Source organism: Streptomyces sp. 3-6, from assembly GCF_056323165.1.
This window is the reverse complement of sequence record NZ_JBWHZP010000022.1, coordinates 1-56,516: the sequence shown is the minus strand read 5'-3', so window position 1 is coordinate 56,516 and position 56,516 is coordinate 1. Positions and strand designations below refer to the sequence as shown.

Genomic DNA, 56,516 nt, shown 5'->3' with positions numbered 1-56,516 from the left:
CGGCCTGCACGTGTCCTCCAAGGGCACTCATGTCGCTCACGAGCCCACCACGCCCAAGGCGCCCATGACCACGATAAGGAGCGTCAGGGAACCGGCGAAGGTCAATGCTGCGGTCTTGAAGGCCGCCGTGGGGCGCCCTCCCTCGACGACGGTCACGACGCTGCCGGCCAGAGCGGCGACAAGCGCCGTGAGGACCGCGATGATCACGTACATCAGCCTCAGTTGCACGTGGTTCCTTCCTGAGGTCGGGGGATCTCCCAGAGGACGAGTGAGCCGGTGATCCCTGGCTTCAGGAAGGACAGTAGAAGACGTAGGCCGCGCGCTGCTGGGTGCACGCCGTTTGGGATTTCTCTAGACGCACGCCCGGATTTCAAGCACTTTCGGCGAGTGCACGTCGTTTGGGATTCAAGACAGTGAGTCGACCAGAGGGGGTGTTCGGGCGTCCGCCTCCCGACCCAAATAGGTAGGCGAAAAATCCTTGACCCAGCCGACCTTCCAGCCGGTGAACGAGAACGTCTTGCCGGCGCTGGAGATGGTGACCGTGCGGTCCCGCATGCCGGGGAAGGTGGCGAGCGGGATGTGTTCGGCGTCGTCGAAGACCAGGTGCTCGTAGACCTCGTCGGTCACGACGAGGAGGTCCCGCTCGACGGCCAGGGCGGCGATCTGCGCCAGTTCCTCGCGGGTGAGGACCGTGCCGGTCGGGTTGTGCGGGGTGTTGATCAGCAGCAGCCGGGTGCGGTCGGTGACGGCGTCGCGCAGTTCGTCGAGGTCGAGCCGGAAGCGGCCGTCGCCGGGGCGGAGCGTGACGGGGACGCGACGTCCGCCCGCCATGGCGATGCAGGCCGCGTAGGAGTCGTAGTACGGCTCCAGGGCGATCACCTCGTCGCCGGGCTCCACCAGGGCGAGCAGGGCGGCGGCGATGGCCTCGGTGGCGCCGGCGGTGACCAGCACCTCGGTGTCGGGGTCGACGGACAGGCCGTAGCGGCGCTGCTGGTGGGCGGCGACGGCGGTGCGCAGTTCGGGGATGCCGGGGCCCGGCGGGTACTGGTTGCCGCGGCCGTCCCGCAGCGCGCGCACGGCGGCCTCCCGGACCTCCTCGGGGCCGTCGGTGTCGGGGAAGCCCTGGCCGAGGTTGATCGACCCGGTGCTCAGGGCCAGGGCGGACATCTCGGCGAAGACCGTCGTCCCGAACTCGGCGAGGCGGCGGTTGAGGAGGGGGCGCGCGCTGGAGGTCATGGGCCATCCTGCGCCGAAGCTCTGGCTTTGCTCAACTCTGCTTTGGGCCGTGCGGGCATCGGGCATCTCCCGCTCACACGCGTGAGCGGGGCGCCCACGGGGGGCTGCTTCGGCGGATCACGGGGGAACGGAAGGAGCGGACGTCATGGGGGACTTTCTGTACTGGTTCGTCGTCCTGGTCGTGTTCATCGGGGCCGTCGTGGTGATCGGCGTCAGGGCCGGCGGCAGGGGCGGGCGGGCGGTGTCGACGTCCGGGCGGCGCGCGCGACGGGAGAGCTGGTGGGCGTCCGGTGACAGCGGGAGCGGCTCCGCGGGCTTGTCCTGCGGCGGGTCGTCGTCGTGTGGCGGGTCGTCGTCGTGCGGGGGCGGCGGAGGGGGCGGTTGCGGCGGCGGAGGGAGCTGAGCCGCGGGCCGGAGGGGGCATCGCGGACCGGAGGCCCGAAGCGCGGAGGGCGGGGCCTGCGCCCTTCGGGGGTGGCAGCCGTCGGCTTCCGCTTTCCGGTGGGGGCCGCGGTCGCGGTGGGACCCGCACGGGGGGCGGGTCCCCCTGCTGCGGGGCGGGGCGGGATCGTCGGGGCTACCTGGGCCGCCCGGGCCCTGGCGTCCCTGTTCCCGTGGGAGTGGTGACCGGGTGGCGGTACCGGTCGATGCGGATGCGGCCCTTCGCGCGGATGCGGCCCTTCGCGTGGGGAGGGCCTTGGCGCGGGTGGGTGCCGGACGCGCGGGGTGCGCGGGGTGCGCGCGGTGATTGAACAGGTGAGCTGTGGGGCCCTCTAGGGGATGGAAACCGCCTGAACTTGGGTAAAAACGCTGTATCGGCGCCACGGTTCATGATTCCCTCTCAACCACCAACGCAGCCCTCGGACTTCCAGCGGAGCCCGTCCCGACCGGCCGACCGGGCTGACGGGCCGAACCCGGTGCGACCGGGGTGCGCCGGACTCCCCCCATCTTTTCCTCCTTGCGTGCTTGCGGAGCCGATCCATGCTCACGACCCTGAACACCGCCTACACCGACACGTGCGCGGCCGACCTCGCCTGGTCCCTTGGCCGCGAGCCGTTGCCCGCGCTGGCCACCCTCGACCTCGAACTGACCGGCGTGAAGCTGCAGATGCGTCTGCTCGGCGCCTCGCACCAGGTGCTCGTGGAGGAGGAGCGCGGCCTGTGCTCGGAGACCGTGGCGTGCCTTCCGGGCAGCAGCACGCCCCTTCCCCTGGGCGTCGCCAAGCGGGTGGGCGACTGGGAGTACGAGTTCGCCGCCCGGGTGGAAGTGCTCTCACCGGGCGCGTTCGCGGGCCGCGCCCAGGAGTTGCTGGCCCTGGTGGCCGATCACCCGCAGGGGCTGGCAGGGATCTTCCCCGGCAGCCCGCACGCGTTCACCGCCCTGCTGGCCCAGCGTCACGAGGACCAGGTGCGCTGGCGCACCTGGCACGCGTACCCGCAGGACGGGCAGCTGGTGACGACCCGCACCCGGGTGGGGACGCGGGTCCGGGTGGACGCCTGAGCCGGGGCACGGGTGCGGGTGGACGCCTGAGGTCGGGCACGGGTCCGGGTGGACGCCTGAGGTCGGGACGCGGGTCCGGGTGCCCTGAGGTCGGGACGGGGGTCCGGGTGGAGCCGGGGCCCGGTCCGGGCGGGCAGGTTCGGCGGGGACGGGCCGGCGTTCGCACCGGTGTCGGTCAGGAGTGAACGAGCACCACACGTGTGGGTGACGATCCGCACCGGAGGTGTGACGTAACGTCGCAGGGTGATCGAACCGCAGGCCCCCGCTCCGCCCCGTTCCACCGCACCAGGGGGCGGGCCGAACGGCTCCGGTGGCGGTCCGGGCGGCGGTCCGCCGCCGCTGCCGGTCCGGCAGGGCACCGGGCGGTTCCTGGTCCTGGCCGGCGTGTTCGTCTGTGCGGCCTGCGGGCTGGTGTACGAACTCGAACTCCTCGCCCTGGCCACGTACTTGATGGGCGACTCGGTCACCCACGCCTCGGTCGTGCTGTCCGTCATGGTGTTCGCGATGGGCATCGGCTCCCTGGCCGCCAAGCGGCTGCGGGGGCGGGCGGCGGCCGGTTTCGGGGCCGTCGAGGCGGCCCTCGCGCTCACCGGCGGGTGCAGCGCCATGGCCCTGTACGCGGTCTACGCCTTCACGGGCGCCTGGGGCGGCGTCTGGGAGAGCGGGCCGCGCTGGCTGCTGGTGGGGTTCTCCCTGGCCACCGGCCTGCTCATCGGCGCCGAGGTGCCGCTGCTGATGGAGCTGATCCAGCGGATCCGGCGGCAGGACGCGGGCGGCGCGGTGGCCGACCTGTTCGCCGCCGACTACGTCGGGGCCCTGGTCGGCGGGCTCGCCTTCCCGTTCCTCCTCCTGCCGTTCCTCGGGCAGTTGACCGGGGCGCTGATCACCGGCGCCGTCAACGCGGTGGTGGGCGCGGCGCTGGTGCTCGGGCTGTTCCGGCAGGACCTCAGCCGCCGTGACCGCCGCCTGCTGGTGGTGGCCAACGTGTGCGTGCTGGCCCTGCTCGCCTCGGCCGCCGTCCTGGTCGACGACTTCGAACGGGCCGCCCGGAAGGCGATGTACGGCAACGATGTCCGCGTCGCCCTGCACACCGGGGAGCAGGAGGTGGTGCTCACCGGCGGGCGGGACGGCCGTGCCGCCGACCTGTTCCTCGACGGGCGGCTGCGGGTCAGCGGACGGGACGCGCCCCGCCCCGCCGAGGCACTGGTGCACCCCGCGATGAACGGGCCGCGCGCCCGGGTGCTCGTCCTCGGCAGCGGGGACGGGCTGGCCCTCCGGGAGGTGCTGCGGTTCGAGGGGGTGCACCGGGTGGACGTCGTCACCCGCGACCCGGAGGTGGTGCGGCTGGCGCGCACCGACCCGGCGCTCACCGCGCTCAACGGGCGGGCGTTCGACGACCCCCGGGTGCGGGTCACGGCCGACGACCCGTTCACCTGGCTGCGCGGCGGACCCCGGGCCGCGTACGACGTCGTGGTGTCCGACCTTCCGCACCCCGCGATCACCGAGAGCACCAAGCTGTACTCGCTGGAGTTCTACGGGCTGGCCCGGCGGGTGCTGGCGCCCGGCGGGCGCCTGGTCGTGCACACCGGACCGGTCACCGGCCGCGCCCGGGTCCTGGGCACCGTGGAGGCGACCCTGCGCGCGGCCGGGCTGCGCACCGCCCCGTACCGCGTGCCCGGGCTGCGGTCCGCCGGCGCCGGACCCGACCGCACGCCCAGGAGCGGGGCGGCCGGACAGGACCGGGGGTTCGTCCTGGCCTCCCGCACCGCGCCCGAGGTCCGCCTCGACCCGTCCGGCCCGCGCCCGCACACCCTCACCGGCGCCCTGCTCGACGCCGCCGCGCGCCGCGCCGAGCACCACCGCCCGCCCGGCCTGCCGCCGTCCACCCTGGTCCACCCGCGCTACGCCCGCTGAGGCCGTGGGGCCCGGGCCGTGACGGGAGGCCGCGTCGTGCCCCCGGCCGGGCTCCGGCCCCGCGCCGACGCGCCGTGACTTCGCGCCGACGGGGGTACAGCCCGGTGTCGCCTGGGTAGGCTCGGCAGGCATGGAGCACGAGGTGTTCGTTCCGGTTCCGGTCGATCGGCTCAGAGCAGTGCTGGACGACCCCGCGCGGGTCGCCCGGGCGGTGCCCGGGCTCCAGCACGACGCCGGCGCGGAGCCGGTCGCCGGGCGGCTGAAGGTCCGCGTCGGCAGTCACTCCATCACCTACGGCGGCGCCGTGCGCGTCACCGGACAGGACGACGGCTCCTACGTCGTGGCGGGCGAGGCGGCGGAGACGCGTGGCACCGGCTCGGTGAAGCTGACCCTGCGGCTCGCCCTGCGGGAGGCGGAGGGCGGCACGACGCTCACCGCCGACGGGACGGCGCGCGCCGACGGCCGGATCACCGGCCTCGCGCCGGACGCGGTGGCCGCCGCGGTCACCCGGCTGCTGACCCGGTTCGCGGAGAACCTGGGGACGGCGGCCCGGCAGGACACCCCTGCGGAGGAACCCCCGGCCCCCGGGACGCCCACGGACACACCCTCGGACGACGCCTCCCCGTCCTCCGACGTTCCGCCGGAGACGGTCCAGGAGGCGGCGACCGAGGACTTCGAACCGGGGGCCACCGCCGACTTCGAGGCCACGCCCGACGCGGACGACGCCCCGCCCCCGGACCCCGCCCGCCGCGTCGGCGCCGACGACGCCTCCGCGTCCGCCCTCGACCCCGTGGCGGACGCCCGCGACGCGGTGCCCGGGAAGGCGGCAGCGGCCGGGGACGCGGGTGAGACTGCGGGTCCCGGGGAGGCGGGGGAGGACGGTGACGCCGTCGCGGAGGCCGCCCACGCACGGCGCACGATGATCGGCCGCAGCGCCGAGGAGGTGGACCACGCCCCGCCGCGCGGCCGGTACGCCCCGGTGCCCGCGCCCCAGACCGTCTCGACGCCGGCCCCGCTGCGCTGGGCCGCCCCGGCAGCGGCCCTCGCCGTGGCCTCCGCCGTCGTCGCCGTCCGGATCCTGCGCCGCCGCCGGTGATCCCCGGCCGCCGGTGGCGGTGCCCCCGTGGCCGCGGTGACCTGTGGCCGCGGTGACCCCGGCCGGTGGTGATCAAGCGCAGTAGGGTCGTCCCGTGACCAACGACGACATCACGCTGACCGCGGGCGACGCGGAGGTGACCGTGCGGCCGGGCAACGGCGGGCGGGTCGCAGGGCTGCGGATCGGCGGCACGGAGCTGCTGCGGCAGGGCGAGCGGTTCGGGTGCTTCCCGATGGTCCCCTGGTGCGGGCGGATCCGGGACGGCCGCTTCCGGGACGGCGCCACCGTCCACCAGATGCCGCTGAACGCGCCGCCCCACGCCATCCACGGCACCGCCCGGGACGCCGCCTGGCGCACCGCCCGCGTGGACGACGGCGCCGCCGTCCTCACCCACGACCTCGCCGAGCCGTGGCCCTACCCGGGGCGGGTGACCCAGCGGATCGAGCTCGTCGAGGGCTCCCTCACGCTGAGCATGGCGGTGGAGACCTACGAGTCGTCCTTCCCGGCGCAGATCGGCTGGCACCCCTGGTTCAACCGCACCCTCGACGGTGCGGAGGCCACCCTCGACTTCACGCCCGCCTGGCAGGAGGAGCGGGGCGAGGACCACCTGCCCACCGGCCGCCGCATCGATCCCCGGCCCGGCCCGTGGGACGACTGCTTCGGCATGCCCGACGGTGTCGACGTCACCGTGACCTGGCCCGGCCGGCTGAGCCTGCGGGTCACCAGCCGCGAGCAGTGGGTGGTGGTCTACGACGAGCAGCGCGAGGCGGTGTGCGTGGAGCCGCAGACCGGACCGCCCGACGGGCTGAACAGCGCCCCGCGCCTGGTCACCCCGCTGGAGCCGCTGGAGGCCTCGACGACCTGGACCTGGACCCGCCTCTAAGCTGGCTGCCATGACGGACACGCGCGGCGCGCTGCTGCAGCAGATCAAGGACAAGGCCGTGGTGCACGGCAAGGTGACGCTCTCCTCGGGGCTGGAGGCCGACTACTACGTCGACCTGCGCCGCGTCACCCTCGACGGCGAGGCCGCGCCGCTGGTCGGCCAGGTGCTGCTCGACCTGACCGGGGAGCTGGAGTTCGACGCGGTGGGCGGCCTGACCATGGGTGCCGACCCGGTGGCCGCCGCCATGCTGCACGCCGCCGCCGCGCGCGGCCGGAGGCTGGACGCGTTCGTCGTCCGCAAGGCCGCCAAGGCGCACGGTCTGCAGCGCCGGGTGGAGGGTCCGGACATCGCGGGCCGCCGTGTCCTGGTCGTCGAGGACACCTCCACCACCGGCGGCTCGCCGCTGACCGCGGTCGAGGCCGTGCGGGAGGCGGGTGCCGAGGTGGTGGCCGTCGCCACCATCGTGGACCGGGCGACCGGCGCCGCGGAGAAGATCCGGGAGGGCGCGGGCGTGCCGTACCTGTTCGCGTTCTCCAAGGACGAACTGGGGCTCGACTGACGGCCGGCCGTACCGGCTGACCGGCGGTCCGACGCGGCCGACGGCCCGGACCACCGGATGGCCCGAGCGCCGGCCGTACCGACCACCGGCCGTACCGGCTGTACCGCGCCGGGCGCCCCGGTGGTCCGGCGGCCCCGTCCGCCCGGCCGGTCTGGCTCCTCCGGCCGCCGGTCGTCCGCCAGGCGTCTGCCGCCCGCCGACACCGTCCGGCGGCCGTCGTCCGAAGGGCCCCGCCGGGACGTCCCGCGGCAGGCCCGCAGCAAGCCCGCAGGATCCCGCCACATCACGACTTGACCTGCGCCGTGGACCTGGCGGGCAAGTCTGGGAAGATGGGGCCGACAACGACGTCGCTTCCAAGGTTCCAGGTCAGGGCCGACAGTACGCAGTACGCCAACCCGCACAGCTAAGAGGAGCGGACAGATGCCCATCGCAACTCCCGAGGTCTACAACGAGATGCTGGACCGGGCGAAGGCAGGACAGTTCGCCTACCCGGCCATCAACGTCACCTCGTCCCAGACCCTGCACGCGGCACTGCGCGGCTTCGCCGAGTCGGAGAGCGACGGCATCGTCCAGATCTCCACCGGCGGCGCCGAGTTCCTGGGCGGCCAGCACAGCAAGGACATGGTGACCGGCGCGGTCGCCCTGGCCGAGTTCGCGCACATCGTGGCCGAGAAGTACGACGTCAACATCGCGCTGCACACCGACCACTGCCCGAAGGACAAGCTGGACAGTTACGTCCGTCCGCTGCTCGCCGTGTCCGAGGAGCGCGTCAAGGCCGGCCGCAACCCGCTGTTCCAGTCCCACATGTGGGACGGCTCCGCGGAGACGCTGTCGGACAACCTGAGCATCGCGCAGGAGCTGCTGGAGCGCGCCCGCGCCGCGAAGATCATCCTCGAGGTCGAGATCACCCCGACCGGTGGTGAGGAGGACGGCGTCTCGCACGAGATCAACGACTCCCTCTACACCACCGTCGACGACGCGATCCGCACCGCGGAGGCCCTGGGCCTCGGCGAGAAGGGCCGCTACCTGCTGGCCGCGTCCTTCGGCAACGTGCACGGCGTCTACAAGCCGGGCAACGTCCGCCTGCGCCCCGAGCTGCTGAAGGAGCTCAACGAGGGTGTCGCCGCCAAGTACGGCAAGCCGGCCTCCCCCGGCCCGTTCGACTTCGTCTTCCACGGCGGCTCCGGCTCCAGCGAGCAGGAGATCCTGACCGCCCTGGAGAACGGCGTGGTCAAGATGAACATCGACACCGACACCCAGTACGCCTTCACCCGGCCCGTCGCCGACCACATGTTCAAGAACTACGACGGCGTCCTGAAGATCGACGGCGAGGTCGGCTCCAAGAAGACCTACGACCCGCGCACCTGGGGCAAGGTCGCCGAGGCGTCGATGGCCGCCCGCGTCGTCGAGGCCTGCCGCCACCTGCGCTCGACCGGCACCCGCATCAAGTAACGGCCCGGCGGGACCCGTCCGCCGGACGGGCCCGCGCGCCGCACGCGACGGACCCGGCACCCTCCGCGGTGCCGGGTTCTTCCGTATGCTCCGAAGATGCCCGATGTCCGGCTGGCCTCCCCGCAGGGCAGGTGGATCCTGCTCACCACGGTGCTCGGTTCCGGCATGGCGATGCTGGACTCCACCGTCGTCAACGTCGCGCTGCCGCGCATCGGCCGGGACCTCGACGCCGACCTCGCCGTCCTGCAGTGGACGGTCAACGCGTACATGGTCACGCTGGCCGGGCTGATCCTGCTGGGCGGGGCGCTGGGGGACCGGTTCGGGCGGCGGCGGGTGTTCGTCGTCGGCGTGGTGTGGTTCGCGGCGGCCTCCCTGCTGTGCGGGCTGGCCCCCGGTCCCGGGACGCTGATCGCCGCCCGCGCGCTCCAGGGCGTCGGCGGCGCCCTGCTCACGCCGGGCTCGCTCGCCCTCATCCAGGCGTCGTTCCACCGGGACGACCGGGCCCGCGCGGTGGGCCTGTGGTCCGGCTTCGGGGGGATCGGCGCGGCAGTCGGCCCGTTCCTCGGCGGCTGGCTGGTCGACGGGCCCGGCTGGCGCTGGGTGTTCCTGATCAACGTGCCGGTCGCCCTGCTGTGCGTCCCGATCGCCGTGCGCCACGTGCCGGAGTCCTCCGGCGGCGGCACGCACGGCCGGTTCGACGTGCTGGGCGCCGGGCTCGGCGCGCTGGCGCTGGCGCTGGTGACGTATGCGCTGATCGGGGCCGAGGAGGCGTCCGGCGCGGTGGTCGTCGCGGGGGCCGCCGGACTGGCCGCCGCGGTGGCCTTCGTGTGGGTGGAGCGGCGGCACCCGGACCCGATGATGCCGCCGGACATCTTCGCCTCCCGCCAGTTCACCGCGGTCAACCTGCTCACCCTGTGCGTGTACGCGGCCTTCGGCGGCTTCTTCTTCCTGGCCGCGCTCCAGCTCCAGGTCGTCGTCGGCTACTCGGCGCTCGCCGCCGGCGCGGCTCTGCTGCCGACCACCGCGCTGATGCTGTTGCTCTCCGCCCGCTCCGGCGAGCTGGCCGACCGCATCGGACCCCGCCTCCCGCTCACCGTGGGCCCGCTGCTGGCGGCGGCGGGCATGGTGCTGATGCTGCGCGTCGGGCCGGGCGCCTCCTACCCGGCCGACGTGCTGCCCGCGCTGCTGGTCCTCGGTCTCGGCATGGTCGCCCTGGTGGCGCCGCTGACCGCGACCGTGCTCGCCTCGGTGGACGTCGGCCGGGCCGGGCTGGCCAGCGGCATCAACAACGCCGCCGCCCGTGCGGCCGGGCTGCTGGCCGTGGCGGCGCTGCCGCTGCTCGCCGGGATGGGCCCGGAGGCGTACCGGCGGCCGGACGCCTTCGACGACGCGTTCGGGCGGGCGATGCTCTGGTGCGCGGGCGTGCTGGTGGCCGGCGCGGTGCTCGCCTTCGCGACCGTGCGCCGCCCCGCCCCGGACTGCCGCCGCCCCGAGTGCCGCACCCACGGCAGCGTGGCCGTGCCGCCCCTGGAGCCCCGCACCTCCGTCGGGCGGCTGCGGGAGGAGGGCGGCGGCGGTGCGGCGCCGGGGTGAGGGGCGGTGGTGGGATGGGGTGCGGTGGCGGGTTGGGATGCGGTGGCGGGATGCGGTGCGGCGTGGCGGGATGGGGTCGGCGGCCGGCTGAGGCTGCGGCGGAGGGCCGGTTCGCGGCAGCGTGCTGAGAGGGGCACTGGACCGAGGCGCGGCAGCGTGCTGAGAGGGGCACCGGGCCGGGGCTCGGCGCCGGGCTGAGAAGGTGCCGCCTCCCGGCTCACCCGTGCGCGGTGACGCCGTGCCGTCTCCCGGGCCCGGCCACGCACCGTGACGCGGCCCGCGCCCGATGTACGAGACTGGAGGCATGTCGATTCACGAGAACCTCCTCGGGGGCCCGCCCCCCACGCACCTCCCCGACGACCCCGGGCCGCGTGAGCTGCTCGCGTCGGGCACCACCCCGACCGACGTCGCCGCCCAGTACCCCACCTCCTCGCTGGCCTGGGCCCGGCTGGCCGACGAGGCGTTCGAGCGGGGCAGCGTCGTCGAGTCGTACGCCTACGCCCGCACCGGCTACCACCGCGGGCTGGACGCCCTGCGCCGCAACGGCTGGAAGGGCCACGGACCGGTGCCGTGGGAGCACGAGCCGAACCGCGGCTTCCTGCGCGCCCTGCACGCCCTCGCCCGGGCCGCCCAGGCCATCGGCGAGAAGGAGGAGTACGAGCGCTGCTCGCAGTTCCTCAAGGACTCCTCCCCGACGGCGGCCGACGTCCTCGGCTGAGCCGTGACCGCGTCGAGGCCCGCCCGTGAGCGGGCGGGCCTTGCGGATCAGTGGGGGCCATGCGCAGGATGCGGTATGGGGACCGGGGCCCCCGTGCCGGTAACGGCAGGGGCGGACCGCTACCCGGAGCACATTTCAGGAGACAGCGATGTCCCACGAGGCTCACGAGCCCGAGACCCCGCATCTCGACTTCCAGGGCACGACGCCGTACGAGGACTACGTCAAGGCCGACGTCCTCACCCACCTCCAGCACACCCTCTCCGACGATCCCGGAGAGATGGTCTTCCTGGTCACCACCCAGGTGATGGAGCTGTGGTTCACCGTGATCGTCCACGAGTGGGAGACGGCCGCGAAGGCGCTGCGGCAGGACGACGTACCGACCGCGATCGACGCGCTCAAGCGGTCGGTGCGCGAGCTGGAGGCGCTGAACGCCTCCTGGAGGCCGTTGAGCGGGCTCACCCCGGCGCAGTTCAACTCCTACCGCGGCGCCCTCGGTGAGGGGTCCGGCTTCCAGTCGGCGATGTACCGGCGGATGGAGTTCCTGCTCGGCGACAAGTCCGCGTCCATGCTGGTCCCGCACCGGGGCGCGCCGCGGGTGTACGCGGAGCTGGAGAAGGCCCTGCACGAGCCCAGCCTGTACGACGAGGTGCTGCGGTTCCTCGCGCGGCGCGGCCACGACATCCCCGACGAGGTGCTCGGCCGGGACGTCTCGCAGCGCTACCAGCCGTCCCCGCGGGTGGAGGCCGTCTGGACGGCCGTGTACGCGGGTGACGAGCGGGACGAGGTGGCGCGCCTGGGCGAGGCGCTGACCGATGTCGCCGAACTGGTGTGGCGCTGGCGCAACGACCATCTCGTCGCCACCCGCCGGGCGATGGGCGCCAAGACCGGGACGGGCGGCTCCGCCGGGGTGGCCTGGCTGGAGAAGCGGGCGCAGAAGAGCGTGTTCCCCGAGCTGTGGACGGCGCGGTCCTATGTCTGAACTGCGGATACGGGCCAAGGAGCTGGACGGGGCCGACGAACTGGCCGCCAAACGCGCCGAGTTCGTGCTGGACTCCGCGTCCGACGGGGCGTCCGGCACCGCGGGCGTCTACCTGGACGGCAACTCGCTCGGCGCGCTGCCCGCCGCCGTGCCCGCCCGGGTGGCGGACGTGGTGGCCCGGCAGTGGGGCGAGCTGCGCATCCGGTCCTGGACGGAGGGCGGCTGGTGGACCGCGCCCGAGCGGATCGGCGACCGGATCGCCCCGCTGGTGGGTGCGGCGGCTGGGCAGATCGTCGTGGGCGACTCGACCAGCGTCAACGTGTTCAAGGCCGTCGTCGGCGCGGTGCGCCTGGCGCGGCTCGGCGACCCGGCCCGGGACGAGGTCCTGGTGGACGCGACCACCTTCCCCACGGACGGCTACATCGCCGCGTCGGCGGCCCGGATGACCGGCTGCACGCTGCGCCCGGTGGCCCCGGAGGACGTGCCGGGCGCGGTGGGGGAGCGGACGGCCGCCGTGCTGCTCAACCACATCGACTACCGCTCCGGCCGGCTGTACGACCTGCCCGGCCTCACGGCCGCCGTGCACGCGGCGGGCGCCCCGGTCGTGTGGGACCTGTGCCACAGCGCGGGCGCGCTGCCGGTGGGGCTGGACGAGCACGGCGTGGACCTCGCGGTCGGCTGCACCTACAAGTACCTGAACGGCGGCCCCGGTTCGCCCGCCTTCCTGTACGTCCGCGCGGACCTGCAGGACCGCTTCGACTCCCCGCTGCCCGGCTGGAACTCCCACGCGGAGCCCTTCGGGATGCGGCCGGAGTACGAGCCGGCGCCGGGCGCCCTGCGCGGGCGGGTCGGCACCCCCGACATCCTGTCGATGCTCGCCCTGGAGGCGGCACTGGAGGTCTGGGACGGGGTGTCCGTCGAGCAGGTGCGGACGAAGTCCCTCGCGCTGACGGACTTCTTCCTGGAGTGCGTCGCCGCGTACGTCCCGGACGGCAGGGTCGCGTGCCTGACCCCGCTCCCGCACGGGGAGCGGGGCAGTCAGATCGCCCTGAGCTGCCCGGACGCCGGTGACGTGATGCGGCGGCTGATCGAGCGCGGGGTGGTCGGCGACTTCCGCCACCCGGACGTGCTGCGCTTCGGCTTCACCCCGCTCTACCTCGGCTTCGCGGACGTGGAGCGGGCGGCGCGGGTGCTGGCGGAGGTGCTGGCCGAGGCGCCGGCGGGTGACGCGGGCTGACGCCTCGCCCGGCCCGCGGTGCGGGCTGATGCCTTGCCCGGCCGGTGGTGCGGGCTGATGCTTGCTCAGCGGGTGGTCCGGGCTGACGCCTCGCCCGGCGGGTGGTGCGGATCGACGCACCACCCGGCGGGTGGCGCCGGGTGACGCTTCGCTCGGCGGGTGGCAACGGGTCGACGCGTCACCGGCGGGCGGCGCGTACCGGCACTCGTGCCGTACCGGAGGACCGTCGCCCGGCCCGCCCCGCGCCCCCGGTGCGGAGTGGGCCGGGACGTGCGGACCCGCAGGGGTTCACCGTGCGTGATATCCCCATGTCCACGCGGGTCCTCGTCCTGATACCGTCCCGGCCAAACAGCCGGACCCCTTCGCCGGTCCGCCATCCACGTGTCACCGTGAGAGGTCGAGCATGACGGACGCCGCCGCAGCCGCCCGGGCCACCGCCGAGGAGGAGGCGGCCCTGTCCCACGCGCCCGTCGACCCGGACGCGAGCGCCGCCTACGGCGACGACCCCGACCAGGTGGTCGACTTCTACGCCCCCCGCGCGGCGGACGGCCCCGAAGGCCCCGTCCCGCTCGTCGCGGTCCTGCACGGCGGTGCCTGGCGGGACCCCTACGACCGGCGGCACGTCAGCCCGTTCGCCGCCTTCCTCGCCCGGCGCGGGTTCGCCGTGGCGAGCGTCGAGTACCGGCGTGGATCCGGCCGGGACGCGGACGGGCGGCCCCGTGCGGGCCGCTGGCCGGAGACGTTCGACGACGTGGCCGCCGCCCTGGACGCCCTGCCCGCGCTGGCCCGCCGGCACCTGCCGCGGGCCGACCCCCGCCGCACGGTCGTCACCGGTCACTCCGCGGGCGGTCACCTGGCCCTGTGGGCCGCCGCCCGGCACCTGCTGCCCGCCGACGCTCCGTGGCGCACCGACCGGCCGGCCCCGCTGCGCGGGGTGGTCGCCCTCGCCCCGGTCGCCGACTTCGAGGTCGCCGACAAGCTGGCCGTCTGCGACGGAGCCGTGCGTCAACTCCTCGGCGGCGACGAGCACTTCGCCGCACGCCGGCCGTACGCCGACCCCGCGGGGCTGCTGCCCACCGGGATCGCCACCACCATCGTCCAGGGCCGCACCGACCTGGACGTCCCGCAGGCGGTCGCCGAGGCGTACGCGGACGCCGCCGCCAAGGCCGGCGAGGTGGTCGGCCTGACCCTGCTGGAGGACGTCGGCCACTTCCCCCTGATCGACCCGACGGCGGACGCCTGCGCGGTGGTGGCGGAGGAGATCGCCCAACTGGCCTGGTGACGGCCAACTGGCTTGGCGACGGCGCCGGTTCGGGCCGGAGGCCGGGCGCGTCGGCGACGCGGGCCCGGTCCGGCCGGTGTGCGGGGGCGCGCGTTCGCGTCCGTCGGCGGCTCGTAGCGCGTCCGGCCCGTGCACGGCGGGGCTCGCGCGGCGCACCCGCGGCCGGGCGGCCCGTAGTACCCGTCATACCGGAGAGCCACCCCGCAGGTGAGTCCCGCGGCGGGACGCGGCCCGTCGGGTGGGCGATGGCCCGTGGGCCGTGAGCGGTGACCCGTGACCGGTGGGCGGTGAACAGTGACCCGTGACCGGTGGGCGGCGAACGGTGACCCGTGACCCGTGACCGGTCTGGGCGGTGACCGGGGGGCACGTCGCGCCGACCGCGTGCGGCGCCCGTGTAGTACCTGAGACGGACGTCCGGGAACCCCTCTTCACGGGGACGACCGCGGTCACCCGGTCGGCCTACCGTGTGAGCGTGACCGAGACGACCCACACGCAGCCCCCGGGCGGCCCGCGCCGTGCCGGGGACGGGGCGGAATCCCGCAGCCCGGAGTACCGGCTGGCCCAGAACGTCCTGCGGGGCCTGCGCCAGGACCTGTTCCACGACCCCTTCGCCTACCGTCCGCTGCCGCCCCGGCGCACCGACGGCCCGTTCGTCCGCCGGCTGCCCGGCCGGCTGCGGACATCCGCGCGGAACCTGCCGCACGCGGTGGTCGGCGGCATCGCGCTGTTCTCCCTGCTCGTCGGCGCGGTGTCGGGCAGCATGCCCGGCGGTGACGTCCCGGCGCTGCTGAGCGGCCTGCTGTGCGCGCTGCCGGTGCTCGCGACGCTCGTCCGGCCGGTCGGGGCGTTCTGGCTGTCGCTGGCGGTGACGCCGGTGGTGGCGATCCTCAACGGCGGCGGGGGCGACTGGCCGTGGCTGCCGGGCGCGTTCATCAGCCACCTGGCGGTGCTGGTGATCGTGGCGCTGCGGACCCGGCCGCGGACGGCCGCCTGGATGTGGGTGCTGACCGCCTGCTACGCGTTCCTGTCGGACGTGGTCCTCGGCGGCCCCTACTACTACACGAACAGCGGACCCATGATGGTGACCTCCGCGTTCGCCCTGCTCGTGGTGTCCCTGTGGCACGTCCGCCACACGGCCCAGCAGGAGGTGACCGCGCAGCAGACGGTCACCGCGCAGGAGCGGTCCCGGCGCACGCTGCTGGAGGAGCGCACCACCATCGCCCGCGAGCTGCACGACGTGGTCGCGCACCACATGTCGGTGGTCGCCATCCAGGCCGAGGCGGCGCCGTACCGGGTGGAGAACCCGCCGCCGGAGCTGGAGCGCGCCTTCGCCACCATCCGGGAGAACGCGGTGGCCGCCCTCACCGAGCTGCGGCGCGTCCTCGGGGTGGTGCGCGCCGAGGACTACGAGGCCCCGGACGCCCCGCAGCCCACGCTGGCGGACCTGGACGCCCTGCTCGCCAACGTCCGCGACGCCGGCCTGGACGTGGAGAAGGTGGTGACCGGCGCGGTGCGGGAGCTGCCGCAGGGCGTGGAGCTGTCGGCGTACCGGATCGTGCAGGAGGCGCTGAGCAACAGCCTGCGGCACGCGCCCGGGGCGAGCGCCCGGGTGGAGATCGGCTACGTGCTCGGCGGGCTCGGCGTCCGCGTGGTCAACGGCCCGGCGCCTGCCCCGAACCTGGTCAAGCCCTCACCCGGCGCCGGCCACGGCATCACCGGCATGCGGGAGCGGGTCTCCATGCTGAACGGCGAGATGACGGCCGGGCCGACCGAGGACGGTGGCTACGAGGTCGCGGTGTTCCTGCCGGTCACGGTGGCCCACGAGACGAGCGGGGAAACGGCATGACCATCCGCGTGCTGATCGCGGACGACCAGATGATGGTGCGCGAGGGCTTCTCGGTCCTGCTGAACGCGATGCCCGACATCGAGGTCGTCGGCGAGGCCGTCAACGGGCGGCAGGCGGTGGAACGGGTGCGGGAGCTGCGTCCCGACGTCGTGCTGATGGACATCCGCATGCCGGAGCTCAACGGCATCGAGGCGACCCGGGAGATCGTCGCCGCCGACGGCACCGCGAAGGTGCTGGTGCTCACCACCTTCGACCTCGACGAGTACGTGTACCAGGCCCTGCGGGCGGGCGCCTCGGGCTTCCTGCTCAAGGACGCCTCGGCCCGCCAACTGGCCGACGGGGTACGGGTCGTCGCGTCCGGGGAGGCCCTGCTCGCCCCGACGGTGACCCGGCGGCTGATCACCGAGTTCTCCAAGCTGTCCGAGGCCCCCCGCCTGATGCCGGCCGCGCACGCGGCGTACGGGGACCTCACCGAGCGGGAGACGGAGGTGCTGGTGCTGATCGCGCAGGGCCTGTCGAACGCGGAGATCGCCGGCCGGCTGGTGGTGGCCGAGTCGACGATCAAGACCCACGTCAGCCGCATCCTGGTGAAGCTGGGCCTGCGGGACCGCACCCAGGCGGCCGTCTTCGCCTACGAGGCCCGGCTGGTCACCCCGGGCTGACCGGACAGCTCGCACCAGACGTACTTGCCCCGGTTGCCGAACCGCGAGAGCGGATGCCAGCCCCACAGGTCGGAGCAGGCCCTGACCAGCGCGAGTCCCCGGCCGTCCTCGTCGGTCAGGCAGCCGTCCGGCGCGGCGGGCGGGAGCGGCGGTTCGGGGTCCGCGTCCCACGCGCCGATCCGCAGCACGCCGACCGCCCACCGCACCCGCAGCGCGGCGGGCCCTCCGGCGTGCCGCACCGCGTTGGTGACCAGTTCCGTCGCCAGCAGTTCGGCGACGTCGACCAGGCGGATCAGCCCGTGCATCGTGAGGATGAGCCGGAGGGTACGGCGGCTGACGGTGACGGCGCGCGGGTCGTGCGGGATGTACAGGGAGTACTCCCAGGGCTCGTCCTCGGGCATGCGGCCACTCCGTTCGGTGAGGTGATGGGCGGGACGGCGGACGGCGCGACCTCCGGACGGTGTCATTGCCGCAACCGTCATGACAGGACGAAGCGGTGCGCTTCCGGTGCCGGGCGGACCGGTGCCCAAGTTGGACACGGGACTCCTCGACTCACCCACCGGCACCCTGTTCATCGACGCGGCAGATCACTTGAATCGGCTTCGAACACTCTTCTGTACGGTGAAGAAGTCGGCGCTGGACCCCTCCGAGTCACGGGACTTCGTTCACCGCATGACGAAGGAGCTTTGATGAACTGGCGGAAGTCCACCTACTCCGGCGGCGGCGAAGGCAACACCTGCGTCGAGATCGCCGCCCTCACCACGCACATAGTCGTACGGGACTCCAAGGCTCCGGCCCGAGGCACCCTCTCCGTCCCCGCCCCTTCCTTCACGCGCTTCATCGAGTACCTGAAGCGTCACTCCTGACCGGGACCGGCGTGCCTGCTTCGCCGGCTCGGATGGTCTCCATCCGCGTGGAGTTCGAGAGGGGCCACGCCACGGTCCGGTCATCCCGCCTCGTTGCAGTACCTCGGAGCCCCGGTTCCCCGCCCGGACACCGGGCTGCGTGACTCGCCCACGGGTGTCGTCCTCTGCGATGCCCAAGCCCAACTCGCATGGCTCCGTACCCTGTTCGGGAAGGTCAGGAGCGCGGCACTGGATCCCGTGGCATCGCGGGACCTCATCCACCGGCTGGTGAAGGAGACGTGAGGCACACGATGGCCGAGGCCCTGAACTGGTGGAAGTCCACCTATTCGAGTGGCGGTGACGGCGACACCTGCGTCGAGATCGCGGAGGCGACCGCGCACCGTCGGATATGCGTACGCGACTTCAAGGCCCCCGCCCGGGGCGTGCTGTCCGTCCCCGTGTCCTCCTTCGCAGTGTTCATCGAGCACCTGAAGCATCACCCCTGACCGCGCACGACAGGTCCCGTCCGCGCACGGGAGCACATCGCCCTCCCCTGCCCGCACCCCCCTCATCCGAGCGCCCCCCTCACGCCGAGCCCTCCTCTGCTCACGACCGTCAGGCCGCTACCCGAACCCGCAGCGGCCGAGCACATCGGCGGACGGCCGCCCCCGGAGTGCGCAGCGGGCCGGGCACCGGAACACCGCGGCGACTGGAGTCCGTAGCGGGCGGGGCACCAGCGCACCGCGGCGACCGGAGTCCGTAAGGGCCGGGCACTGGCACACGGGAGGTGGGCGTTCTAAGGTCCCGGCATGATGGCTCAGCCCGACCTCGCGTTCGATCCGTGGGACCCGGCCTTCCTCGCCGACCCGTACCCCGCCTACGCCGAGCTGCGCGAACGGGGCCGGGTGCACTGGTTTGAGTCGACGAACCAGTGGCTCGTCCCGCACCACGCGGACGTGTCGGCGCTGCTGCGCGACCGCCGCCTGGGCCGGACCTACCTGCACCGCTTCACCCACGAGGAGTTCGGCCGGACCCCGCCCCCGCCCGAGCAGGAGCCGTTCCACACGCTCAACGACCACGGCATGCTCGACCTGGAGCCGCCGGACCACACCCGTATCCGGCGGCTGGTGTCGAAGGCGTTCACCCCGCGCACCGTGGAGCGGCTGAAGCCGTACGTGGAGGGTCTCGCGGCGGACCTGGTGACGGCGCTCGTCGACGCGGGCGGCGGCGACCTGCTGCGGGACGTGGCCGAGCCGCTGCCCGTCGCGGTGATCGCGGAGATGCTGGGCATCCCCGAGGCCGACCGGGCGCCGCTGCGTCCCTGGTCGGCGGACATCTGCGGGATGTACGAGCTGAACCCGTCCGGGGAGGCGGCCGAGAAGGCGGTGCGGGCGTCGGTGGAGTTCTCCGCCTACCTGCGGGATCTCATCGCCGAGCGCCGCAAGAACCCCGGTGAGGACCTGGTCTCGGGCCTGATCGCGGCCCACGACGAGGACGACCGCCTCACCGAGCAGGAGATGATCTCCACCTGCGTGCTGCTGCTGAACGCGGGCCACGAGGCCACCGTGAACTCCACGGTCAACGGCTGGTGGGCGCTGTTCCGCAACCCCGGCCAGCTCGCCGCCCTGCGCGCGGACCACTCCCTGGTCCCGCGGGCCGTCGAGGAGCTGATGCGCTACGACACCCCGCTCCAGCTGTTCGAGCGCTGGGTGCTGGACGAGATCGAGATCGACGGGCAGGTCATCCCCCGGGGAGCCGAGATCGCCATGCTGTTCGGCTCCGCCAACCATGACCCGGCCGTCTTCACCGACCCGGACCGCCTGGACCTCACCCGCGCCGACAACCCGCACATCTCCTTCAGCGCCGGCATCCACTACTGCATCGGTGCCCCGCTGGCCCGCATCGAGCTGGCCGCGTCGATGACGGCCCTGCTGGAGAAGGTCCCCGGTCTCCGCCTCGCGGCGGAACCGCAGCGCAAGCCGAACTTCGTGATCAGGGGGCTGGAGGGGCTGGTCGTGGAGGTGGGATAAAGGCCCGTCGGCACCGTCGGGCCCTCACGGCCACGCGCCGCCCCGCGCCCCGGTCACGGCGCCGCCGGCACCGTCAGCCCCCACGCCCCCTCCCGCACCTCCCACGTCCGGGTGCGGACCGGGCCCGAGACCACCGCGTCCGCGCGGTAGCGGAAGTGGGCGCCCGAGACGGTCACCGTGCGGCCCTCGGCGAGCAGCGGGGACGCCTCCGCGCCGACGGACAGCGGGTGCACCTCCACGCGGGCCCGGCCCGGGGCGGTGGGGGCGACCCACACGGCCTCCACCGGCTGGTGCAGGTCGACCAGGGTCACCCCGTCGACCTCCACCCGCAGCCGCGCGTGCCGCGCCTCGGGGACCGGCGCGGCGCGCGTCGGCAGGGCGGGGACCAGGGTCCGGACCAGGGAGTGGCAGGTCCGCAGCCAGGGATGACCGGTCTCGGCCGGGTGCCGCGCCGGCGCCCCGGCCGGCGGGATGCGCAGGCTGCCGAGGACCACGCCGTCGCTGTCGTCGACCAGCAGGTCCCGGCGCCGTTCGGCCCCCTCCAGGACGGCCCGCGCCGCGCCCACCGCGCCGGTCGGCACGCCCAGCGACCGGGCGAGGGACAGCGTGCCGCCCACCGGCACCAGGGACAGCACGCATCCGGCCAGTTCCCGGCGGCGGTGCAGCACGCTCACCGCCCGTATCAGGGCCCGGTCGTCACCGATCACCACCGGGCGCCGGGAGCCGCGCCGGGCCAGCGCCCGGGCGAACTCCTCCGGACCGTCCGGCAGGCACACCTTCGTGCTCACCGCACCGCCGCTGAGCACGTCTTTCGCGATCCGGACGGATTCGCCGTCCGTTCGCCGCGCGACCGGATCGATGACCACCAGGAGCTGATCGGACGTCGCGGAAGTCGCCACCTCGGCCATGCCTCGCTTCCTCGGGTAGCATCTTTGTGCAAGAGCCCCTTTGCGCTATTGCGCCAGGGGCTTCGTCTATTCCGGGGCACCCGGTCCGACGGTCGGCGGCCAACGATGGTCGCGGTGCACGTGGCGGAGAACCTCCGCGTACGCCCCTGACCCTGGACATGCCCCGCCCGGAAGGGGTGTACGCGCGTGCCCGCACTTGTGCTGCTCGGTGCTCAGTGGGGTGACGAGGGCAAGGGGAAGGCGACGGACCTGCTCGGTGGCTCCGTCGACTACGTGGTCCGCTATCAGGGCGGCAACAACGCCGGCCACACGGTGGTGGTGGGCGATCAGAAGTACGCCCTGCACCTCCTGCCGTCCGGAATCCTCTCCCCCGGCTGCACGCCGGTGATCGGCAACGGCGTCGTCGTCGACCCCTCGGTCCTGCTCTCCGAGCTGAGCGGGCTGAACGACCGCGGCGTCGACACCTCGAAGCTGCTGCTCAGCGGCAACGCCCACATCATCACGCCGTACAACGTGACGGTCGACAAGGTCACCGAGCGCTTCCTCGGCAAGCGCAAGATCGGGACCACCGGCCGCGGGATCGGCCCGACCTACGCCGACAAGATCAACCGGGTCGGCATCCGCGTCCAGGACCTGTACGACGAGTCGATCCTGACGCAGAAGGTCGAGGCGGCCCTCGACGTCAAGAACCAGATGCTCACCAAGCTCTACAACCGGCGCGCGATCGCCGTCGACCAGGTGGTCGGGGAGCTGCTGGGCTACGCGGACAAGCTGGCGCCGTACGTCGCCGACACCGTGCTGGTGCTGAACGAGGCGCTGGAGCAGGACAAGGTGGTCCTCTTCGAGGGCGGCCAGGGCACCCTGCTCGACATCGACCACGGCACGTACCCCTTCGTGACCTCCTCCAACCCGACCGCGGGCGGCGCCTGCACCGGCGCGGGCGTGGGGCCGACGAAGATCGGCCGGGTCATCGGCATCCTCAAGGCGTACACCACCCGGGTCGGCGCCGGACCGTTCCCGACGGAACTGTTCGACGAGGACGGCGAGGCGCTGCGCCGCATCGGCGGCGAGCGCGGTGTGACCACCGGCCGGGACCGCCGCTGCGGCTGGTTCGACGCAGTCATCGCCCGGTACGCCACCCGCGTCAACGGCCTCACCGACTTCTTCCTGACCAAGCTGGACGTCCTCACCGGCTGGGAGCAGATCCCGGTCTGCGTCGCCTACGAGATCGACGGCCGGCGCGTGGAGGAACTGCCGTACTCGCAGACCGACTTCCACCACGCGAAGCCCGTCTACGAGATGCTGCCGGGCTGGTCCGAGGACATCACCGGCGCGAAGTCCTTCTCCGACCTGCCGAAGAACGCGCAGGGCTACGTGAAGGCCCTGGAGGAGATGTCCGGCGCCCCGATCTCCGCGATCGGCGTGGGGCCGGGCCGCGACGAGACGATCCAGATCAACTCGTTCCTCTGAGTTCGTTCCTCTGGGTTCGTTCCTCTGAGTTCGTCTCTCTGAGTCCGCCCGCCCCGCGGGCCGGGGCACCCGACGGGACGGCCGGTGCGACCACCTCGCACCGGCCGTCCCGTCGTCCGTGGGGCGGGTGCCCCGGGGCGGAGGGCGTTTTATCGGGTGCACGGGAGACGGTTCGGTGTGATTACCTGCCCGGGTTCGGTGTTCGGCACCGAAGCGCCACGCGGGCGCCAGACGCCCGTCCGCGCTCCTCATTCCCGAGAAGAAAGAGCAGCCGTATGACGACGGCCCTCGTCCTGATGGATCTCCAAGTCGGCCTGCTGACCGGGGAGGGTGCGGTTCCCGAGGCGGATGCCCTGCTGGGACGGCTGCGCCCGCTCGCCGAGCGCGCACGGGCCCTCGGCATCCCGGTGATCCACGTGCAGGACGACGACCTCGGAGAGGTGGGCTCCGCGGAGTGGCTCATCGACCCCCGGCTCGGAGCGCGGGACGACGACCCGAGGGTGCGCAAGGCGGAGTGCGACGCCTTCCACGAGACCGAACTGGACGCACTGCTGCGCTCGCGCGGGGTGCGGCACCTGGTCGTCGCCGGCCTCACCACCGAACTGTGCGTCGACTCCACCTGCCGCAAGGCGGTGACGCTCGGCTACGACGTGACCCTGGTGTCCGACGGGCACTCGACGCCGTCCGACCACCTGCCGGTCGAGGCGATCATCGACCACCACCACCGCATCCTCGACGGCTACGGCGTCTACATCGACCGCCGCCCGTACGAGATCCGGCTCCAGCGGGCCGCCGAGGTCGACTTCGTCGCCCCCGAGGAGCCCGAGTTGGCTCCCGCCGACTCCGTCTGAGGGCCGGACGCCGGGGATGCCGACGGAGGCCCGCCCCCGCCGACTCCGCTTGAAGGCCGGACGTCGGCGACGCCGCCTGACGGCCGGCCCCCGCCTGCCGCGCCGACGTCGCGTGAGGGCCGCCCGCCGCCTGCCGCGCCGACGCCGTGTGAGGGCCGCCCGCCGCCTGCCGGGGCCGCCCCCGCGTCGTACCGGCCCGCAGCGGGCCGCCGGGCACGGCGAGGACCCCGCCCCTGAGGGCCCGCCCGCCCGGACCGGGCGCACCCGCGCCGCAGCGTCCCCTCATCGGGGACGGCGGAGGCCGGCCGGTGCCCGGCGGGCCGCGCCGTCGCGGGCGGCGTGGCGGACTCCCGCCGGCGTGCCTCAGCTGAAGACGATCATCGAGCCCTGCGCCAGGCTCCGGGTCGCCGCCGCGTGCAGGCCCAGCCAGACGTGGCGTTCGCGGGCGAAGGGGCTCGGGTCGTAGGGGGCGGGGACCGCCGGTTCCTCCAGCTCCGTCGGGCCGCGCGGGGGCTCGGGGGCCGCCGGGGGGTTGGCCGGATCGATGCCCAGCACGGGGGCCACGGACTCCAGTTCCCGCAGCAGGGCGTGCGAGGAGCCCAGCGGGCCGCCGCCCGCGAGGAGTTCGTCGCTGGAGAGCGGGTGCGGGAAGTCGACGGGGACGTAGGCGCCCGCGTGGTCGTAGTGCCAGACGAGGTGGGACTGCTGGGCCGTCGTCTCGAACATCTCCAGCAACTGCTCGTAGTCGCTGCCCAGTTCCCCCACCGGGGTGACGGGGAGACCGGACAGGTGGAGCAGGTGGGCGCGGCGCAGGAAGTGCAGCGCGTCGTAGTCGAAGCCCGCGACCGGGGCGACCTCGCCGGACAGCCCCGGCATGTACTGGTAGACCGGCACCGGTGGCAGCCCGCCGTCCGCGAGCACCCGGTTGTACTGCGCGAGTTCCTCGGCGAACGGATTGTCGGGCGTGTGGCACAGGACGTCGACGAGCGGTACCAGCCACAGATCACAGGCCAAAGAGGGCTCCTCGCGGATAGGACGACGGTCAGGGCTGTCGGGGCGGTCACAGCGGTCGCGCGGTCGCGGCGGTCACGGTGGCCGTGTTCGCGGCGGTCACCGCGAGCACCCGGTCCTCGAAGGGTAACGGCGCGGTGCGAGGAGAGGGTTTCCCCGTGCACCCCCTATACCCCGGCGTGCCCGGACGACGCGACCGGGGCCGCGGCAACCGCTCACCCGTCCGCCATGCGCTCGATCAGGGCGAGCGAATGGGCGTTGTAGGAGCCGATGATCGCGCGGGCCGTGTCGGTGTCGCGGTGCGACAGGGCGTCGACCAGTTCGGTGTGCCGGGCCCACAACTCGCCCCGCAGATCCGGCAGGCGCCGCAGGTGCTGGACCATGCCCACCCACGTCTGGACGCGCAGCCGGTGCAGGAAGTCGGTGAGGTACGGGTTGCCGAAGACCGCCGAGAGTTCGCGCCAGAACCGCAGGTCGTAGCCGATGAGGACGGTCAGGTCCCCGGCCAGGGCGGCCCGCCGGGCCTCCTCGCCGCGCCGCCGGACCGCGGCCAGCGCGGCGGACGTCCGGGGGTCGTCCGGCCGGTACCGGTCCGGGTGGTGGCGGACCAGGGCGTGGAACATGCCGTCGATGACCAGGCCGCGAGCCTCGATCATGCCGCGGAAGTCGGGGAGCGAGAACGCGTGCACGCGGAAACCCCGGTGGTGGTCGGCGTCGAGCAGACCCTGCGCGGACAGGTCGACCAGGGCCTCCCGCACGGGGGTCGCGGACACCCCGTACTGCTCGGCGATCTCCTTGACGGTGAACTCCCGTCCCGGCTGAAGCCGTCCGGCCAGCACCTCGTCCCGGAGCGCGTCGGCGATCTGCTGCCGCAGGGTGCTGCGGGTCACCGCGGCGTGGCCGCTGCTGCCGGGCATGGTCGGGGGCGCTCCCTCGTCGCGTTCGCGGGCCGTGCGGCCACCTGGGGTGCCCGCGGACACGGGGCGTCGTCGTGCGGACACCCGTGTGCCGTGCGGGCACGGTGCCGGACGGACACCTGTGTGCCGTGCGGGCACCTGTGTACTACGGGAGCGACACCTTACGCGTTCGGGCGGGGCATGCCTGTTCGAGAAAGCACATACGGGGCGGGAGAGGGGTGGGAGGGGCGGACGGGGAGGGGAGCGGACCCGACCGGGGTGGAGGAGAGACGCGGGAGGCGACCGGCCCCGCGGGCCCCGGCCTGCGCCGACCGCCCGCCGACGCGGCGCCCCGGGGCAGCCCGGCGGCCTGCGGTCCGTCTGCCCGAGGGCTACGGCCGCCTCCGGGGCGGACGGGAGGCTCCGGCCGCCTCCCGTCCGCCCCGGCGGGCCGGCTACGCCACGTACTCGTCCGCCACCGACAGCGCGGAGTCCAGCACCGCCAGGCCCTCCTTCAGCTCCGCCTCGGTGACGGTGCACGGCGGGACCACGTGGGTGCGGTTCATGTTCACGAAGGGCCACACCCCGCCCTCCTTCACCGCGGCGGCGAACGCGGCCATCGGGGCGTTCGCCTCACCGGCCGCGTTGTACGGGACCAGGGGCTCGCGGGTGTCCCGGTCGCGCACCAGCTCCAGGGCCCAGAACATGCCGGTGCCGCGCACGTCGCCCACGCTGGGGTGCCGTTCCGCCAGCTCCCGCAGGGCGGGTTCCAGGACGTCCGAGCCGAGGCGGGCCGCGTTCTCCACGACGCCCTCCTCCGCCATCACCCGGATCGTCGCGACGGCCGCCGCACAGGCCAGCGGGTGCCCGGAGTACGTCAGCCCGCCGGGGTAGGGCCGCTTGCCGAAGGTGTCGGCGATCGCCCCGGAGATGGCGACGCCGCCCAGCGGAACGTAACCGGAGTTCACGCCCTTGGCGAAGGTCAGCAGGTCGGGCACGACGTCGTACAGGTCGGCCGCGAACCACTCGCCGGTCCGGCCGAACCCGGCCATCACCTCGTCCAGCACGAAGACGATGCCGTACTTGTCGCACAGCTCCCGCACGCCCGCGAGGTAGCCGGCCGGCGGCATCATGATGCCCGCGGTGCCCGGGATCGTCTCCAGGATGATCGCGGCGATCGTCGACGGCCCCTCGAAGGCGATCGTCGTCTCCAGGTGCTCCAGCGCCCGCTCGCACTCCTGCTCCTCGGTCTCGGCGTAGAACCGGGAGCGGTAGAGGAAGGGCGCCCAGAAGTGCACGACACCGGCGGTCCCGTTGTCGGAGGCCCAGCGGCGCGGGTCACCGGTGAGGTTCACGGCCTGCTGGGTGCCGCCGTGGTAGGAGCGGTACGCGGACAGCACCTTGGGGCGGCCGGTGTGCAGCCGGGCCATGCGTATGGCGTGCTCGACGGCGTCGGCGCCGCCGTTGGTGAAGAAGATCTTGTCCAGGTCGCCGGGGGTCCGCTCGGCGATCAGCCGTGCCGCCTCCGAACGCGCCTCGACGGCGAAGGCGGGGGCGAACGTCGCCAGCCGCCCGGCCTGCTCCTGGATCGCCGCGACCACCTTGGGATGCTGGTAGCCGATGTTGGTGTAGACGAGCGCGCTGGCGAAGTCGAGATAGCGCCGGCCGTCGTAGTCCCAGAAGTACGACCCCTGCGCCCCGGCGACGGCGAGCGGGTCGATGAGCTCCTGCGCGGACCAGGAGTGGAACACATGGGCACGGTCGGCGGCCTTCACTGCGGCGCCGGCCTCGGGGTTCGGCTGAGCGGTCATGCCGCCGAGGGTAGGCGGCCCGCGGCCCGGGCGACATCGGCGGCCTGTCTGCGCTCGGAGGCTTTCCACGACAGGTTGTCGACTGCCCCCGGCCGGTACCGGCTGCTCCCTGCCCCTGGCTCCCTGCCCTCGCCTCCCGACTCCCGACGCCCGGCTCCCGGCTCCCTGCTCCCGCCTCCCGGCCGTCGAGCTCTGACTCCCGACTGCCGGCTCCCGGCCTCGCCGCCCCCGAAGCGGCGGGCCGCCGGGCCCGGGGCGCGGGCCGGCGGGGGAGGTGAGTGGGTCGGGCCGGCGGGCCCGGTGCACGGCCCGGCGGACACGGTTCCTGTTACGGAACCGTAGAGGTCGTCAGCCGGTCCTCATACGTCCCCCGGACTATCCTCATGATGTTGCTCACTGGGGGGAAGGCGGCGCGACGATGGAGAAGCTCGGTCCCGGGGACCCGCCGAGGATCGGCGCGTACCGGCTGCTCGCACGGCTCGGCGCGGGCGGCATGGGATTCGTCTACCTGGCCCGCTCCGACCGCGGGCGCACCGTCGCCGTGAAGCTGGTGCGCGAGGAACTGGCCCAGCAGGAGGAGTTCCGGGCGCGTTTCCGGCAGGAGGTGCAGGCGGCGCGGCAGGTCGGCGGGGCGTGGACCGCTCCGGTGCTGGACGCGGACACCGAGGCGCCGGTGCCCTGGGTCGCCACCGGGTACGTCGCCGGGCCCAGCCTCCAGCAGGTCGTCGGCCACCACCACGGGGCGCTGCCCGAGCGGTCGGTCCGCATCCTCGCCGCCGGTCTCGCCCACGCGCTGAAGGACATCCACGCCGCGGGCATCGTGCACCGCGACCTCAAGCCGTCCAACGTGCTCGTCACCATCGACGGGCCGCGGGTCATCGACTTCGGCATCGCGCGGGCCCTGGAGACGGTGACCGACGGCGGGCTCACCCGCACCGGCGCGCTGGTCGGATCGCCCGGCTTCATGGCGCCCGAGCAGGTGCGCGGCGACCGCATCACGCCCGCGTGCGACGTGTTCTGCCTCGGCTCGGTGCTCGCCTACGCGGCCACCGGCGAGCTGCCCTTCGGCACCGCCAACAGCGGGGTGCACGCCCTGATGTTCCGCATCGCGCAGGAGGAGCCGAACCTCGACGCCGTGCCCGAGGGCGTCGCCGACCTCGTCCGCGACTGCCTGAAGAAGGACCCCGCCGCGCGGCCCACGCTCGACGAGATCCTGCGGCGCACCGGAGCCGGGGACACCGTCACCGACGGCCGGTCCCGCGACCCCTGGCTGCCGGGCGCCCTGGTCGCCCAGCTCGGCCGCCACGCCGTCCAGCTCCTCGACACGGAGAACCCGGAGGGGCCCGACGGCCAGGACGGGCCGGGCGGGACCGGCGGACCGGGCGAGGCGCCCGGCCCGGGAGCACCGGCGGCACCGACAGCCCCGGAAGGCCCGGCCGCGACGCCCGCCGGGGCGCACGGGCCCGCGGCGCGTGCGCTGCCGGCGCCCGCCGCCACGCCCGAGCACGCCCCCGCCACCGACGACCCGGGCGGCCCCGTGGGCCCCGCGGCCGGCGGCGCCCCGCCCGCCCCCGGCCGGCCGGGCGACGGCGCTGCGCTGAACCACCTGCCCACCCTCGTCGCGGGACAGCAGGCCGCCCCACCCCCCGCACCGGGCACCCCGGCCCTCCCCGCCGGCCCGCAGAACCCGTCGGGGTACGGCCATCCCCAGCAGCACCCGGGCTACGGCTACCCCTACAACGGCTACGGCGGCGGAGCCACCCCGCCCTACGGGCCGCCCCCGTTCACCGGGACCCCGCCGTACGGCCCGCCCCAGGACCCGCGGCGCACCGCACGGTCCAACGCGCTGCTCGTGGTCATCGCCCTGGTCGTCGCGCTGGCCGCGGGCGGCACCGTGTACGCGCTGATGAGCAACGGCGGCGACAAGACCGCGGGCGGCGACTCCTCCGCCTCGCCGTCCGCGTCCGGCGAGGCCACCACCGAGGGCGACGGGGGGAACACCGGGACCCCGTCCGACGACAAGCGGCCCGGCACGGACGACCCGGAGACCACGTCCCCGCCCGACGGCACCGTCCCGGCCGAGTACCTGGGCAGCTGGTCCACGACCATCGACAACGCGAGCGGGGTGCACACCCGCCGGCTGACCCTCCAGCAGGGCGAGGTCGGCGAGACGGTCATGTCCCTCCTCGCCGAGGGCCCCACGGGCAACGGCACCTACCGCTGCGTGTTCGAGGCCCGGCTGTCCTCGGCGTCCGCTGCCGGCGGGCTGGAACTCGGCCCGTCGAGCGTCACCAGCGGCCGGCCGCGCAGCGCCTGCACCCCGGGCGCCGCGACCCAGGTCCGGCTGCTGCCCGGCGGGACCCTCCAGCGCGTGAACACCAGCAGCGGCGAACAGCTCACCTACACCCGGGACTGAGCCCCGGGCAGGCACGGGGGAGGGACGGAGCGGGGCCGGTCACCCGTTCCGGCGGCAGCCTTCCTTCCCCGTTCCGGCGACAGCCCGCGTCGCGTCACAGCCCGCGTCGCGGGCACGGCCGCCGTCCCCTCCGTGCCACGGCAGCCGCCCCGTCCCCGCCCCCCTCGCGTTCCCGAGCGCGGCCCGCGAACCTCCGCAGCGTGGCTGACGGGTCCCCTCTCCCCGCAGCGCGACCGACGACACCGCGTCCTCCCGCAGCCCGCCGCGCGCGACCCACTGCCCACGACGACGGACGCGCCCCACGCCCCACCACGCGCGACGCGCCCCCACGCGCGACGCGGCCCACGACCCACGACGCGGCCCGCCCCGCCGGACCCGTGACTCACCGCGGTTCGGGCGGGCGCTGCCTCGGCATGTTCGGGCGGGCGGAGCCGGGCGGGGCGGCGAACCGGCCGTGCGGGGGGACGACCGGGTCGGGACGGCTGCCGCCGGGCATGGCTCCCTGGAGGCCCAGCGGAGCACCCCCGGTGCGGAACTCCACCATCCAGTCCGCCGTCTCCACCCGCACCAGCTCCGCGACGTCCTCGGAGAACCGCCGCAGCACCGACAGGCACCGCTCCGCCGCCTCGCCGGCCGTGCCGTCCGCCGGACCCAGCACCTCGCGCACGCACTCCGACGCCCAGTCGAACTGGAGGGCCTGCAGGCGGCGCTGCACCGCCTGGGCCGTCGCCAGGTCCCGCATCCAGCCGGAGGTCACCCCGAAGTACCGGTCCCCGGCCACGCAGGCCACCGCCAGCAGCAGGGCCAGGTACCCCCAGGCGGCGACCCCGCCCAGCGCGCCCGCCAGGTCCAGCAGCGGCAGCGCCGCCCCGGTCACCGCGCCCACCGCGGCCCCGCCGCGCAGCGCCTGACCGCAGCGCCGCTTCCACACCCGGTCCGTGAGGTACCAGGCGGCCGTGTCGAGCGCCCCGCGCTCCACCCACCGGTACAACTCGTCCAGCCGGGCCGCCGGTTCGCCCCAGTCGCCGAGCGGGAACACCCGTCCGGTCAGATCATCCGGCCGCGGTGCGGCCCCCTCGCCGTGCCGGTCCTGAGGCCGTCCCTCGGGCTGCATCTCCGGCTGACCCACCCGGTACTCCCTACTGACCGTGACTGATCCGCGACCTGCCGGACCCTTCCTACCGCCCAATGGGTGGCCCGGTGGCGGGTTCGGCGCCTTTTCCGCCCGATGGAGGGCCGTGATCAGGTATAGGCGCTCCGCGGGACTCACTCGAAAGAGTGCTGGGGCGACGGCTGCCCCGACCACGTAGGCTCGTGCCGAACGGCAAGAACGCCCGGACGGCACGTCGAACCCGACGGCCCGACGCACCGATCAAGGAGCTGAATCGTGATCCCCGGTGGTGGCCAGCCCAACATGCAGCAGCTGCTGCAGCAGGCCCAGAAGATGCAGCAGGACCTGGCCAAGGCCCAGGAGGAACTGGCGCGCACGGAGGTCGAGGGCCAGGCGGGCGGCGGGCTGGTGCAGGCCACCGTCACCGGCTCCGGCGAACTGCGCGCCCTGCGGATCGACCCGAAGGCGGTGGACCCCGAGGACACCGAGACCCTGGCCGACCTGATCCTCGCGGCCGTCCAGGCGGCCAACGAGAACGCCCAGAACCTGCAGCAGCAGAAGCTGGGCCCGCTGGCCCAGGGACTGGGCGGCGGCGGCATCCCCGGACTGCCCTTCTAAGACAGCCCGCGGACCTCTACGGTACCTAGTGACGTGACCTCAGGAAGGACGGCAGTCCGTTGTACGAAGGCGTGGTTCAGGACCTCATCGACGAACTGGGCAGGCTGCCCGGCGTCGGTCCCAAGAGCGCCCAGCGGATCGCCTTCCACATCCTCCAGGCCGAGCCGACCGACGTCCGCCGTCTCGCCCACGCGCTGATGGAGGTCAAGGCGAAGGTCCGGTTCTGCGCCACCTGCGGCAACGTGGCGCAGGAGGAGCTCTGCGGCATCTGCCGCGACAGCCGCCGCGACCCCGCGGTGATCTGCGTGGTGGAGGAGCCCAAGGACGTCGTGGCCATCGAGCGCACCCGCGAGTTCCGGGGGCGCTACCACGTGCTGGGCGGCGCGATCAGCCCGATCGACGGGGTGGGTCCGGACGACCTGCGGATCAGGGAACTCCTGGCGCGGCTGGCCGACGGCACGGTCACCGAGCTGATCCTGGCCACGGACCCCAACCTGGAGGGCGAGGCCACGGCGACGTACCTCGCCCGGATGATCAAGCCCATGGGCCTGAAGGTCACCCGCCTGGCCAGCGGCCTCCCGGTGGGCGGAGACCTGGAATACGCGGACGAGGTCACCCTCGGCCGCGCCTTCGAGGGGAGACGACTCCTAGATGTCTGATGCCACGCTCCACGCCACCGACCAGGACCCCGACGACTTCGCGGTGCAGATCGCGGACCAGATCGAGAGCTTCCTGGTCGCCGTCACCGAGGTCGCGAAGGGCGACGAGCCGGACTCGGCGGTGCCCTTCCTGCTCCTGCAGGTCTCCCAGCTGATGCTGGCCGGCGGCCGGCTCGGCGCGCACGAGGACATCGTCCCCGACGAGCGCTACGAGCCGGACCCGGGTCCGGAGCCGGACGTGGACGACCTGCGCGAGAACCTCGCGCGGCTGCTGGAGCCCGTCGACGTCTACTCCGAGGTCTTCGACCCCTACGAACCCCGCACGGCGCCGGTGCCCGCCCGGATCTCCGACGATCTCACCGACGTCATCACCGACCTGCGCCACGGCATGGTCCACTACCGGGCCGGCCGCACCACCGAGGCCCTGTGGTGGTGGCAGTTCTCCTACTTCTCCAACTGGGGCTCCACGGCGTCCGCCACCCTGCGCGCCCTGCAGTCGGTGGTCGCCCACGTCCGCCTCAACCAGCCGCTCGCCGCGCTCGACGGCCTCGACACCGACCAGGGCCTGGGCGACGAGACCCTGGAGTTCGAGGCGGGCAAGGTGATGGCGGAGGAGATCGCCGCCCCCCTGGGCCTGCGCTCACCCGTCACCTAGACCGCACCCGGGCCCCGTCGTCAGCCGGGCACGGACCGGCCGGGCGCGCGGGCCGGACGCACGGGTCGTGCCGCGCGGGCCGACCACGCGAACCCGGGCCGGCGGGCCGTGCCATGCCGGACGAACGTTCCCGGGTGACCGTCCGGACGGTCACGCATCCGTTTCCGCGTGTGACGCGGATCGCTTTTCCGAGTGCCCGGCGCCGGGCTGGGCATGAGCCCCTGCGCAGGCGTCCCGGAGGTCTCACCATGCGATATCGCCGAGGGGATTTTCGGACGCTCGATAGAATGAGCCCGCCACGCATCACACACATGTGTGTACATCGTGGGACAACAACGGACTGAGCGAGGAGCGCACGTGGGCCTTGTCGTGCAGAAGTACGGAGGCTCCTCCGTAGCCGATGCCGAAGGCATCAAGCGCGTCGCCAAGAGGGTTGTGGAAGCCAAGCAGAACGGCCACCAGGTGGTCGTCGTGGTTTCCGCGATGGGCGACACGACGGACGAGTTGATCGATCTCGCCGAGCAGGTATCCCCCCTTCCTGCCGGGCGCGAGCTCGACATGCTGCTGACCGCCGGAGAGCGGATCTCCATGGCCCTGCTGGCCATGGCGATCAAGAACCTGGGCCACAACGCCCAGAGCTTCACCGGCAGCCAGGCGGGTGTCATCACCGACTCCGTCCACAACAAAGCCCGCATCATCGATGTCACGCCGGGCCGCATCCAGGCCTCGGTGGACGAGGGCAACATCGCCATCGTCGCCGGGTTCCAGGGCGTCAGCCAGCAGGGCAAGAACATCACCACGCTCGGCCGGGGCGGCTCCGACACCACCGCCGTCGCGCTGGCCGCGGCGCTCGACGCCGAGGTGTGCGAGATCTACACCGACGTGGACGGCGTGTTCACCGCCGACCCGCGCGTGGTGACCAAGGCCAAGAAGATCGACTGGATCTCGTTCGAGGACATGCTCGAACTGGCGGCCTCCGGTTCCAAGGTGCTGCTCCACCGTTGCGTGGAGTACGCCCGCCGGTACAACATCCCGATCCACGTCCGCTCGTCGTTCAGCGGACTGCAGGGCACGTGGGTCAGCAGCGAGCCGATCAAGCAAGGGGACAAGAAGGTGGAGCAGGCTCTCATCTCCGGTGTCGCGCACGACACCTCCGAGGCCAAGGTCACGGTCGTCGGTGTGCCGGACAAGCCGGGCGAGGCGGCCTCGATCTTCCGCACGATCGCCGACGCCGAGATCAATATCGACATGGTCGTGCAGAACGTGTCCGCCGCGTCCACCGGCCTGACGGACATCTCCTTCACGCTCCCCGAGAGCGAGGGCCACAAGGCCATCGAGGCCCTGGAGCGCAACAAGGGCGCCATCGGCTTCGAGTCCCTGCGCTACGACGACCAGATCGGCAAGATCTCCCTGGTCGGCGCGGGCATGAAGACCAACCCGGGCGTCACGGCCGACTTCTTCACCGCGCTCAGCGACGCCGGGGTGAACATCGAGCTGATCTCGACCTCCGAGATCCGCATCTCGGTCGTCACCCGCAAGGACGACGTGGACGAGGCCGTGCGCGCCGTGCACTCCGCCTTCGGACTGGACTCCGACAGCGACGAGGCCGTCGTCTACGGAGGCACCGGCCGCTGATGGCCGCCACCACAGGGTCCGGCCGCTCCGGGCGGCCGACACTGGCCGTCGTCGGAGCCACCGGCGCCGTCGGCACGGTCCTGCTCCAGATCCTGTCCCAACGGGCGGACATCTGGGGCGAGATCCGACTGATCGCCTCCCCGCGCTCGGCCGGCCGCAAGCTGGCCGTGCGCGGCGAGGAGGTCGAGGTGGTCGCGCTCACCGAGGAGGCCTTCGACGGCGTCGACATCGCCCTGTTCGACGTCCCCGACGAGGTGTCCGCACGGTGGGCGCCGCTCGCCGTCGCCCGGGGCGCGGTGGTGATCGACAACTCCGGCGCCTTCCGCATGGACGCGGAGGTGCCGCTGGTCGTGCCTGAGGTCAACCCGCACGCCGCCCGGATGCGGCCGCGCGGCATCATCGCCAACCCCAACTGCACCACCCTGTCGATGATCGTCGCGCTGGGCGCGCTGCACGCCGAGTTCGGGCTGCGCGAACTGGTCGCCTCCTCCTACCAGGCGGTCTCCGGCGCCGGGCACGCGGGCGTGCGGACGCTGCGCGAGCAACTGTCCCTGGTCGCCGGCACGGAGCTGGGCACCCACCCCGGCGACCTCCGCCGGGCCGTCGGCGACCACACCGGGCCGTTCCCGGAACCCGTCGCGCTGAACGTCGTGCCGTGGGCCGGCTCGCTGCGGGAGGACGGCTGGTCGTCGGAGGAGATGAAGGTCCGCGACGAGTCCCGCAAGATCCTCGGCCTGCCCCGGCTGCCGGTCGCCGTGACCTGCGTCCGGGTCCCCGTCGTCACCGCGCACTCCCTGACCGTGCACGCCCGCTTCGAGGACGAGGTCACCGTCGACCGGGCCCGCGAGATCCTCGCGACCGCCCCCGGTGTGGTGCTCTTCGACAACCCGGCCGCCGGCGAGTTCCCCACACCGGCGGACGTCGTCGGCACCGACCCGACGTGGGTCGGGCGGGTCCGCCGCGCCCTGGACGACCCCACCGCGCTCGAACTGTTCGTCTGCGGCGACAACCTGCGCAAGGGCGCCGCGCTCAACACCGCCCAGATCGCCGAACTGGTCGCGGCCGAGAGCTGACGGAACGGGCCCCCGGGGCCGGAAGGTGCCGTTTGCGGGATATGTCCCGGACGAGCGGCTCGGGTTGATGATCCGGAGCACTTGAACCGGCCGGTCCGGGAGCCGAGGATGGAACCCAGGATTCACCTCCCCGCCCGCCGCAACCGTGCGGCGGGCGGGGAGCGTCTTTGCGGTCACCCTTTCCGGTGCGTGGGGGCGGGGTCCTGCAGACGTGGGGACGTCTGGAACCGGGCGGGGGGAGGGGACGCCCGTTCATATGGCACACAGGGGAAGAGCGGGACGCATGAGGTCATGGAGCGCGTGGGTGGACGCGTGGGGTCGCGCCGGCAGAGCCGAGGCGGTGACGCCCGGGGCGGGATCCGCCGCGCGGGCCTGCCCACCGCCCACCGGACCACGTCCCGCCACGGCCGCCGACGCAAACGTGATGCCCGGCGCGTACAACCCTCCTGGGGGGAAGCGTGTCCAACTGGCGTGGCTGAGGTACTCGACTTCACAGCGGCGCGCGGTGCGGCGGCACTCCGTCCCCGTTCCCCCCGCCAGGCTCTCCGACCGCGCATGGCCGGTGTGCCCGGTGGCATGCCGGTGATCGCGCCGATGCCCGCAGCGCGGCCGGTCCGCATCCCCGATCAGCGCGACGGCACCGACGACGCCGTCGCGGCCGGTACCACCGTCGACCATCTCACCGAGACCTACCGCGCCCACTACCGTTCCCTGCTGGGCCTCGCCGCGCTCCTCCTCGACGACACCGCGTCCTGCGAGGACGTCGTCCAGGAGGCGTTCATCCGCGTCCACTCGGCCCGCAAACGGGTCCGCGACCCCGAGAAGACCCTGGCCTACCTGCGTCAGACCGTGGTCAACCTCTCCCGCTCGGCGCTGCGCCGCCGCATCCTCGGACTGAAGCTGCTGTCCAAGCCGATGCCCGACATGGCCAGCGCGGAGGAGGGCGCCTACGACCAGCTCGAACGCGACTCCCTCATCCAGGCGATGAAGGGGTTGCAGCGCCGCCAGCGCGAGGTGCTGGTGCTGCGCTACTTCGCCGACATGACGGAGGCCCAGGTCGCCGAATCGCTCGGCATATCGCTGGGTTCCGTGAAGGCGTACGGCTCGCGCGGCATCGCGGCACTGCGGGTGGCCATGGAGGCCCCGGTATGAGCAACGGTTCGGGGACGCACGACGAGCGCCCGAGCGGCGTCGACGGGGCGGCGCCGACGGAGGACGCCGCCCACGCGGAGCCGTGTGGCCGGACGGGGCGGTCCGCCCGTGCCGAGCGGTCCGCCGGGGAGGAGGCCGCGGACGTGACGGACGCCGGGCCTTCAGGGCCGTCCGAGTCCTCGCGGTCTGCCGAGCCCTCGCGGTTCTCCGAGTCCTCGCGGTCTGCCGAGCCCTCGCGGTTCTCCGGGTCCTCGGGGGCTGCCGAGCGCTGGGGGACCGCTGAGTCCTCGCGGTCTGCCGCGTCCTCGTCGGCTGCAGAGCCCTCGCGGGCTGTTGAGTCCGCACCGTCCGGTGCGCCCTTCGAGCCGGCGGCGGACCCCGCGGGCGACCCCGCGGCCGGCCTGCCGACCGACCCCGCCTCCGAACCCTCCGAACCCTCCGAAGCGGCGGGAACCACCACCGGGGCCACGGACCAGGCATCCGCGGGCGGGACCACGACGGGGGCCACGGACCCGGCACCTGCGGACCGCACGGACCCGGCCGATGCCACCGACCCGGCGGGCCCCACGGCGGGGGAGCCGTCGCCACCGGGCGACGCGGCCGTGCCGCTGCGGGCCCCGGCGGGGCCGGACGGTCAGGACCCGACGTCCCCGCACGCCAGGAACGGAACGGTGCAGCACGACCCCGCCGCCCCCGCGGACCGGGCCACCGAGGACCTGGACCCGGAGGAACGCGCCCTGCGCGCCCTGCTGCACCAGGCGGTGCGCGAGGTGCAACCGAGCGACGGCACGCTTGACCACCTCCGCCGGGCCGTTCCGGCCCGGCGGGCGCGCAAGCGTCAGGCACTGGTCGGGGTGGCCGCCGCCGCCCTGTTCGTCGGCACCGCCGTCCCCGCCGTCGTGCACGTCTCCGGCTCCTCGGGCTCCGGTGCCCACCCCTCCGCCGTCGGCCACGCCTCGCAGGCCCAGGGCGGCACCAGCCAGGGCAGGGGCCCGGACAGCGACGCGAGCACCGCGGGAGGCTCCGCCGACGAGGTCCGGGGAACCGGCGGGGGCGGCGTGCCGGGCGAGGACGAGGGCGCCGGCGACAGCACCGGCGCCGGTGCGGCGGAAGGGGCCGGACCCTCGTCCAGCGCCGACGCGGGCGCGCCCGCGTGCAGTGCCGACCAGCTCGGTCCGGCCGTGGCCAGCACCGCGGCACCCGACTCCTCGGGCGCCGTCTACGGCTCGTTCCGGGTCACCAACGTCTCGGGCGACACCTGCACGGTCGGCGCTCCCGGCACCATCGGCGTCACCACGAAGGGCGCGGCCGACCCGGCCAAGGTGAGCACGATGCGGCACGCGGCCGGAGACGCGGCGGCCGGCCTGCCCGACCCGTCGCTGGAGGCCGCCTCGGGGGTGGTGCTCAAGCCGGGCACGGCCTACGAGGTGAAGTTCGCCTGGGTGCCGAGCGAGACCTGTCCGACGACCGGCACAGGCACCGGCGGCGGAACCGGCGAGCCCGCACCCGACCCGACCCCCACCGGCGGTACGAGCACCACGGGGGCCGCCACGGGCGACGACGGCACGGCCCCCCAGACGCTGCGGGCGGACGGCACCGTCGAGGGCAGCGTGACGGTGACCTACACGGCGGCGACCGGGACCGGCGAGGCGGGCGCGACGGTGGTCAACGCCTGCGCGGGCACCGTCTACTGGACGGGTGTGCTGACGGCCTCGTAGAGGGCAGGGCAGGGCCTGTCAGGGCACAGCGGGGCCGGGCGGTGGCCGATGCGCCCCGGCGGCCCGAGGCGGACCTCAGGCGGCTCCCGACGGCCCCCGACGGCACCACCGGGCCGGGACGACACACCCGGCGGTCCCCGGACGGCATCCGACGGCCACGGGTCGGGCCTGTCGTCGGCAGGGGACGGTCGGCAGCGACGACGGACGGCCGGCAACCACTGCCGACGGGGGATGCTCAGCAACCGCTGCCGAAGGGGCGGACGGCAGCGATCGCGGCGGACGGCCGAGCCGGTCACGGCGGCATCGGTGCGGGTCTGGGCTGCTGGTGGCGTGGCTGGCGCCCGACGGCACGGGCCTGAGCTGCGCCGCTCGGCGCCGAGCGGCGGCAGAGGGTCCCCTCGGCGGTCGCCGGCCGGTTCCGTCCCCACCGGGCCGGGGCGGGCGTCCCTCTCGGCAGGTTTGGGCCTCACACCCGGGAACGTGGGGAGCTGGGCTCGTCACCACGGGCCGAGGCGGGGCGTCACTCCCGGACGCTACGGGCCTCACACCGGGAGGGCTGGGCGCTCAGACCCCGGACGGGCTGGGCCGCCCGGGTTCCTGCTCCCGGTCCCGCGCCGACTCGTCCTCCGGGGCCGCGTCCCGGTCCCCAGCCGCGCGGTCGGGCATGCTCGCGCGGTCGGGCGGGTCGGCGGTCCCGGGTGAGCCGCCAGGCCCGAATGTGCCGCCGGTCCCGTCCCCGTCCCCTTCCCCGTCCCGCTTCCCGACCACGCCCGCGTCCGCGCCCCCGCTCCTGTCCCCGTCCTCGTCCGGGAGGAGGCCCAGCTCCGCGTCCCGGGCGAACTCCAGCTCACGGCGCAGCAGGCGGAACCACATGAAGATCACGAAGCCCACGAAGGCGAACCACTCGGCGGTGTAGCCGAGGTTCTGGAACGCCTTCAGGTCCAGCCCGGTACCGCTCGGCGCGGTGGCGGGCACCGCCCGCATCCCGGAGTCCCCGCGGTTGAGCGTGACCCAGGCGTCGTACACGTCGTACGGCACCAGGTTCACCAGCGAGGCCGCACTGATCGCGGCCGTCTGGCCCTCGGGCAGGCCGCCGCGCGCGCTGACGCCGTTGTTGCCGGGCGTCTCGGACGCCTGGAGTGCGCCGGTCACGGTGACCTCGCCGGAGGGCGGCGCGGGCACCGAGGCGGGGTCGGGCGACCCGGGCAGCCATCCCCGCACGACGGGCAGGGCCCTGCCGGAGTCGGTGCGCAGCAGCGTCAGCACGTAGGTGCCGCTTCTGCCGTCCAGGTCCCGGTCTGGCACCAGCAGCTGTTCGGCGTACCGCCCGCTCGCGGTGGCCTGCCGGCCGGAGGTCGCCTTCGTCACCGGCAGCAGGTCGTCCACCGGTTCGGCGGCCTCGCGCTGCGCGGAATCGGCCTGCTGCCGGGCGCCCTCGTGGCTCTCCACCCGGTCCTCGAACCGGCCCAGCTGCCACGAGCCCATGTAGATGCAGAAGGGGATGGCGAGCAGCACGAAGACGTTGATCCCCCACCATCGGGGCGTCAGCAGAAACCGGTACACGCCCCCAACGGTACGGGGCTCGCGGCCCGTCCCCGTGCGCGGGGTGGGGCCGCCGCGGCACCCGCTCACCGGCCCCGGGGAGGCCCGGGCGGCAGGGGGACGGGCCGGGCGCCAGGCGGGCACGGGTCCGGCGCGGGTGCGTCACGCCCCCTGTCTGCCGTATCCGTCGTACCTCTCGGTCAGGTGCTCGCGACCCGCCGGCGGGTCGTAGGGTTCCGGCCAGAACTCGGTGATCGCGGATATCCGGCCCGTCCCGTCCCCGGTGAAGAAGGAGAGGACCGGCATCTCCTCGTCCCCGACCGTGCACCGCGACCAGGTGACCACCTGCTCCCCCTCGGCGACGGTCCGCTCGATCCGCAGGTGCCAGTCGCCCGGGTACTCCCGGTTGAAGCGGACGTAACGCTCCCGGCCGCTGATCCGCTCCCGCGTCTGGGGGAGCGTGTAGACGACGTCCTCGGCCAGCGTGGTCGCGAACGCGGCCCAGTCCCGGGCCTCGGCGGCGGCCCAGAACCGGTGGACGTTCTCTCGCAGATCGGTCATGTCGAGAAGTGTGCACCCCGCCACTGACAACACCCCCACAGCCGTCCCGCACACCGTCCCGCACCCTGTCCCGGGACCGTCCCGGGAACCGTCCCGAGCACCGTCCGGGCGTCGCGAGAAGCCGTGGCCGGCGGTCGGTGCGGGGGAATCCGGTGAACGTTCCGGTCGGGGTTTTCCACAGGCTGGGGGCCTCGGGAGCACGATGGCCGCCGGGGCGGGCAGTATGGATCCATGACTGAGAGCAACGGGTCCGACGCGCAGAATCGAGCGGACCAGACCGAGCGTGTGCAACGGGGCCAGGACATGCCTGCCTGGGAGAAGCGCTTCCGGGCGCCCCGGGTGTCCCTCCCCGACTGGGCGGAGGACGCACCCGACCGTTCCCTGTTCGTGTCGAACGCGACGGGGACGTACGAGTTGTACGCCTGGGACCGGAAGACCGGCGAACAACGACAGGTGACCCATCGGCCCAACGGCACGACGGACGGCGTGCTCTCGCCGGACGGTGAGTGGATCTGGTGGTTCGACGACAAGGACGGCGACGAGTTCGGCGTCTGGCGCCGCCAGCGCTTCGAGGGCGGGGAGGACGAGCTGGCCACGCCCGGCCTGGACCCCTCCTACCCCGCGGGTCTCGCCCTGGGCCGGGACGGCCGCACGGCGGTCGTGGGCCGCTCCACGGACGAGGACGGCACCACCATCCACCTGGTGCGCACCGGGGAGCAGCCGGTGGAGATCTACCGGCACCGCGAGTCGGCGGGCGTCGGGGACCTGTCGCACGACGGTTCGCTGATCGCCGTGGAGCACACCGAGCACGGCGACGCGATGCACTCGGCGCTCCGCCTGGTGCGGCCGGACGGCACCAAGGTCGCGGAGCTCGACGACACCGAGGGCGGCACCCGCGAGCTGGGCCTGGACGTGCTGGGCTTCGCCCCCGTCGCCGGTGACACCCGGCTGCTCATCGGCCACCAGCGGCGCGGCCGGTGGGAGCCCCTGGTGTGGGACGTGGCGACGGGGGAGCAGAGCGACCTCGCGCTGGACCTCCCCGGCGACGTCAGCGCCGAGTGGTACCCGGACGGCTCGGGCCTGCTCATCGCGCACGGCTTCGAGGCGCGCGGCGAGCTGTTCCGCTACGACCTGGCCGAGGGCCGGCTGGAGAAGATCCCCACCCCGCGCGGCGCGGTCTCGGGCGCCACGGTCCGGCCCGACGGCAGCGTGGAGTACCTGTGGTCGTCGGCGGCCGAGCCGCCGGCCGTCCGGTCCACGACGGGCGGGGTCGTGCTGGACCCGCCGGGCATGAAGTCGCCCGGTTCGGTGCCGGTGGAGGACGTGTGGGTGGAGGGCCCGGGCGGCCGCATCCACGCGCTGGTGCAGCGGCCTGCGGGGGCGACCGGTCCGCTCCCCACCGTCTTCGACATCCACGGCGGCCCGACCTGGCACGACAGCGACTCCTTCGCGGCCGGCCCGGCCGCCTGGATCGACCACGGCTACGCGGTGGTCCGGGTCAACTACCGCGGCTCGACCGGCTACGGGCGCGCCTGGACCGACGCGCTGAAGCACCGGGTGGGGCTGATCGAGCTGGAGGACATCGCCGCGGTGCGCGAGTGGGCGATCACCTCGGGCCTGGCGGACCCCGCCCGGCTGATCCTCACCGGCGGCTCCTGGGGCGGCTACCTCACCCTGCTCGGCCTGGGCACCCAGCCCGACGCCTGGACGCTGGGCATCGCGGCGGTCCCGGTCGCCGACTACGTCACGGCGTACCACGACGAGATGGAGGCGCTGAAGGCGATGGACCGCACGCTGTTCGGCGGCACCCCCGAGGAGGTCCCGGACCGCTTCGAGGTGTCCTCGCCGATCACGTACGTCGACCAGGTCAAGGCCCCGGTCTACATCTCGGCCGGCGTCAACGACCCGCGCTGCCCCATCCGCCAGATCGAGAACTACGTCAAGCGCCTGGAGGCCCGCGGGGCGACCTACGAGGTCTACCGCTACGACGCGGGACACGGCTCCCTGGTGGTGGACGAACGGATCAAGCAGGTCCGGCTGGAGCTGGACTTCGCGGAACGCCACATCGGCGGCTGAGGGCGGAACGCCGTACCGGCCGCGCCGCTGAGGCGCAGGCCGGAGCGGGGAGGGAGCTGAGGAGGGAGCTGAGGGGGCGCGCGCCTGGGCCGGGCGCCGTCGGCCGAGGGCCCTCTGGGGCGGGGACGCCGTCGGCCGACGGCGTCCCCGGGCGCGGGGCCTCCCGGGCGCGGGGCCCCTTCTTGGGCGCGGGGCCCCTCCCGGACGCGGGTCCCCTCCCGGCGCCCGGGCGGATGTCGGGTTCGGCGTCCGCCCGGGCGGGGCCGGCCTGGGTGTCCTGGGGAGCGAGGCCGGCTCGGGCGTCGTCGTGGCGGGTCGGGCGCTGGGTTCGGCGTCGGGCCGGGTCGGGGCCGGTCCTGGGCGTCCCGGGGGCAGGGGCGGCTGGGACGTCGGGTCGGGTCGGGTGTCGGGCCGGCCCGGGGTGCCCGTCTTCGGTGTCCGCTGTCCGCCCGGGGCCTTGTCCCGTCCCTGGCGTCCGCCCTGAACCCTGCGTCGTGCTCAGCGTCCGCCTGCCACCTGCGCCGGGCCTCGGCGCTTCCCCGCGCCCTCCCCAGGGCTCAGCGTCCGCCCGGGGCGCCCCTCCGCTCCCGGCCCCGGCGTCCGAGCAGTTCGGCGAGGCCCCGCCGGGTGGCCGCCAGGACGACCCGGTCCTCGCGCCGGAGCACATAGGTGTCGGGCAGGTCCCACACCAGCCCCGAATGCCCGACGGCCGCTGCTGCGGGGGACTGTCCGGGCCCCGTGCCGGTCCCGGCCCCCGCCCGGGACCCGGACCCGGCGGGGTCCTCGCCGGCTGCGGTGTCGAGGGCCAGCACCCGCCACGCGCCGGCCCGGAACGCCTCGCCGACCGTCTTCCCCTCCAACTGCGGGTGCCCGCCCACCTCGATCGCCGCGAACAGCAGCACCCGCCGCTCCACCGGGATCGCACCGAGGATCTGCCGGCCCATCATCGCCCCCGCGAACGCGGGCGCCGCCAGGTGGGACACGCTGCGACTGCGCGTCAGGGCATCTGGGTGCGCGGCCCGCAGCGTGCGGTACACGGCCTGGGCGAAGTCGTCGTCGTACAGCCGCAGGACCGTCCGCAGGTCGGGCCGCAGCGAGCGCGCGTACAGGGTGGCCTCCAGGTTGGTGGTGTCCACACTGGTCAGCGCGAGCAGGGCGTCCGCCCGGTGGATCTTCGCGGCCTCCAGCACGCCCTCCTCGGTGACGTCCCCGAGCACCACCGGCACCCTGAGCCGCCGCGCCGTCGCCATGCCCCGCGCCTCGGGGTCCGCCTCCACGCACACCACCGGGATGTGCAGTTCGCGCAGCCGGGTCAGCACCCGGGTGCCGATCTTGCCGAGCCCGAGCAGGACCACGTGCCCGCTCAGTCCGCGGGGCGGCTTCCGCAGGGAGGAGGCGCTGCGGAACAGTCCCAGCGCCTCCAGGACGGCTGCCAGCAGTACCGGCAGCAGCAGTAACCCGACCAGCCCGGAGAGCAGTTGCAGTATCTGGCGGCCCATGGCCGCGTTGTGGGCGGGCTCGTTGATGGCGAAGAGGTCGAGCAGAGTGACGTAGGTGGCGTGCAGCGGGTTGTCCCCGGTCACCAGGGTCAGGGCGACGGCGAGGGCGACGGTGGCCGCGACGAGACCGGCGAGGGACCAGCGCAGCCGTCGGGAGAACAGCGAGGCGAAGGGCGGCACCCGCGCCCGTACCGGCGGCAGCGGCGGACCGGAGTACGAGACCTGCTCCAGCACCACGGTGCCGCGTCCCGTCGCCGCCGACACCGCGTCGCCGTCGGGCAGGAGTTGCGGCCCCTGCTCGCCGCTGTCCTCCGAACCCTCCGCGCCGGCCGGGTCGTTGCTGGTCGCGGAGAGCAGCGCCAGGGTGCACAGTCCCGGATCGGCCACCTCGCCCGCGGCCGGCGGCTGCCGTTCCACCGCGCGCAGCAGCAGGCCGTCGGCGTCGACGACCTTGCTGGTGCCGACGATCGCGGTGGCGACCAGCGCCGGTGCGGTGGTGTCGGCGTCGGAGAGCACGGTGGTGGAGTTGTCGTCGAGCCGGCCCGGGCGCCCGTGCGGCCGGTCACCGAGCGCCAACTCGGCGGCCTGATCGAGCAGTTCCTCGATGTGCCGCCCGAGCCTGCGGTTGTAGAGGCGCAGCACGAGCCGCAGCCGTGGATTGAGGCGGCGGGCGGTGAGGGCGGCCCGGATGTTGGTCTCGTCGTCGTCGTACACCAGGGCCAGCGCGGCGGCCCGGTCCACGCCCACTCCCGCGAGCACGCTCTCGGTGGGCTCGGCGGCCTCCACCTCGCGCGTGTGGGAGCCGGTGTCGGAGCCGCCCGCGGTGCCGGCGTTGCCGCCCCGGTTGACGGTCGCGTTCACCACCCGGTCCAGCAGGGCCGCGGAGGCCGCGCGCGCCCGACCGACCACCGGCTGCCGCGCCTGCGTCTCGGACGGCGGGACGACGAGGACGACCTGCTCGCCGTACACGCCCCGCAGTTCGGCGGCGAGGCGGTGGGCCAGCCCGTCGTCGCCGCAGACCACCATGTGCGCGGAGGGAACGGCCGGCAGGGTCGGATTCGGAAGGCTCGGAAGGCTCACCACAGGGGAGGAGACTGCCGCATTCCGACGGCCGGTTCCAGACATGATCATGTCGAGTGGGCCGGGGCCCGCCTGAACGGGACGGCCCCGTGTCGCGTACCCCAGGGAGAAGCGGGTGCGGTGCCCGCGTTCCGGGCCACGCGCGCGCACCGGAACCCGGCCCGGCGCCCGGTTTCGTGTCCGCTCCGCCCGTCCGCCCGTCCGCCCGTCCACCCGTCCGCCCGCTCAGCCGTCCGTCGACGACCGGCGTGCGCACCGGAGGTACCCGGCCCTTGGCCCTCATCGAGTCAGCATCGCGGGACTCCGACGCGTCCCGTGACGCGGGATCACCGGCGCCCGCCGAGTCCGTGGAGTGCCCGGAGCCCGGGGAGTGCCCGGAGACTGCGGGAGGCGGAGGTCCGGCTCCCGCGGTCTCCTCGACGGTCTCCTCGACGTCCACTCCGTCCCTCCCCGAGAGCGCGCCCGGCGAACCCGACCGCGGCGGGCACGTACCGGTCACCGGCAACGGCGGGCGGGCGCCCGACGCGGCCCAGGAAGGGCGAGCACCAGGTGCCGACCACGGCCCGCGGGCATCCGACGCCGACGAGTCCCGCCACCTCAACGCCCCGCTCCTGCTCACCCTGTCCCTGCTGACGGCCCTGCTGTTCCAGGACGCGATCCGCGGTGCGCTGGCCGCTCCGGTGATGCAGAGCTGGATGACGGTGTTCGTGGCGGTGATGCTGCAGGCGCTGCCCTTCCTGGTCCTGGGTGTCCTGCTGTCCGCGGCGATCGCGGTGTTCGTCCCGCCGTCCTTCTTCGCCCGGGCCCTGCCCGGGCGCCCGGCGCTGGCGGTGCCGGTCGCGGGTGCCGCGGGCGCGGTGCTGCCCGGCTGCGAGTGCGCGTCCGTACCGGTGGCGGGCGCGCTGGTGCGCAGGGGAGTGGCACCCGCGGCGGCCCTGGCGTTCCTGTTGTCCGCGCCGGCGATCAACCCGATCGTCCTGACGGCGACCGCGGTCGCCTTCCCCGGCAACCCGGAGATGGTCCTCGCCCGGTTCGTGGCGAGCCTGTTCGTCGCGTGCGCGATGGGCTGGCTGTGGCACCGACTCGGCCGCGCCGACTGGCTTCGCCCGCCCGCCCGTTCGGCCTTCGAAGGGCTCGGCAGGGGCGCGGCCTTCTGGGGTTCGGTGCGGCATGACGTGATGCACGCGGGCGGGTTCCTGGTGATCGGCGCGATGGCGGCGGCCACGCTGAAGGCCGTGGTGCCCGCCGAGTGGCTGAGGGCGGCGGCCGACAACCCGCTGCTGTCGGTGCTGGCGCTCGCCGCGCTGGCCGTCCTGTTGTCGATCTGCTCGGAGGCGGACGCGTTCGTGGCGGCCTCGCTGACCCAGTTCTCGCTGACGGCCCGGCTGACCTTCCTGGTCGTCGGCCCGATGATCGACCTCAAGCTGTTCGCCATGCAGGCGGGCACCTTCGGCCGGGCCTTCGCGCTGCGGTTCGCGCCGGCGACCTTCGCCCTCGCGGTGCTCGCCTCGGTCCTGACGGGAGCGGTGCTGCTGTGACGAACCGGAACCTCCGACGGACCACGGGCCCGGCCCGGAACACCGCCGGCCCCCGGCGCACCCCCTCCGCCCGGAGCCTCGCCGACCTCAACAGCCATGCGCAGGCGGCCCTGTTGTTCCTGCTCGGCGCGACCGTGCTGCACGCGGGTCTGACCGACCTGCACCTGCGCTACGTCAAGGCCGGCCTGCGCCCGCTGCTCCTGCTGGCCGGCGCCGTACTGATCGCGACGGCCGCGGCCACCCTGCTGTACGAGCGCCGCCGCACCCGGCCGGGCAGTCGTCCGACGGTCCCGGACGAGGGCCCGGAGCACGGGCATCGTGCCCCTCGTGAGCCCGGAACCCGTGACACGGAACCGCCTGCCCCAGGAGCGGAAGCGGAAGCGGAAGCGGGAGCGGGAACGGGGACGAGAGCGGGATTGGGAACGAGAGCGGTGACATCACCGTCCCCGGAACCGCAGAAGACGGAGCCCGGCGAGGCACCGGTCCGTGACCTGCACGGCGGCCCCGAAGCCGGCCCCGGCACCAGCTCCTCTGACGCCGACCCCGACACCGGCCCTGACGCCCGCCCTGATGCCGACCCCGACCTCGGCCCTGACGCCGGCCCCGACACCGGCGCGGGCGGCCACCACCGCGAACCCCGGGTCTTCTGGCTGCTGTCGCTCCCGCTCGTCGCGCTGATCCTGGTCGCCCCGCCCGCCCTCGGTTCGTACACCGCCGCGCACACCGGCACCGCTTTGCAGAAGCCCTTCGGCTTCCCGGAGGTCCCGGAGGGCCGGGGTCCGCTCCGGCTCAGCGTGGGCGAGTACGCGGCCCGCGCGGTCTACGACGACGGCCGTCACCTGCGCGACCGCCCGTTGCGGATCACCGGTTTCGTGACCCTGGGCCGCGACGGCGCTCCCCAGCTGGTCCGCATGACCCTCAACTGCTGCGCCGCCGACGCCCAGCCGGTCAAGATCGCGCTCACCGGGAACGTCCCGCCGGTGCTCCGCCCGGACAGCTGGCTGGAGATCACCGGCACCTACACGCCCCGGCGGACCAAGGACCCCGTCAACGACGGCCCGGTCCCGTACATGGAGGTCACCGCCTCCCGCCCGGTGCAGCCGCCGGCCGACCCGTACGACGACGCCTGGAACGGCTGATCCGCCCGCGAGCAGCAGTGTGCCGGAGGCGCTTCGGCGAGCGCCGGGGCGGGGGAGGGGGCGGGAGAGCCGGACCTCAGGCCCGCTGCCCGCCGTGCTCGCCGTCGCCGGTGGTGTCCCGCACGACGGCCTCGCCCCGGATGATCCGCGGCGCCGGGCCCTCCCCGCCCCCGCCGAGGTTCCCGTTCCCGTTCCCGTTCCCCTTCCCGTTGCCGTCGCCCGTGGCCCTCTCGGCCTTCGCCGCCTTCTCGGCCTTCTCGGCTTCCTTGATGGCGCGGGCCTCGGCCTTGAGGATGCGGGCCGACTTGCCGGCGGAACGGGCCAGGTCAGGCAGCTTCTTCGCGGCCAGGACGGCGATGACGACGATGAGGATGATCGCGAGCTCGCTCAGTCCGAACATGGGGTCCGTTCCTCTCGTGGGCCGGTGCCGGACGGCTGCCGGTTCGGGGTCGGTCGCGCGGGAGCGGCGGGGTGCCACGGGTCCCGCGGGTGCTGCGGGGTGCTGCGGGGTGTCGCGGGGGCCCGTAGAATCTACAGCAATGTAGATAATTTGACGGCGTCCGCTCATCTATACGATGTCCGCCGGGAGAACGGGAAGCGGCGGAAGGGAGACAGGCCGTGTCGGAGCACGGGCAGCGTCCCCGGCGGCGGGGGCAGGGCGAACTGGAGTCGCTGGTGCTGTCGGCGCTGCGGGAGGCGGAGGGCCCGGCGACGGCCGGCCGGGTGCAGCAACGACTGGGTGAGGACCTCGCGTACACCACCGTCATCACGATCCTGACCAGGCTGCTGGCGAAGGGCGCGGTCACCCGGGAGCGGGCGGGACGGTCGTTCGTCTGGACGCCCGCCTCGGACCACGCGGGGCTCGCCGCGCACAAGATGCGCAAGGTGCTGGACGGCGAGAGCGACCGGGAGGCCGTGCTGGCCAGTTTCGTCACCGGACTCGCTCCGGACGACGAACGGCTGCTGCGCGAACTGCTGGATCAGCCGCGGAGCGACGGGGAAGACTGAAACCTCATGGGGGTGTTCGTCTTCCTGCCGCTCGTGCTGCCCTTGACCGCGTGGCCGATCGCGCGCCTGGCCGCACAACATCTGCACCCGCGCACCGCGACCCGCATGCTGACCGCCGTCGCGGCGGTGATGGCGGTGTGCAGCACCGTCTGCCTGGCGCTGGTGATGGTCGTCGGCACGGCGCAGCTGCCCGGCAACCCGCTGCCCGACGGCTGGTCGGACCCGGAGGTACGGGCGGCCGTCCCCTACGACGAGGTGGTGGGGAAGGCGGCCATTCCCGCCCTGTGCGCCGTGCTGCTGGCCTGCACGCAGACCCTCTGGCGGCACGGCCGCACCCGCCGTCGGGCCCACCGCGCCCTGGCCGGGCTGCCGGACACCGAGGTGGCGGTGCTCCCCGACGGCGCCCCGTACGCGTACGCGCTGCCGGGCGTCCGTCGGCGCCGCGGCCGCGTGGTGGTCACCACCGAACTGCTGGACCGGCTGACGTCGGCCGAGCGCCGTGCCCTGTTCGCGCACGAGCGGGCCCACCTGTCCGACGGTCACCACCGGCTGCTGCTGGCCGTGCGGCTGGCGGCCCGGGCGAACCCGTTCCTGCGCCCGTTGCAGACCGCGGTGTCCTACACGACGGAACGCTGGGCCGACGAGGTGGCGGCCCAGCGGGTCGGCAGCCGGCGCACCGTCGCCACCGCCATCGGCAAGGCGGCCCTCGCCTCCCGGCCCGGTTCCCCGCTCCCGGCCTTCGCCGCGCCCGGCCCGGTGCCCCGCCGGGTCGCGGCCCTGCTGGCTCCGCCCCCGGCCCCGGCCCGCTGGCCGGCGGTGTTCACCTCAGCGGGCCTGGCCACCTGGGGAGCGGCGGCCGGTACCGCGCTGTCGGCGATGTCCTCCGCCAACGCGGCCCTGATCCTCATCTCCCTGCTCCGCGCGGCGACGCCGTTGTGATCGCCGGCACGGTGCCCGGCGCCGTCAGCCCTGGTAACCCTGCTGCTGCGGCTGCCCGGAGCCCTGCCCGCCCGGGCCACCCGGCCCGCCCCGGCCGTCGTGCGCCTGCGCCTGGAGCTGCTCCGCCTGTTCGCCGCTCACCCGCTGCTCGGCCCCGCAGAACGTGCACTGGGTCGCGTACTTCGTCGAGACGGGGAACAGCGGCACGAAGAACAGGGTGAACTTCGTGACCCGCTTCCTGAGCGTGTGCGCGGAGGGGTTGCCGCACTGCCCGCACACCAGCGTCAGTATCGCGAGCTGGTACAGATACCCCTTGGTGCCGAAAATGATCATGTAACCGCTCCTTCGCTCGCCCTTGCGCGTACCCCGATGCTGCCACTGCCACCGCTGTGGATCCCGTGAAGGCGACCGAGCAGCCGCCCCGACCGCCCGCGGGGCACGAACCCCTGGTCGCCGGCCCTCCCCGTCCGTCCCCATGTCCGCGGTCGGCAAGTGCGGGGCCTCAACACTGCCGTACCGCGCCCCGGCGCCGGCCGGCAGGCTCCTGACAGCATGCGGTGCATGAGCGAGCCTCGGGAAGTGATCTGCCGTCCCCGCTGGGCGGGTTCGCTGTGGTTCCTGGCCGGGTCGGCCGCGGCCGGGACGGTGGCGAGCGTGGTCCTGGCGGTGTCCACCGGCACGGCCACGGTCCCGTGGCTGGTCGCCGCCCTGCTCTGCGCGGCGGGCGGCGTCTGGGCGGTGCACCGGGCCACCGGGCAGGTCCGTGCCGACGCCCGGGGCCTGTACATCGGCAGCGCGCTGCGCGGCCGGACCGTCCCGTGGAGCGACGTGGCCGACCTGCGGGTCCGTCTGAAGTACGCCCGGGACCCCCGCACCCAGGACGTGCGCCGCACCGTCCTCGTCCACCGCGACGGCCGCACGCGGGTGCTCCCGGTGCCCATCGGCCTGTCGGAGCAGGACCCGTACTTCGACGACACCCTGGACGCCCTCCGCGCACTGCGCCGCCGTCACGGCCCGCCCGGTCCGGACCACCTGTCCGTCGTCACCCACCGCACCGCGGGCCGCGGCTGGGCCGGCTCCCTCGTCCTGTGCGTCCTGCTGCTCGCGGGGGCCGCAGGGGCGGCGTGGGCCGTGCCGCAGGCCCAGTCGCACCACCGGGACTGGCAGTCGGCCGCCCCCTGCCCGGCCTCCGCGGACGCGTCCCGGGACGGCGCCGACTGCCGGCACACGCTCACCGCCGTGATCGAGCGCACCGACCCCGGCCGCCCGAAGAAGGGCAGCTACCTCTACTTCGCCGACGACCGGCCGGCGGACCGGGTCGCGGTGTCGGCCACGGCCGCCGAGGAGTTCCGGGCCGGGGACCGGGTCGACCTGACGCTGTGGCGCGGCACGGTGATGGAGGTCGCCGGCGAGCGGTACGTGTGGCGCAGCCGGGTGACCGGCGGCGGGGACGTCGCGGTGCTCGCGAGCGCACTCGCCCTCGCCGCGGGCCACCCGGCCGCCCGGATCGTCATCCGCCTGCGCGCCCGGCGCCGGCCCGACGACGAGGTGCTCCCGTCGGCCACCCCGTTCGTCGTCGCCCTGCTGGTGACGGCCGGGTGGCTGCTCCCGCTCAGTTACGTCCGCACCACGGCGCTGATCACCACCCCGGCCGCGCTCGCCTGGGCCGTCGCGGGCAGCCTGATCTCCCTGGCCCTCCTCGCCTGGGCCTGGCGAGCCACCCGGGCCAGCACGCCGGGAGTCGCCGTGGCGCCGGACACCGACCGGGAGGAGTTCCTCCCGGCCCGCTTCCTGGAGGCCACCGACCACAACCCCCACCACTTCGGCACCCACGTCGTCATCGGCGGCGGCGAACCCCCGGCCGTCACCCCGCACGGCGGCCCCGGCCGCTTCGGGGCGCGTCCGCTCCCGGTCCACCGCCTCACCGTGAAGACCGTCCGCAGGGCGCGCGGCGGTGACGGCGAGACGGTGCCCAAGAACTGGCACGTCGCGGAACTCGACGACGCCGGCACCCCCGTCCACCTGACGGCGGCCCCCACGGACCTGCCCCGCATCCTCCGCCACCTCACCCCGCCCGAGCGTGTGCCCGAGCCCGTGCCAGAGGCCTCGGCAGGGACGTCGGCCGACGGTCCTGCTGCTGCGGGGGCGCCCAGTGCTCCCGGGGTGCCTGGCACCTCCGGGGCGCCTGGTACTTCTGGGGCGCCCGGTGTTCCCGGTATCTCCGGTGCTGGTACTGCTGGTACTCCCGGTGCGCCCGGTACCGCCGGTGAGGGCACGCCCCGGGCCGCGACGACTCCACCGGAGTCGGTGCCGGCCACCCACCCGAAGCCGACGCGTCCGCAGCCGTGACACCGCGGCGAGTCCTGACCTCGGCGGGAACCACCCCGTGGCCGGAACCCCTGTCCCGCAGAACCGAAGGGAGCGGCACCGAGCCCCACACGCCGTCGCGTCCGCGCACGCCGTCGAGTCCGATCACGGTGTCGAGTCCGGTCACGGTGTCGCGTCCGCGCCCGGCATCGCGTCCGCGCCCATCGTCACCGCCGCGCCCTGGCTACGCCGGGGCGCCGCTTGCCAGGAGTGGACCATGACGGATCAAAGCCGTGCCGGCCTCGCCGCAGCAGGAGTCGAAGCCACGTGGCAGAAGCTGTTCGTCCGGCCTCACGTGCACCACGCGTCGGCGCGAGCCGCGTACGCCGAGGCTGCGGGGCTGCGGGAGCTCTTTCCCTGGTCCGGCATGGGCGAACTGCATGTCAGCCGCTGCGTCGAGAGGCCGTGGACCTGGGACATCCCCTGCCCAGGCACGACCTGGCCACCGAACGGCACACCGGTGCCGGCTGAGGACATGGTGTGCGGTCTGCACCGCCACCCTGAGCCGTCATCCTGTCCTGGGGGAACCCACGGACATCAGAGGGAACCCCGGGCACGCCCGGCGCCCTGGGACCCTTCGGCACCCTGCGTCCCCTTGATATCCAGGGCCTCCGGGGCATCCGGGGCATCCAGACGGTTCAGGAACGTGGTCAGTGCGGCGTTGAACCCGTCCGGGTCCTCCATGTTGGGGTAGTGGCCGCCCTCGACCGTCGTGACACGGTCTCCGGGGGCCCGGACTGCCCTCACCAGGCGTTCGGCCATGCGCAGGATGTCCGGGGAGTCCGCCGCGCCGTTGATCGCGAAGACCGGGACGCGGATGTCCTTGGCGCGCTCCCAGGTGTGCCGCACGGGAACGTGGTGAGGGGGCTCGTCGGCGGTGTGCTTGGCGATGGTCCGCAGCGCCATGGCGCGCAGCCGGCGGACCACGTCCGGATCGACGTCGTCGACCGTCCGCCGGGGCCCCACCGTGAACCGGTCGAAGGCGGCGAGCCACCCCTCGACGTCACCGGCGGCCAGCGCCCGTTGCTGGGCGCCGGACACGTCGAGGGTCCACGGATCCTCGAACACCGGCTCACTGGTGCCCGAGCCGCTGACCACCACCGCCCGGACCAGCTCCGGGTGTTCCAGCACGGTGTCGACGGCGACCCCGCCGCCCATGGAGAGGCCGACGAGGATCGCCGGCGCGGCGTTCAGGTGGCGCAGCAGTGCCGCGAGATCGTCGGCGGACCGGAAAGGCCGCGTCGCGTTCGCTGACGCGCCGTGCCCGCGTGCGTCAGGCGCGATCACCCGGTGGGTGCGGGCGAACACGGGGATCTGGGCGTCCCACATGGTGTGGTCGACGAAGCCGCCGTGCAGGAAGACCAGAGGCGGTCCACTTCCTTGATCGACGTAGGCGAGCGCGCCGTCGGACGTCTGGAACGACAGAGTCGGGGGTGTACCCGTGGAATCCAACATGACAACCAAGGTGTCATGTTGCCCCGGGTATGGCAACCAAGGTGTCATGCTGGAACGGTGACGACACCCGACAGGCCCTCGTCCTCCCACACCGGGCCGACCACCCCCGCACCGTCTTGCACCCCGCTGGCTCCGGACCAGCTGGCCGGCCGACTGACCGAGGTGTTCGACCTGGTCGGTCCGCTGTACCGGCGGGTGCACCGCAAGGTCGAACTGACCGCGCCGCTCGAAGGACTGTCGGTGGGAGTCCGGGCCGTGCTCGACCTGCTGTACAAGCACGGCCCGATGACGGTTCCTCAGATGGGGCGAGCCCAGGACCTGAGCCGTCAGTTCGTGCAGCGCATGGTCAACGACGCGGCGGCACAGAACCTCGTGGAAACGGCGCCCAACCCCGCCCACCGCAGGTCCCGGCTGATCCGGCTCACCGGGACCGGCACGGCCGCCATCGAGGCGGTGCACGCCCGGGAGCACGCCGCGCTCCGCGAGGTGGGCGGCGACCTGACCGCCGAGGACGTCGACGCCTGCCTGCGCGTACTGTCCCGGATGCTGGCCCTCTTCGACGACGTGGACGTCAACCGGGCGGCCCCGCCCGCGTAACCCGGCCGGACGGCCGTGGCGAGAAGACGAGGCGGCACGGCAGGGACGACGACGGTTCCCCGGGCCGGACAACGACGGTCCCCCTGGCCGGACAACGACGGTCCCTCGGGCCGGACAGCGACGGTTCCCCGGGCCGGCCGGAGCGGCCTGCTTCAGGCTGCGGTGACACCCGGGCCGACGGGGGCGACTCGCCTCAGGCCGCGGCCTGGTGGGTGTCGGTGTCGCCCCGGTCGCCGTCCTGCCGGGTGTGGGCGGCCAGGCCCACCGCACGCCGGACCGACTCGGCGGAGGCGGCCAGCAGGGGCAACCGGACGGCGGGGCTGGGAATGCGGCCCTGGGCGTGCAACACCCCCTTGATCACAGTGGGGTTCGGCTCGGCGAAGAGGGCGGCGGACATCCGGGCCAGCTCGGCCCCCAGCCGGCGCGCCGGCCCGGCGGCGTCGCGCCGCCACAGTGCGATGAGCTCGGCGTAGTCGGCGGTGCGGACGTTGGCCGACGCCAGGATGCCGCCGTCGGCACCCGCCGCGAGCAACGGGGAGATGACGGCGTCGTCACCGCCGAGCACCGCGAAGCCGGGGGCCGGTGAACCGAGCAGCTCCATCGCCGCCGCGTCGATCGCACCGGTCGCGTACTTCACCCCGACGACGCGCGGCAGGCGCCTGAGGGAGTGCATCAGGCCGGTGCCGATCGGCTGCGCCGTCCGGTAGGGGATGTCGTAGACCACCAGCGGCAGCCCTCCGTGCTCGGCGAGCGCCGTGAAGTGCGCCAACGTCCCCGCCTCGCCGGGCCGGGTGTACGGCGGCGCGGGAACGAGCGCCGCGCTGACGTCACCGCGGTCGGCCAACTCCCGCACCGTGGTGAGCGCGGAAGCGGTGTCGTTGGTGCCGACCCCGACGATCAGCGGGGCCCGGTGCGCCCGGCAGGCCGCCGCGCAGACACGGACCACGGTCTGCCGCTCCTCGGCGGTCAGCGTCGCCGCCTCCGCCGTCGTCCCCAGGGCGACGAGGCCGCGAGCACCACCCGTCGTCAGCGCGTCGTCAGCGAGACGGGCGAGGGCGTCGGGGGCGAGACGCAGGTCGTCGGTGAACGGAGTGACCAGGGGGACGAACAGACCGCTGAGGCTCACATCGGGCTTCATGCCTCCACCCTGACCGACCCCACCCGGTAGATCCAGTTCACGTTTCTTCCCTCTTCCGTAAGCTGAGCTTATGCTCGATCTCCGACGTCTCCGCCTGCTGCGCGAACTGCACCGGCGGGGCACCATCGCCGCCGTCGCCGAGGCCCTGACCTTCACCGCCTCGGCCGTCTCCCAGCAACTCGGCGTGCTGGAACGGGAGGCGGGCGTCCCCCTGCTCGAACGCAGCGGACGACGCGTGACGCTCACCCCCGCCGGACGCACCCTCGTCACCCACGCCGACGCCGTCCTCGAACGCCTCGAACTGGCGGTCTCCGAACTCGCCGGCGCACGCGAGGGCATCGGCGGCCCGCTGCGCATCGGCACCTTCCCCTCGGGCGGCCCGGCGATCGTCCCCGCCACGCTGGCCGAACTGGCCCGGCGGCACCCCGCCCTGGAGCCGATGGTGCAGGAGATCGACTCGGCACGCGTCTCCGACGGCCTGCGCGCCGGCGAACTCGACGTGGCCCTCGTCCACGACTACGACTTCGTCCCGGCGCCCCCCGACACGGCAGTCGACCAGGTCCCCCTCCTCGAAGAACCCATGTACCTGGCCACGGGCACCACCGGTACCGATACCGCCTCGGGAACCTGCACCGAGCCCGGAACCGCCGAGGGAACTGCTCCGGCCACCACTCCTGCCCCAGCCACCACTCCCGCTCCCGCGCCGTCGGACGACCGCGTCGGGTTCGGCAGTGGCGCCCCCACGCCCGCACCCCTTCGAGGCGCCGGCACACCGGACATTCCCGCACAACACCTCGGCGCCCACGGCCCCACGCTCGCAGACCTGCTCGGACCCTGGGCCACAGCCCCCTGGATCACGGCCCGGGACGGCACGACCGGCCACGCCATGGCCGTACGGGCCTGCCAGGCGGCCGGCTTCCAGCCGCGCATCCGCCACCAGGTCAACGACTTCCGCACCGTCCTGGCCCTGGCCGCCCACGGGCAGGGCGCCGGATTCGTCCCCGAGATGGCCACCGCACAGCCCCCGGAGGGCGTCGTCCTGACCCGGCTCCCCCTCTACCGCCGCTCCAAGGTCGCCTTCCGCGCCGGCGGCGGCGCCCACCCGGCCATCGCCGCCTTCGTGACGGCGGCGCGGACGGCGGTGGGGGCAACCGACCAGACGGCAACGCCCCCGTGAGGCGCCCGTCGAGCGCCTGGCCCGCCGCAGACAAACCTACGACCTTTTCATCCCGAATATGGATCGGTGGGCGAGGATGCCACGAGGAGCTCGGCCGGACTTCAATGGTCTCTGGACTACTCGCCGACATGGCAGCCAAGGGCTTCGACCCCGAACTGGTCCGCCGCGCCTATGAACGCTATGCCGCCCGCATGGGTGCAGGCACCGACGGACGGAGGTCATGTCCCTTGTCGTGGTGTAGGGGATCAGCCGTTTGATGCGGTCGGCAGGACGATCGTGTCGTCGGGGTAGAGGGCGTCCATGCTTTCGTTGGAGAGGTAGCGGCGGGGGAAGGCGATCCGTTCGTCGTGGAGTTCGGCGAGGACCGCAGTCCCAAGGCGGAGGACGGCGGGCGGGTTCGGGAAGACCTGGACGACGTCGGTGCGGCGTTAGATCTCCCGGTTCAGCCGCTCCAGCGGGTTGGTGGACTAGATCCAAGGCCGTGAAGTTTGCGGGCTGGGTGGGGTTGTCCAGGGGTTGTGAACTGCGGTTTCGCCGGACATGAGGAGCGGAGCCCCGGTAGAACTGGCAGTCGACCAAGACAA

The 56,516-nt window shown here is 74.1% G+C and carries 49 protein-coding genes and 5 pseudogenes (1 of these 54 running past the window's edge); 37 read left to right on the top strand and 17 right to left on the bottom strand.

Annotated features, from left to right (window positions below; translation table 11 throughout):
- The 3 genes and pseudogenes from AC02VZ_RS23135 to AC02VZ_RS23125 form a co-directional block, all read right to left on the bottom strand.
- Window positions 1–31, bottom strand: partial view of an N-6 DNA methylase gene (locus tag AC02VZ_RS23135; protein WP_432058857.1) — the 5' portion only. The gene continues 1,466 nt to the left of window position 1, outside the view; 31 of the gene's 1,497 nt are visible here — the first part of the coding sequence; it begins with the start codon at window positions 29–31; its stop codon lies off the left edge, out of view.
- Between the two features lie 5 nt (window positions 32–36).
- Entirely contained in the window at window positions 37–228 is a 192-nt protein-coding gene (locus AC02VZ_RS23130; RefSeq protein WP_432058858.1) for a hypothetical protein, read from the bottom strand.
- A 252-nt stretch (window positions 229–480) separates the two neighbouring features.
- Window positions 481–1,236 (bottom strand): annotated as a pseudogene (locus tag AC02VZ_RS23125) (aminotransferase class I/II-fold pyridoxal phosphate-dependent enzyme); the annotation flags it as partial.
- A 981-nt stretch (window positions 1,237–2,217) separates the two neighbouring features.
- On the opposite strand from AC02VZ_RS23125, the gene AC02VZ_RS23120 reads away from it, so the two are divergent.
- From AC02VZ_RS23120 to AC02VZ_RS23060, 13 genes are all read left to right on the top strand, one after another.
- Window positions 2,218–2,736, top strand: coding sequence for a DUF2617 family protein (locus AC02VZ_RS23120; RefSeq protein ID WP_432058859.1), 519 nt, complete (start codon window positions 2,218–2,220; stop codon window positions 2,734–2,736).
- A 243-nt stretch (window positions 2,737–2,979) separates the two neighbouring features.
- Window positions 2,980–4,650 (top strand): polyamine aminopropyltransferase, encoded by a 1,671-nt coding sequence (locus AC02VZ_RS23115; protein ID WP_476476283.1) that lies wholly within the window; start codon window positions 2,980–2,982, stop codon window positions 4,648–4,650.
- Between the two features lie 130 nt (window positions 4,651–4,780).
- On the top strand, window positions 4,781–5,746 hold the full coding sequence (locus AC02VZ_RS23110) for an SRPBCC family protein (protein ID WP_432058861.1): 966 nt from the start codon (window positions 4,781–4,783) through the stop codon (window positions 5,744–5,746).
- A 94-nt stretch (window positions 5,747–5,840) separates the two neighbouring features.
- A complete protein-coding gene (locus AC02VZ_RS23105; protein ID WP_476476282.1) occupies window positions 5,841–6,629 on the top strand; it encodes an aldose epimerase family protein in 789 nt (262 codons plus the stop codon).
- A gap of 10 nt (window positions 6,630–6,639) precedes the next feature.
- Complete coding sequence (gene pyrE / locus AC02VZ_RS23100) at window positions 6,640–7,188, top strand: orotate phosphoribosyltransferase (RefSeq protein WP_362098276.1); 549 nt, start codon at window positions 6,640–6,642, stop codon at window positions 7,186–7,188.
- Between the two features lie 420 nt (window positions 7,189–7,608).
- Window positions 7,609–8,640, top strand: a complete 1,032-nt coding sequence (gene fbaA / locus AC02VZ_RS23095; RefSeq protein WP_476476281.1) for a class II fructose-bisphosphate aldolase — start codon at window positions 7,609–7,611, stop codon at window positions 8,638–8,640.
- A 96-nt stretch (window positions 8,641–8,736) separates the two neighbouring features.
- Window positions 8,737–10,233 carry an MFS transporter gene (locus AC02VZ_RS23090; protein ID WP_476476280.1) on the top strand — a complete coding sequence of 499 codons (1,497 nt, stop codon included), beginning with the start codon at window positions 8,737–8,739 and terminating at the stop codon, window positions 10,231–10,233.
- A 304-nt stretch (window positions 10,234–10,537) separates the two neighbouring features.
- Window positions 10,538–10,951, top strand: coding sequence for a DUF3151 domain-containing protein (locus tag AC02VZ_RS23085; RefSeq protein WP_432054593.1), 414 nt, complete (start codon window positions 10,538–10,540; stop codon window positions 10,949–10,951).
- A gap of 148 nt (window positions 10,952–11,099) precedes the next feature.
- The gene (locus AC02VZ_RS23080) at window positions 11,100–11,930 is read left to right on the top strand and encodes a tryptophan 2,3-dioxygenase family protein (protein WP_432054592.1); all 831 of its coding nucleotides are present in this window, start codon (window positions 11,100–11,102) and stop codon (window positions 11,928–11,930) included.
- Entirely contained in the window at window positions 11,923–13,167 is a 1,245-nt protein-coding gene (gene kynU, locus AC02VZ_RS23075) for a kynureninase (RefSeq protein ID WP_476476279.1), read from the top strand. The genes AC02VZ_RS23080 and kynU overlap by 8 nt, the downstream gene beginning before the upstream one ends.
- A 403-nt stretch (window positions 13,168–13,570) precedes the next feature.
- The gene (locus AC02VZ_RS23070) at window positions 13,571–14,449 is read left to right on the top strand and encodes an alpha/beta hydrolase (RefSeq protein ID WP_476476278.1); all 879 of its coding nucleotides are present in this window, start codon (window positions 13,571–13,573) and stop codon (window positions 14,447–14,449) included.
- Between the two features lie 472 nt (window positions 14,450–14,921).
- Window positions 14,922–16,295 carry a sensor histidine kinase gene (locus tag AC02VZ_RS23065; RefSeq protein ID WP_432054589.1) on the top strand — a complete coding sequence of 458 codons (1,374 nt, stop codon included), beginning with the start codon at window positions 14,922–14,924 and terminating at the stop codon, window positions 16,293–16,295.
- Entirely contained in the window at window positions 16,292–16,957 is a 666-nt protein-coding gene (locus AC02VZ_RS23060; RefSeq protein WP_362098305.1) for a response regulator transcription factor, read from the top strand. The genes AC02VZ_RS23065 and AC02VZ_RS23060 overlap by 4 nt, the downstream gene beginning before the upstream one ends.
- On the opposite strand, the gene AC02VZ_RS23055 is transcribed toward AC02VZ_RS23060, so the two are convergent.
- On the bottom strand, window positions 16,927–17,358 hold the full coding sequence (locus AC02VZ_RS23055; RefSeq protein ID WP_476476277.1) for an ATP-binding protein: 432 nt from the start codon (window positions 17,356–17,358) through the stop codon (window positions 16,927–16,929). The genes AC02VZ_RS23060 and AC02VZ_RS23055 overlap by 31 nt on opposite strands.
- 79 nt (window positions 17,359–17,437) lie before the next feature.
- Here AC02VZ_RS23055 and AC02VZ_RS23050 point away from each other — a divergent pair, with 79 nt between their 5' ends.
- The 4 genes from AC02VZ_RS23050 (at window position 17,438) to AC02VZ_RS23035 (ending at window position 19,832) form a co-directional block, all read left to right on the top strand.
- Complete coding sequence (locus AC02VZ_RS23050; RefSeq protein WP_432054587.1) at window positions 17,438–17,647, top strand: Scr1 family TA system antitoxin-like transcriptional regulator; 210 nt, start codon at window positions 17,438–17,440, stop codon at window positions 17,645–17,647.
- Window positions 17,647–17,823, top strand: a complete 177-nt coding sequence (locus AC02VZ_RS23045; protein WP_432054586.1) for a DUF397 domain-containing protein — start codon at window positions 17,647–17,649, stop codon at window positions 17,821–17,823. Before AC02VZ_RS23050 ends, AC02VZ_RS23045 begins: the two co-directional genes overlap by 1 nt.
- Window positions 17,824–18,101: 278 nt before the next feature.
- Complete coding sequence (locus tag AC02VZ_RS23040) at window positions 18,102–18,308, top strand: DUF397 domain-containing protein (RefSeq protein WP_476476276.1); 207 nt, start codon at window positions 18,102–18,104, stop codon at window positions 18,306–18,308.
- Window positions 18,309–18,611: 303 nt separating this feature from the next.
- Window positions 18,612–19,832: a cytochrome P450 gene (locus AC02VZ_RS23035; protein ID WP_476476275.1), complete on the top strand. Its 1,221-nt coding sequence runs from the start codon at window positions 18,612–18,614 to the stop codon at window positions 19,830–19,832.
- A gap of 53 nt (window positions 19,833–19,885) precedes the next feature.
- Here the strand turns inward: AC02VZ_RS23035 and AC02VZ_RS23030 are convergent, their stop codons facing one another.
- Complete coding sequence (locus tag AC02VZ_RS23030) at window positions 19,886–20,740, bottom strand: diacylglycerol kinase (RefSeq protein ID WP_432054584.1); 855 nt, start codon at window positions 20,738–20,740, stop codon at window positions 19,886–19,888.
- Window positions 20,741–20,926: 186 nt separating this feature from the next.
- Here AC02VZ_RS23030 and AC02VZ_RS23025 point away from each other — a divergent pair, with 186 nt between their 5' ends.
- Both AC02VZ_RS23025 and AC02VZ_RS23020 read left to right on the top strand, forming a co-directional pair.
- Entirely contained in the window at window positions 20,927–22,210 is a 1,284-nt protein-coding gene (locus AC02VZ_RS23025) for an adenylosuccinate synthase (RefSeq protein WP_432054583.1), read from the top strand.
- Window positions 22,211–22,485: 275 nt separating this feature from the next.
- Window positions 22,486–23,061: a cysteine hydrolase family protein gene (locus AC02VZ_RS23020; protein ID WP_432054582.1), complete on the top strand. Its 576-nt coding sequence runs from the start codon at window positions 22,486–22,488 to the stop codon at window positions 23,059–23,061.
- 363 nt (window positions 23,062–23,424) lie between these two features.
- Here AC02VZ_RS23020 and AC02VZ_RS23015 read toward each other — a convergent pair whose 3' ends face one another.
- The 3 genes from AC02VZ_RS23015 to AC02VZ_RS23005 all read right to left on the bottom strand — a co-directional run bounded on the left by AC02VZ_RS23015 (window position 23,425) and on the right by AC02VZ_RS23005 (window position 26,779).
- Window positions 23,425–24,075 (bottom strand): hypothetical protein, encoded by a 651-nt coding sequence (locus AC02VZ_RS23015; RefSeq protein ID WP_362098329.1) that lies wholly within the window; start codon window positions 24,073–24,075, stop codon window positions 23,425–23,427.
- A 212-nt stretch (window positions 24,076–24,287) separates the two neighbouring features.
- Entirely contained in the window at window positions 24,288–24,989 is a 702-nt protein-coding gene (locus AC02VZ_RS23010; protein WP_476476274.1) for a GntR family transcriptional regulator, read from the bottom strand.
- A 434-nt stretch (window positions 24,990–25,423) separates the two neighbouring features.
- Window positions 25,424–26,779: an aminotransferase class III-fold pyridoxal phosphate-dependent enzyme gene (locus tag AC02VZ_RS23005; protein WP_476476273.1), complete on the bottom strand. Its 1,356-nt coding sequence runs from the start codon at window positions 26,777–26,779 to the stop codon at window positions 25,424–25,426.
- Window positions 26,780–27,197: 418 nt separating this feature from the next.
- On the opposite strand from AC02VZ_RS23005, the gene AC02VZ_RS23000 reads away from it, so the two are divergent.
- Window positions 27,198–29,195: a serine/threonine-protein kinase gene (locus tag AC02VZ_RS23000; protein ID WP_476476272.1), complete on the top strand. Its 1,998-nt coding sequence runs from the start codon at window positions 27,198–27,200 to the stop codon at window positions 29,193–29,195.
- A 382-nt stretch (window positions 29,196–29,577) separates the two neighbouring features.
- Here the strand turns inward: AC02VZ_RS23000 and AC02VZ_RS22995 are convergent, their stop codons facing one another.
- Window positions 29,578–30,324 carry an SLATT domain-containing protein gene (locus AC02VZ_RS22995; protein ID WP_432054578.1) on the bottom strand — a complete coding sequence of 249 codons (747 nt, stop codon included), beginning with the start codon at window positions 30,322–30,324 and terminating at the stop codon, window positions 29,578–29,580.
- 258 nt (window positions 30,325–30,582) lie between these two features.
- Between AC02VZ_RS22995 and AC02VZ_RS22990 the strand changes: the two genes are divergently transcribed.
- The 7 genes from AC02VZ_RS22990 (at window position 30,583) to AC02VZ_RS22960 (ending at window position 37,816) form a co-directional block, all read left to right on the top strand.
- Window positions 30,583–30,924 carry a YbaB/EbfC family nucleoid-associated protein gene (locus AC02VZ_RS22990; protein ID WP_432054577.1) on the top strand — a complete coding sequence of 114 codons (342 nt, stop codon included), beginning with the start codon at window positions 30,583–30,585 and terminating at the stop codon, window positions 30,922–30,924.
- 59 nt (window positions 30,925–30,983) lie between these two features.
- Window positions 30,984–31,583 carry a recombination mediator RecR gene (recR, locus tag AC02VZ_RS22985; protein ID WP_432054576.1) on the top strand — a complete coding sequence of 200 codons (600 nt, stop codon included), beginning with the start codon at window positions 30,984–30,986 and terminating at the stop codon, window positions 31,581–31,583.
- Complete coding sequence (locus AC02VZ_RS22980) at window positions 31,576–32,238, top strand: DUF5063 domain-containing protein (protein WP_432054575.1); 663 nt, start codon at window positions 31,576–31,578, stop codon at window positions 32,236–32,238. Before recR ends, AC02VZ_RS22980 begins: the two co-directional genes overlap by 8 nt.
- Before the next feature lie 357 nt (window positions 32,239–32,595).
- Window positions 32,596–33,873, top strand: a complete 1,278-nt coding sequence (locus tag AC02VZ_RS22975) for an aspartate kinase (protein WP_432054574.1) — start codon at window positions 32,596–32,598, stop codon at window positions 33,871–33,873.
- Window positions 33,873–34,946, top strand: coding sequence for an aspartate-semialdehyde dehydrogenase (locus tag AC02VZ_RS22970; protein ID WP_432054573.1), 1,074 nt, complete (start codon window positions 33,873–33,875; stop codon window positions 34,944–34,946). The genes AC02VZ_RS22975 and AC02VZ_RS22970 overlap by 1 nt, the downstream gene beginning before the upstream one ends.
- A gap of 576 nt (window positions 34,947–35,522) precedes the next feature.
- Window positions 35,523–36,098, top strand: coding sequence for a SigE family RNA polymerase sigma factor (locus tag AC02VZ_RS22965; RefSeq protein ID WP_432054607.1), 576 nt, complete (start codon window positions 35,523–35,525; stop codon window positions 36,096–36,098).
- Between the two features lie 671 nt (window positions 36,099–36,769).
- On the top strand, window positions 36,770–37,816 hold the full coding sequence (locus AC02VZ_RS22960) for a hypothetical protein (RefSeq protein ID WP_476476271.1): 1,047 nt from the start codon (window positions 36,770–36,772) through the stop codon (window positions 37,814–37,816).
- Between the two features lie 564 nt (window positions 37,817–38,380).
- Here AC02VZ_RS22960 and AC02VZ_RS22955 read toward each other — a convergent pair.
- Both AC02VZ_RS22955 and AC02VZ_RS22950 read right to left on the bottom strand, forming a co-directional pair.
- Window positions 38,381–39,379: an SURF1 family protein gene (locus AC02VZ_RS22955; protein WP_476476270.1), complete on the bottom strand. Its 999-nt coding sequence runs from the start codon at window positions 39,377–39,379 to the stop codon at window positions 38,381–38,383.
- 141 nt (window positions 39,380–39,520) lie between these two features.
- Window positions 39,521–39,919 (bottom strand): nuclear transport factor 2 family protein, encoded by a 399-nt coding sequence (locus tag AC02VZ_RS22950; protein ID WP_476476269.1) that lies wholly within the window; start codon window positions 39,917–39,919, stop codon window positions 39,521–39,523.
- Window positions 39,920–40,150: 231 nt separating this feature from the next.
- On the opposite strand from AC02VZ_RS22950, the gene AC02VZ_RS22945 reads away from it, so the two are divergent.
- Window positions 40,151–41,995, top strand: coding sequence for a S9 family peptidase (locus tag AC02VZ_RS22945; RefSeq protein WP_476476268.1), 1,845 nt, complete (start codon window positions 40,151–40,153; stop codon window positions 41,993–41,995).
- A gap of 557 nt (window positions 41,996–42,552) precedes the next feature.
- Here AC02VZ_RS22945 and AC02VZ_RS22940 read toward each other — a convergent pair.
- Window positions 42,553–44,520, bottom strand: a complete 1,968-nt coding sequence (locus tag AC02VZ_RS22940; protein ID WP_476476267.1) for an NAD-binding protein — start codon at window positions 44,518–44,520, stop codon at window positions 42,553–42,555.
- Window positions 44,521–44,921: 401 nt separating this feature from the next.
- On the opposite strand from AC02VZ_RS22940, the gene AC02VZ_RS22935 reads away from it, so the two are divergent.
- The 3 genes and pseudogenes from AC02VZ_RS22935 to AC02VZ_RS22925 all read left to right on the top strand — a co-directional run.
- On the top strand, window positions 44,922–46,112 hold the full coding sequence (locus tag AC02VZ_RS22935; RefSeq protein WP_476476285.1) for a permease: 1,191 nt from the start codon (window positions 44,922–44,924) through the stop codon (window positions 46,110–46,112).
- Between the two features lie 113 nt (window positions 46,113–46,225).
- A pseudogene (locus AC02VZ_RS22930) lies at window positions 46,226–46,381 on the top strand (TIGR03943 family putative permease subunit); the annotation flags it as partial.
- A 342-nt stretch (window positions 46,382–46,723) separates the two neighbouring features.
- Window positions 46,724–47,251, top strand: a pseudogene (locus AC02VZ_RS22925) (TIGR03943 family putative permease subunit); the annotation flags it as partial.
- Window positions 47,252–47,327: 76 nt separating this feature from the next.
- Here AC02VZ_RS22925 and AC02VZ_RS22920 read toward each other — a convergent pair.
- Entirely contained in the window at window positions 47,328–47,651 is a 324-nt protein-coding gene (locus AC02VZ_RS22920) for a twin-arginine translocase TatA/TatE family subunit (RefSeq protein WP_476476266.1), read from the bottom strand.
- 218 nt (window positions 47,652–47,869) lie between these two features.
- Here AC02VZ_RS22920 and AC02VZ_RS22915 point away from each other — a divergent pair, with 218 nt between their 5' ends.
- Window positions 47,870–48,259, top strand: a complete 390-nt coding sequence (locus AC02VZ_RS22915) for a BlaI/MecI/CopY family transcriptional regulator (RefSeq protein WP_432054567.1) — start codon at window positions 47,870–47,872, stop codon at window positions 48,257–48,259.
- 6 nt (window positions 48,260–48,265) lie between these two features.
- Complete coding sequence (locus AC02VZ_RS22910; protein WP_432054566.1) at window positions 48,266–49,198, top strand: M56 family metallopeptidase; 933 nt, start codon at window positions 48,266–48,268, stop codon at window positions 49,196–49,198.
- A gap of 24 nt (window positions 49,199–49,222) precedes the next feature.
- Here the strand turns inward: AC02VZ_RS22910 and AC02VZ_RS22905 are convergent, their stop codons facing one another.
- Window positions 49,223–49,531, bottom strand: coding sequence for a zinc-ribbon domain-containing protein (locus AC02VZ_RS22905; protein ID WP_476476265.1), 309 nt, complete (start codon window positions 49,529–49,531; stop codon window positions 49,223–49,225).
- 228 nt (window positions 49,532–49,759) lie between these two features.
- On the opposite strand from AC02VZ_RS22905, the gene AC02VZ_RS22900 reads away from it, so the two are divergent.
- Both AC02VZ_RS22900 and AC02VZ_RS22895 read left to right on the top strand, forming a co-directional pair.
- Window positions 49,760–51,547 carry a PH domain-containing protein gene (locus AC02VZ_RS22900; RefSeq protein WP_476476264.1) on the top strand — a complete coding sequence of 596 codons (1,788 nt, stop codon included), beginning with the start codon at window positions 49,760–49,762 and terminating at the stop codon, window positions 51,545–51,547.
- 235 nt (window positions 51,548–51,782) lie between these two features.
- Window positions 51,783–51,980: pseudogene (locus AC02VZ_RS22895) on the top strand (DUF6193 family natural product biosynthesis protein); the annotation flags it as partial.
- 122 nt (window positions 51,981–52,102) lie between these two features.
- Here the strand turns inward: AC02VZ_RS22895 and AC02VZ_RS22890 are convergent.
- Window positions 52,103–53,020, bottom strand: coding sequence for an alpha/beta fold hydrolase (locus AC02VZ_RS22890; protein ID WP_476476263.1), 918 nt, complete (start codon window positions 53,018–53,020; stop codon window positions 52,103–52,105).
- 126 nt (window positions 53,021–53,146) lie between these two features.
- Between AC02VZ_RS22890 and AC02VZ_RS22885 the strand changes: the two genes are divergently transcribed.
- On the top strand, window positions 53,147–53,617 hold the full coding sequence (locus tag AC02VZ_RS22885; RefSeq protein WP_476476284.1) for a MarR family winged helix-turn-helix transcriptional regulator: 471 nt from the start codon (window positions 53,147–53,149) through the stop codon (window positions 53,615–53,617).
- A gap of 193 nt (window positions 53,618–53,810) precedes the next feature.
- On the opposite strand, the gene AC02VZ_RS22880 is transcribed toward AC02VZ_RS22885, so the two are convergent.
- On the bottom strand, window positions 53,811–54,755 hold the full coding sequence (locus AC02VZ_RS22880) for a dihydrodipicolinate synthase family protein (protein WP_476476262.1): 945 nt from the start codon (window positions 54,753–54,755) through the stop codon (window positions 53,811–53,813).
- Window positions 54,756–54,825: 70 nt separating this feature from the next.
- Here AC02VZ_RS22880 and AC02VZ_RS22875 point away from each other — a divergent pair, with 70 nt between their 5' ends.
- Entirely contained in the window at window positions 54,826–55,932 is a 1,107-nt protein-coding gene (locus AC02VZ_RS22875) for a LysR family transcriptional regulator (RefSeq protein ID WP_476476261.1), read from the top strand.
- A 245-nt stretch (window positions 55,933–56,177) separates the two neighbouring features.
- On the opposite strand, the pseudogene AC02VZ_RS22870 reads toward AC02VZ_RS22875, so the two are convergent.
- A pseudogene (locus AC02VZ_RS22870) lies at window positions 56,178–56,399 on the bottom strand (transposase); the annotation flags it as partial.
- Between the last annotated feature and the right edge of the window lie 117 nt (window positions 56,400–56,516).

Excerpts from the sequence above, each read along its gene's own strand:
- AC02VZ_RS23120 (WP_432058859.1), top strand. The coding sequence starts at position 2,218 with ATGCTCACGACCCTGAACACCGCCTACACCGACACGTGCGCGGCCGAC.
- AC02VZ_RS23110 (WP_432058861.1), top strand. The coding sequence starts at position 4,781 with ATGGAGCACGAGGTGTTCGTTCCGGTTCCGGTCGATCGGCTCAGAGCA.
- pyrE (WP_362098276.1), top strand. The coding sequence starts at position 6,640 with ATGACGGACACGCGCGGCGCGCTGCTGCAGCAGATCAAGGACAAGGCC.
- fbaA (WP_476476281.1), top strand. The coding sequence starts at position 7,609 with ATGCCCATCGCAACTCCCGAGGTCTACAACGAGATGCTGGACCGGGCG.
- AC02VZ_RS23090 (WP_476476280.1), top strand. The coding sequence starts at position 8,737 with ATGCCCGATGTCCGGCTGGCCTCCCCGCAGGGCAGGTGGATCCTGCTC.
- AC02VZ_RS23085 (WP_432054593.1), top strand. The coding sequence starts at position 10,538 with ATGTCGATTCACGAGAACCTCCTCGGGGGCCCGCCCCCCACGCACCTC.
- AC02VZ_RS23080 (WP_432054592.1), top strand. The coding sequence starts at position 11,100 with ATGTCCCACGAGGCTCACGAGCCCGAGACCCCGCATCTCGACTTCCAG.
- kynU (WP_476476279.1), top strand. The coding sequence starts at position 11,923 with ATGTCTGAACTGCGGATACGGGCCAAGGAGCTGGACGGGGCCGACGAA.
- AC02VZ_RS23070 (WP_476476278.1), top strand. The coding sequence starts at position 13,571 with ATGACGGACGCCGCCGCAGCCGCCCGGGCCACCGCCGAGGAGGAGGCG.
- AC02VZ_RS23060 (WP_362098305.1), top strand. The coding sequence starts at position 16,292 with ATGACCATCCGCGTGCTGATCGCGGACGACCAGATGATGGTGCGCGAG.
- AC02VZ_RS23055 (WP_476476277.1), bottom strand. The coding sequence starts at position 17,358 with ATGCCCGAGGACGAGCCCTGGGAGTACTCCCTGTACATCCCGCACGAC.
- AC02VZ_RS23050 (WP_432054587.1), top strand. The coding sequence starts at position 17,438 with ATGACAGGACGAAGCGGTGCGCTTCCGGTGCCGGGCGGACCGGTGCCC.
- AC02VZ_RS23045 (WP_432054586.1), top strand. The coding sequence starts at position 17,647 with ATGAACTGGCGGAAGTCCACCTACTCCGGCGGCGGCGAAGGCAACACC.
- AC02VZ_RS23035 (WP_476476275.1), top strand. The coding sequence starts at position 18,612 with ATGATGGCTCAGCCCGACCTCGCGTTCGATCCGTGGGACCCGGCCTTC.
- AC02VZ_RS23030 (WP_432054584.1), bottom strand. The coding sequence starts at position 20,740 with ATGGCCGAGGTGGCGACTTCCGCGACGTCCGATCAGCTCCTGGTGGTC.
- AC02VZ_RS23020 (WP_432054582.1), top strand. The coding sequence starts at position 22,486 with ATGACGACGGCCCTCGTCCTGATGGATCTCCAAGTCGGCCTGCTGACC.
- AC02VZ_RS23010 (WP_476476274.1), bottom strand. The coding sequence starts at position 24,989 with ATGCCCGGCAGCAGCGGCCACGCCGCGGTGACCCGCAGCACCCTGCGG.
- AC02VZ_RS23005 (WP_476476273.1), bottom strand. The coding sequence starts at position 26,779 with ATGACCGCTCAGCCGAACCCCGAGGCCGGCGCCGCAGTGAAGGCCGCC.
- AC02VZ_RS23000 (WP_476476272.1), top strand. The coding sequence starts at position 27,198 with ATGGAGAAGCTCGGTCCCGGGGACCCGCCGAGGATCGGCGCGTACCGG.
- AC02VZ_RS22980 (WP_432054575.1), top strand. The coding sequence starts at position 31,576 with ATGTCTGATGCCACGCTCCACGCCACCGACCAGGACCCCGACGACTTC.
- AC02VZ_RS22970 (WP_432054573.1), top strand. The coding sequence starts at position 33,873 with ATGGCCGCCACCACAGGGTCCGGCCGCTCCGGGCGGCCGACACTGGCC.
- AC02VZ_RS22965 (WP_432054607.1), top strand. The coding sequence starts at position 35,523 with ATGCCGGTGATCGCGCCGATGCCCGCAGCGCGGCCGGTCCGCATCCCC.
- AC02VZ_RS22950 (WP_476476269.1), bottom strand. The coding sequence starts at position 39,919 with ATGACCGATCTGCGAGAGAACGTCCACCGGTTCTGGGCCGCCGCCGAG.
- AC02VZ_RS22945 (WP_476476268.1), top strand. The coding sequence starts at position 40,151 with ATGACTGAGAGCAACGGGTCCGACGCGCAGAATCGAGCGGACCAGACC.
- AC02VZ_RS22940 (WP_476476267.1), bottom strand. The coding sequence starts at position 44,520 with ATGGTGGTCTGCGGCGACGACGGGCTGGCCCACCGCCTCGCCGCCGAA.
- AC02VZ_RS22920 (WP_476476266.1), bottom strand. The coding sequence starts at position 47,651 with ATGTTCGGACTGAGCGAGCTCGCGATCATCCTCATCGTCGTCATCGCC.
- AC02VZ_RS22910 (WP_432054566.1), top strand. The coding sequence starts at position 48,266 with ATGGGGGTGTTCGTCTTCCTGCCGCTCGTGCTGCCCTTGACCGCGTGG.
- AC02VZ_RS22905 (WP_476476265.1), bottom strand. The coding sequence starts at position 49,531 with ATGATCATTTTCGGCACCAAGGGGTATCTGTACCAGCTCGCGATACTG.
- AC02VZ_RS22900 (WP_476476264.1), top strand. The coding sequence starts at position 49,760 with ATGAGCGAGCCTCGGGAAGTGATCTGCCGTCCCCGCTGGGCGGGTTCG.
- AC02VZ_RS22890 (WP_476476263.1), bottom strand. The coding sequence starts at position 53,020 with ATGTTGGATTCCACGGGTACACCCCCGACTCTGTCGTTCCAGACGTCC.
- AC02VZ_RS22880 (WP_476476262.1), bottom strand. The coding sequence starts at position 54,755 with ATGAAGCCCGATGTGAGCCTCAGCGGTCTGTTCGTCCCCCTGGTCACT.
- AC02VZ_RS22875 (WP_476476261.1), top strand. The coding sequence starts at position 54,826 with ATGCTCGATCTCCGACGTCTCCGCCTGCTGCGCGAACTGCACCGGCGG.